This is a genomic window from Pseudomonas sp. St386 (assembly GCF_018325865.1).
Classification (GTDB): Bacteria; Pseudomonadota; Gammaproteobacteria; order Pseudomonadales; family Pseudomonadaceae; genus Aquipseudomonas; species Aquipseudomonas brassicacearum.
Map to the genome: position 1 here is coordinate 3,437,736 of NZ_AP021900.1, position 57,671 is coordinate 3,495,406.

Below are 57,671 nucleotides of genomic sequence, written 5' to 3' on the forward strand. Positions count from 1 at the left end.
ACAGGATCAGGCCGATGGCTTGATCGCCCAGGCTGAACGGGAAGCCGTGCAGGCCCGCCAGGCAGCCACGGCGGTTGCCGCAACGCCGGCCGGCGCGCCGGGGGACGTGCGGGTGCAATACGTGCCGAACATCGTGCGTGAGCAGATCCGCGACCAGGTCAAGGCTGAAGTCATGGCCACCGCCAAGCAGGAAAACTGGGCCCAGCCCAACACCTTCCCGGATTGGGTCTCGCGCATCAGTTTCGATGGCGACATTCGCCTGCGGGATGAGTCGCGCTATTACTCGGGCACCAACAGCAACGAAATCGTCGACTTCGCCCGGCTCAATGACAAGGGCCCCTACGACGTCAACCCCAACAGCAGCTCCAGCCTGCCGCCGTTGCTCAACACCCGTGAAGACCGCGAGAACCTGTTCCGCCTGCGCGCACGCCTGGGCATGAAGGCCGTGATTGCCCCGCAATGGACCGCGGGCATCCGCATCGGTACCGGCTCCGACAACAACCCGGTGTCCACCACCCAGACCCTCGGTGGTGGTTTTGGCAAGAAAGACATCTGGCTCGACCAGGGCTACCTGACCTGGAAGCCATCGGACGAATTGACCCTGACCGGCGGGCGTTTCGCCAACCCGTTTTTCTCCACCGACCTGTTGTATTCCGGTGACCTGAACTTCGACGGTGTGGCGGCGAACTTCAACCACAAGCTCAATCAGGACTGGGGCGTGTTCGGTACTGTTGGCGCGTTCCCGGTGGAGTACACCAACGACACCAGCACCAGCAACGGCAGCGACAAGGAGGAGAGCGACAACAAGTGGTTGTACGGTGCGCAACTGGGGGCCAACTGGGCCATCAACGACAGCAACCGGATCAAGGGGGCCATGGCCTATTACCGCTTCGACGACATCGAAGGCCAGCGCTCTTCGTCGTGCCAGCCTTGGGCCGGTGATCCAGGCTGCGACAGCGACGGTTCACGCGTGGCGTTCATGCAAAAGGGCAACACCGTGTTCCTGCTGCGCGACATCGCGCCCAATCCTCTCAACCCGTCCACCACGCCACAGCCGCAATACGTCGGCCTGGCCTCGGAATTCAACCTGCTGGACCTGAACCTGGCGTGGGACACCGATCTGCCCGAAGACCTGAAGCTGCGCAGCCAGGCCCACTACGTCCACAACCTGGGCTACGACGAAGGCGAGATGCGCAAGCGCTCCGCCGGGCAATTCGCCAACAACCTGGACAGCGATGGCGAGGTGGAAAGTGGCGCCAACGCCTGGATGCTCCAGTTCACCCTGGGTAACTCCCTGGAGCTCAAGCGCGAGGGCGACTGGAACCTGTTCGCCGGCTACAAGTACATCCAGCCCGATGCCTTGCCGGACGGCTTCAACGATTCGTCATTCCACTTGGGCGGTACCAATGCCAAGGGTTATTTCCTGGGCGGCAACTATGGCCTGGCGAGCAACGTCTTCGCCACCGGTCGCTGGTTGAGTTCCGAAGCGGTGTACGGCGCGCCGTACGACATCGATGTCTTGCAGCTTGAAATCAACACGCGCTTCTAAGCGCAGGGAGACCTCATGAAAAGGCGAGCCAAATACCCATGCCCGGCTGCGTTGCTGATGCTGGGTCTGCTGCTCAGTGGCTTGGCGCACGGCGAAGGCCTGGAAGAGCGGCTGCGGGCACAGCTGCGCAGTACCACCGCCCAGTTGCAGGCCCTGCAAAGCGAGCAGGCCCAGGCCAGCGCCGCTCGTCAGGCTGCCGAGAGCCAGGCCAAGGAGGCCCAGGCGCAGATCAAGCAATTGACCGCACAACTGAGCAAGGCCCAAGCCCTGGCCGAGCAGCTGGCCGGACATCAGCAAAACCTGCAAAACCAGGCCCAGGCCCAGGTGGCGGCGAGCAACGAGCAAATCGGCAAATTCAAGAAAGCCTATGAAGAACTGTTGACCTTGGCCCGTGGCAAAGAGACCGAGCGCGCCCGCCTGGAGGCGCAATTGACCGAGCGTGATACACAAGTGCAGCAATGTTCGGTCAAGAATCAGCAAATGTACGAAGTCGCCAAGACGCTGCTGCATGCCTACGAAACCATTGATGTGACCGACATCATGAAGATTCGCCAGCCGTTCGCGGCCAAGGCCCGGGTGCGTTTCGAAGAGCTGGCCCAGGGCTTTGGCGATGATCTCTACAAGAACCGTTTCGATGCGCCCCAGGCCTCGATCACTCACTGAACAGAACAAGGAAGACGCGAGCATGACCTCAATGATTGAATACGTCGGTGCAAAATCCCTGACCGAGTGGTTGCAGGCTGCGGGTTATCGGGTCAACGAAACCGAGCAGAACGGCATCGTGCAACTGCTCAGTGCCAGCCAGGGCATCGGCTTTGCGGTGCGTTTGGGTAATCCTGCGCCGACAGCGGGCCAATACCTGGACTTCACCTTCAGCTGCGCCTTGCGGGTACAGGGCGAGTTGCCAGCTGGGTTGGTGGCGTTGTGGAACGCCTCGCGCCGCTTTGCCCGGTTGTCGCTGCAGGGTGAGTTCCTGGTGATGGAAATGGACGTGGTGGTCGCGGCAGGCGTGAGCGCCGATCATTTGCGCAGCCACCTGGAACTGTGGGATCGCCTGTTGCAGGAGTTCATTGTCTACCTGCGTGAGTACAGCCAGAACGCGGCGCGCCTGCAAACCCCGGCCGAGCCCGTCGAGGCGCCATCGGAGGAGGCCGTCGCATCGTGAAAAAGCCGACCTTCGTCATCAGCGCCGCAGCGCTGGGCCTGCTCGCCGTGGCGCTGGTGCTGGGTCTGCGGCCGGGAAGCGATCCGGTCGCCGCGGTACAGACCGTAAGCGTTGCTACGGCCGACTCGCCGAGCCTGGCGCGCTTGGGCAACCAGCACGTCAGCCCCGATGAACTCAAGGCATTGCTGGCCGCGCTGGCTCCTGAAGTTCGCCAGCAAATGCGTGGCAATCGGGCTGCGCTGGAAGGCTGGATTCGTGCCCGCCTGGCGGAAAAGGCCGTGTTGGAGCAGGCCGACGCCCAGGGCTGGCGCGAGCGGCCCGAGGTGGAGCGCCAGACCCGGGCGGCGGCTGAGCAGATTGTGTTTCGCGACTACTTGCGGTCGGTCAGCCAGGTGCCCGCCGGGTATCCCAGTGAAGACGAGTTGAAGCAGGCTTATGACGCCGGGAAAGCCAACTGGACCGCACCGGCGTTGTACCGCGTCAGCCAGATTTTCCTGGCAGCCACCGAGCCGCAAACCGTAGAGGCGGTGCGCCGGCAAGCGCTGGAGTTGAGCAAGAAGGCCCAGGCCTCGCCCGCTGAATTCGGCGCCCTGGCCAGTCGTTTTTCCCAGGACCGCAGCAGTGCCGAGCGCGGCGGTGACAGTGGTTTCCAGCCCTTGCAGCAACTGGTCCCGCCGGTGCGTGAGGCGGTGGCGCGCCTGAAGGTCGGCGCGGTGTCGGACCCGGTGCAAAGTCCGGCGGGGTTTCATGTCATCAAGCTCACCGAACAACAGCCGGCCCGGGAAGCGACCCTGGACGACGTCCGCGAACGCCTGACCCAGGCCCTGCGCGCCCAGCGCCAGGAACAGATCGCCAAGGCCTACCTGGACGGCATGCTCGACACGGCCACGTTGAGCATCGATGGCGCGCAGTTGAGCAAGGTGCTGGAGGAGGGGCTTTAGGCCGGCCCAAATAATTCGTACAACCGACAGGGAGTCACCCATGACCTTCACCGAGCCCGCAGGACGCCAGGCTGTCACCGCATACCGCACGCCGTTGCGTGTCCCCGATCCCTGGCTGACATTGGCCGGCGGTATTGAACCGCAGGTGGCGCAGTGTTTCCTGGTCAGTGCCCGTTGCGGCTGCTTCATGCAAGCGGCTCGTAGCCTCAACGTCAAGGCAACCTGGCTGCGCAAGCAGTTGGCGCAGTTGGAGACGCGCCTGCAACGCTCGCTGTTCAGCTTCCAGGGCAGCGCCTTGACCCTCACTCGTGAAGGCCGGCAGTTGCAGGCGCGATTGATCACCCTGGCCCACGAAAGTGCGCCGCCGCTGAACGATCAACCCTTGATTCGCCTCGCCGTGGCCGAGTCGATTCTGCATGACATCCTGGGACGCGACCTGATCTCGTTGCTACGGCGCAACGCCAGCGTGCGACTGCAGATCATCACCCTGGACAGTGAACTGGCACTGCAAGCCGTCAGCGCCGACCTGGTGCTCTGGTTGAGTGATGCCCAGGTGTCGGTGCCAGGGCCGAGCTTCGCCACGTTGCCCGCGGATCGACTGGCGCGGATGGACTATGTGCCGCACATCGCCAAGCGCTATTCACGACCGGCCACGCGCCCGGATTGCCTGGAGGACCTGAACGACTACATGCTGGTGCAATGGCAGGCGGACCGACACGTGGATGGCTTCGCCCCGTGGAATGCCCTGATAGAACAGCGCCGGGCCGGCGTGGTGCAGGTGCAATCCTACGAATTGATGCTGGAAATGATTCGCTGCAGCGCCTGCATCGGTCTGTTGCCGCAGTACATGAGCCGTTTCGACCGAGGCCTGGTGGCATTGCCGCAAGTGTTCGGCCCGTCGATGCAACGGTACTTGTGGATGGCCGTCAATGCCCAGGCCGAAGGCTCGCCAGAGGTGCAGATGCTTCGTGAGCTGATCCATCACACGCTGGATGAGCGCCGGGATTGGTTCCAGACCTAGCTGGTAGCACGATAATCCTGTGGGAGCGAGCTTGCTCGCGATAGCGGTGTATCCGTCAACGCGGATGCCAAAACCACCGCTCCCGCAGGTTCCCCATAGCGCCTGGCGCGGCTTATAGTGATCGCCCTTGTCACGCCTCCAGGGAGGAGCTGCATGTCCGAATCATCGATCACCCTCGTACGCTTCACTGAAGCCCACATCGCCGGTGTCACCGCGCTCTACAACGATCCGGCGGTGACTCGCCAAGTTCTGCAAATGCCTTTCCAGTCCACCGAAGTCTGGCGTAAGCGTCTGGCAATGGACGACGAGCGTTTATTGAAACTGGTGGCCCTGCACGAGGGTGAAGTCATCGGCAACCTGGGACTGGAGCAGTTTTCGCGCGTGCGCCGTGCCCATTGCGGCAGTCTCGGCATGGGCGTGGCTGTCGCCTGGCAGGGCAAAGGCGTGGGGTCGATGCTGCTCGCGGCCGCGCTGGAGGTTGCGGACAACTGGATGAACCTGCGGCGGGTCGAGTTGACGGTGTACGCTGACAACGAAGCGGCCATTGGGCTGTACCGCAAGTTCGGCTTCGAAACCGAAGGCCTGATGCGCGACTACGCCGTGCGTGACGGTCGCTGGGTGGATACCCTGGCGATGGCGCGGTTGCGCTGAAGAGCCCAGCGCGCAGGCAAAGAGGGCTTTTACGTACGCCAACGTCTTGAACCTGTCATCATCGCGCTTCGCAGTACTCCCTTAATCGAGGACCGGCCCATGGACGATGTACAGCAATTGGGCGAGATGCTTCGTCACTACGCCGACAGCGAAGCGCACAAGAAACAACTGCACCAGGCCCAGGCAGCGGTCTGGGCCGAACAGATCAAGGCGTTGTACGGGCAAATCGAGCAATGGCTGGCGCCCGTCATGGCGCTCGGCCTGCTGGAACTTAGCCGTGAGACCTATGTGGCGCACGGGCCGAGCGCTCCCGTAGAGACGTCCGGTTTCAAGACTGAAAAACTGACCTTGACCATCACCGGTAGACCGGTGGAATTCGTTCCGGAGGTGATGGGCGTAGGTGGGCTGATTTCTTTGTCGATCATTGGCCTGGCGGCGACCCGTCACGGCAGTATTTCGCTGGTTTGCCAACCGCCATCGGTGCAATGGCAATGGCGCCGGACCAACGGCTTGAAGGACCCCGACACATTTGCTTTCGATGCCAACTTCCTCGCACAACAGTTGCAGAGCCTGATACCGCGTGAACGCGGCTGAATCACGCACGCGCTTCTCAGCGCAGGCAAAAACCTGTCCATTGGCTATACCTGTAGTTCCGGCCCCGCCTCGTGTGGCTTACAGGAGTGACAGCATGAAGTTTTCGTCGATGATCGGCACTGTTTGCATTGCCTCGCTCGCCTTGGCGGGTTGCTCCAGCAAAGTCACCCAGCCGGATGAGTACTCCGGGTTCCTGGGGGATTACAGCCGGCTCAAGGAAGAGAAGTCGCCGTCGGGGGCCGAGGTGATGCGTTGGGTCGATCCGAAGATCGACCCGGGCAAGTACACCAGTCTCTATATCGAGCCGACACAGCTTTACCCCAAGCCGCAGCCGACCGTGAAGATCCCCCAGGCCACGCTGTCCGGTATCACCGCTTATTACGATCAGGCCCTCAAGCGGGAAGCGGGAAAGTCCTTGCCCCTGGCGACAGCTCCTGGGCCGGGTGTATTGGTGATGCGGGCGGCCATCACGGCTGTCGGCAGCAAGACCGAAGGCTTGAAACCTTATGAGGTGATCCCGATTGCGCTGGTGGCGGCCGCTGTCAGCACGGCCAGCGGCATTCGCGACCAGGAAACCACCCTGGGCACCGAAGCGGTTTTTCTCGATGGTGGCAACAACGCGGTGGTCGCCCAGGTGGTGCGCAAAGGCACGGGCAAGCCGTTGTCCAACGAGTCCCAGGTGATGAAGCCCGATGACGTCAAAGGGGTCATCGATGGCTGGGCGTCGGATTTGCATCAGTCGTTTCTGAAATTCAAGGCTAAATAACCACCGCCGTTACCTCACGCGCCGGCGTCCAAACCACGACTTTTTATGTCCAACCATAGGTCGCGCAAGCATTTCGTGGTTAACTCCGGCCTCACCATTTTCAAACCTGTCAGAAGGAATCCGTTCATGGCTCAAGTCACCCTCAAAGGCAACCCGGTCCAAGTCAACGGCCAGTTGCCACAAGCCGGTTCCAAGGCGCCAGCCTTTTCCCTGGTTGCCGGCAATCTGTCGGACGTTTCCCTGAAGGACTTCGCCGGCAAGCGCAAAGTGCTGAACATTTTCCCAAGTGTCGACACGCCGACCTGCGCCACCTCCGTGCGCAAGTTCAATGCCCAGGCCAACGGCCTGACCAACACTGTGGTGCTGTGCATCTCCGCCGACCTGCCGTTTGCCCAGGCGCGTTTCTGCGGTGCCGAAGGCCTGGAAAACGTCCAGAACCTGTCGACCCTGCGCGGTGCCGAGTTCATCCAGGACTACGGCGTGGCAATCGCTGATGGCCCGCTCAAAGGCCTGACCGCCCGTGCCGTGGTGGTGCTGGACGAAAACGACACCGTGCTGCACAGCGAGCTGGTCAAGGAAATCGGTGAAGAGCCAAACTACGACGCTGCGTTGGCCGTTCTGAAATAAGGTATTTATTACAATTGTTAACGGCCTGGCCCTGTCCAGGCCGTTTTCTTTTGTGCTTCAAGGTGTTAGCCGACTATGTGCCAGGTAAGCCCAACGTAAATTGCCGGTAAAGGCGCTTTGCTAAACACCCGCCAGTGCTTATCGTTCAGCCTCCCGTAAAAGAAGTCCACGCGCCCAATGGTTGATCACTCCATGCAATCCTCTGTTTCCCGCAATTCCCGTCGCTGGCTGTTCGGCCTGTTTATCGTATTGGTGGTCGCGGCGCTGGCCTGGAAGTTCTGGCCCAGTGGCTCGGCGCAGAAGCCTGGGGCAGGGGATAAAGCCGCGGCGGGGCACATGGGGCGCTCGGGTGGCATGCGGCCAGGGTTCGGTGGGGCTACGGGGCCGATTCCGGTGCGGGTGGCGCCGGCGGTGACCGGGGATTTCCCGCTGTACTACAAGGCGCTGGGCACGGTCACGGCCCTCAATACCATCAACGTGCGCAGCCGCGTGGGTGGCGAACTGGTCAAGATCGCTTTCGAAGAAGGGCAGATGGTCAAGGCCGGGGACCTGCTGGCCGAGATCGACCCGCGTCCGTACCAGAACGCCTTGCTCCAGGCCGAAGGCACGCTGTTGCAGAACCAGGCCCAGTTGAAAAATGCCCAGGTAGACTTTGAGCGGTATCGCGGCCTGTACGCTGAAGACAGTATTGCCAAGCAGACCCTCGACACCGCCGCGGCGCTGGTGGGTCAGTACCAGGGCACGGTCAAGACCAACCAGGCGGCGGTCAACGACGCCAAGCTCAACCTCGAATTCACCAAGATCCGCGCGCCCATCTCCGGGCGGGTCGGCTTGCGGCAACTGGATATCGGCAACCTGGTGGCGGCCAACGACACCACGGCCCTGGCAGTCATCACCCAGACCCAACCCATCAGCGTCGTGTTCACCTTGCCGGAAAACAACCTCGACACGGTGCTCGCCCGTTATCGCAGCGGGGCGAAACTGCCAGTCGAAGCCTGGGACCGGGGCGATGTGAAGCTGCAGGCCAGCGGCGTGCTGCAAAGCCTGGACAACCAGATCGATGTCACCACCGGCACCTTGAAGTTCAAGGCCCGCTACGAGAACCGCGACCAGTCGCTGTTCCCCAACCAGTTCGTCAATGTCCGCCTGCTGGCCGACACCCTCAAAGGCGTGACCCTGGCGCCGACGGCGGCCATTCAGTTCGGCACCAATGGCACCTTCGTCTATGCCCTGGATGGCGACAAGAAGGTCACCATCAAAAAGCTGAAGATCGGCGCCAGCGACGGTGCGAACACCGTGATCACCGAAGGCCTGGTCGCCGGTGACCGGGTGGTGCTCGAAGGCACCGATCGCTTGAAGGAAGGCAGTGAAGTGGAAGTGGTCAGCGACAGCCAGGAAGTGCCCACCACGCCGACCGAGCACCTGCAGGGCAAGTCCGCAGCGGTGCCCGCTGAGCCGGTTGCGGCCGACAAGGCGAAAAAGGGCGGCGCATGAATCTCTCGCGGCTGTTCATCCTTCGCCCGGTCGCCACCACCCTGAGCATGCTGGCGATCATCCTGGCCGGCCTGATCGCCTATCGGCTGCTGCCGGTGTCGGCATTGCCCCAGGTCGATTACCCGACCATCCGTGTGATGACCTTGTACCCGGGCGCCAGTCCCGATGTGATGACCAGCGCGGTGACCGCGCCCCTGGAGCGCCAGTTCGGACAGATGCCGGGCCTGACGCAAATGGCCTCCACCAGTTCCGGTGGTGCGTCGGTGATTACCCTGCGCTTCAACCTCGACATCAACATGGACGTCGCCGAGCAGCAGGTGCAGGCCGCGATCAATGCGGCCACCAACCTGCTACCCAAGGACCTGCCGGCACCGCCGGTGTACAACAAGGTCAACCCGGCCGATACCCCGGTGCTGACCCTGGCTATCACGTCCAAGACCATGCTGCTGCCCAAGCTCAATGACTTGGTGGACACCCGCATGGCGCAGAAAATCGCCCAGATCAGCGGCGTCGGCATGGTCACCATCGCCGGTGGCCAGCGCCAGGCCGTGCGAATCAAGGTCAATCCCGAGGCCCTGGCGGCCAACGGCCTGAACCTGGCGGATGTGCGCACATTGATCGGCGCCTCCAACGTCAACCAGCCCAAGGGCAACTTCGACGGCCCGACCCGGGTCTCGATGCTCGACGCCAACGACCAGTTGACCTCGCCCAAGGATTACGCCGAACTGATCCTGGCCTACGCCAACGGTGCGCCGTTGCGGCTTAAGGACGTCGCGCAGATCGTCGATGGCGCCGAAAACGAACGCCTTGCCGCCTGGGCCAACGAAAACCAGGCCGTGCTGCTGAACATCCAGCGTCAGCCGGGGGCCAACGTCATCGAAGTGGTGGACCGGATCAAGGCCCTGCTGCCGAGCATCACCGACAACCTGCCGGCCGGCCTGGATGTCACCGTGCTGACCGACCGCACCCAGACCATCCGCGCATCGGTCACCGATGTGCAGCATGAGTTGCTGATCGCCATCGTGCTGGTGGTCATGGTGACCTTCCTGTTCCTGCGTCGCGTCAGTGCCACGATCATTCCGTCGGTGGCTGTGCCGTTGTCGCTGATCGGCACCTTTGGCGTGATGTACCTGGCCGGTTTTTCCATCAACAACCTGACCCTGATGGCCCTGACGATTGCCACCGGTTTCGTGGTGGACGATGCCATCGTCATGCTGGAGAACATCGCTCGCTTCATCGAGGAGGGCGACAGCCCGCTGCAGGCAGCACTCAAGGGCGCGAAGCAGATCGGCTTCACGCTGATATCCCTGACGCTGTCGCTGATCGCCGTGCTGATCCCGCTGCTGTTCATGGCCGATGTCGTGGGACGGCTGTTTCGCGAGTTCGCCATCACCCTGGCGGTGGCGATCCTGATTTCCCTGGTGGTGTCCCTGACCCTGACGCCGATGATGTGCGCCCGCTTGCTCAAGCGTGAGCCCAAGGAAGCAGAGCAGGGCCGTTTCTACCGAGCCAGCGGCGCCTGGATCGACTGGTTGATCGCCGCCTACGGACGCAAGTTGCAATGGGTGCTCAAGCACCAACCGCTGACCCTGCTGGTGGCGGTGGGCACCCTGGTGTTGACGGTGGTGCTGTACCTGGCCGTGCCCAAGGGGTTCTTTCCGGTGCAGGACACCGGGGTGATCCAGGGCATTTCCGAGGCGCCACAATCGATCTCCTTTGCCGCCATGAGCGAGCGCCAGCAGCAATTGGCGAAAGTGATCCTGGCGGACCCGGCGGTGGAGAGCCTGTCGTCCTACATCGGCGTGGACGGCGACAACGCCACGCTCAACAGCGGGCGCCTGCTGATCAACCTCAAGCCCCACAGCGAACGGGATGACAGCGCCACCGAGATCATTGCCCGCCTGCAGCCGCAACTGGATCGGCTGGTGGGCATTCGCCTGTTCATGCAGCCGGTGCAGGACCTGACCATCGAAGACCGGGTCAGCCGGACCCAATACCAGTTCAGCCTGTCGTCGCCGGACGCCGAATTGCTCAGCCTCTGGAGCGGGCGGCTGGTCGAAGCCCTGGCCCAACAGGCGGAGTTGACCGATGTGGCCAGCGACCTGCAGGACAAGGGTTTGCAGGTCTACCTGGTGATCGACCGCGACGCAGCCTCTCGCCTGGGCGTCTCGGTGTCGAACATCACCGATGCGCTCTATGACGCCTTCGGCCAGCGGCAGATTTCCACTATCTACACCCAGGCCAGCCAGTACCGCGTAGTGTTGCAGGCCCAGGCCGGGGAGCGGATCGGGCCGCAGGCGCTGGACCAGATTCACGTCAAGACCACCGACGGCGGGCAGGTGCGGCTGTCGAGCCTGGCCCGGGTCGAAGAACGCCAGGCGCAACTGGCGATTGCCCACATTGGCCAGTTCCCGGCGGTGATGATGTCGTTCAACCTGGCACCGGGCGTGGCCCTGGGGCATGCGGTGGACGTAATCGAAAAGGTCCAGCGGGACATCGGCATGCCGGTGGGCGTGCAGACCGAGTTCCAGGGCGCGGCCCAGGCATTCCAGGCCTCGCTGTCGAGTACCTTGCTGCTGATCCTGGCGGCGGTGGTGACCATGTACATCGTCCTGGGCGTGCTGTACGAAAGCTACATTCACCCGATCACCATTCTTTCCACCTTGCCCTCGGCGGCCATCGGCGCCTTGCTGGCCTTAATTCTCAGCGGCAATGACCTGGGCATGATCGCGATCATCGGCATCATCCTGCTGATCGGCATCGTCAAGAAAAACGCGATCATGATGATCGACTTCGCCCTCGACGCCGAACGCAACCGGGGCGTCGACCCGCAGACGGCGATCTATCAGGCTGCATTACTGCGCTTCCGTCCGATCCTGATGACCACCCTGGCGGCCTTGTTCGGTGCAATACCGCTGATGTTCGCCACCGGTTCCGGCGCCGAACTGCGCCAGCCTCTGGGGTTGGTGATGGTCGGTGGGTTGTTGGTGAGCCAGGTGCTGACGTTGTTCACTACCCCGGTGATCTACCTGTATTTCGATCGACTGGGGCGCCGGTTTGCCAGGCCCGATGGGAAAGAGGTGCAGGTATGACGGCGACGCCCGAAATCCTGGGGCATTTGTGGCGAGGGAGCTTGCTCCCACATAGCGGGAGCAAGCTCCCTCGCCACAACAGCCTGCTCATTGAAGCCTGGAGCGGCTGCTGATGAACCTGTCCGGTCCATTCATCAAGCGTCCGGTCGCGACCATGCTCCTGAGCTTCGCCATCATGCTGCTCGGTGGTGTGAGCTTCGGCCTGCTGCCGGTTTCGCCGCTGCCGCAAATGGATTTCCCGGTGATCGTGGTCCAGGCCAACCTGCCAGGGGCCAGCCCCGAGGTGATGGCTTCAACGGTGGCTACGCCCCTGGAGCGTTCCTTCGGCGCTATCGCCGGGGTCAACACCATGAGCAGCCGTTCCAGCCAGGGTTCTACCCGCGTCATCCTGCAATTCGACCTGGACCGTGACATCAACGGTGCCGCCCGGGAAGTGCAGGCGGCCATCAATGCGTCGCGCAACCTGTTGCCCAGCGGCATGCGCAGCATGCCGACCTATAAGAAGGTCAACCCGTCCCAGGCGCCGATCATGGTGCTGTCGCTGACCTCGGATGTGTTGAAAAAGGGCCAGCTCTACGACCTGGCCTCGACCATCCTGTCCCAGAGCCTGTCCCAGGTCTCGGGCGTCGGCGAGGTACAGATCGGCGGCAGCTCGTTGCCGGCGGTGCGCATCGAACTGGAGCCGCATCTGCTCAACCAGTACGGCGTGGCCCTCGATGACGTGCGCACCGCTGTTGCCGATAGCAACGTGCGCCGGCCCAAGGGGTCGGTGGAGGACGATCAGCGCATGTGGCAGGTCCAGGCCAACGATCAACTGGAGAAGGCCAAGGACTACGAAACGCTGATCATCCGTTACCAGGATGGCTCGGTACTGCGGCTCAAGGACGTGGCGAAAGTCACCGACAGCGTCGAGGATCGCTACAACAGCGGTTTCTTCAACAACGATGCCGCCGTGTTGCTGGTGATCAACCGCCAGGCCGGGGCCAACATCATCGAGACGGTCAACGAGATCAAGGCGCAACTGCCGGCGTTGCAGGCCGTGCTGCCGGCCAGCGTCAAGCTGAACCTGGCCATGGACCGCTCGCCGGTGATCAAGGCCACCCTGCATGAAGCGGAAATGACCTTGCTGATCGCCGTGGCCCTGGTGGTGCTGGTGGTGTTCCTGTTCCTCGGCAACTTCCGCGCCTCGCTGATCCCGACCCTGGCGGTGCCGGTGTCGCTGGTGGGCACGTTCGCGGTGATGTACCTGTACGGTTTCTCCCTGAACAACCTGTCGTTGATGGCGTTGATCCTGGCGACCGGGTTGGTGGTGGACGATGCCATCGTGGTGCTGGAGAACATCTCCCGGCATATCGACGAAGGCGTGCCGCCGATGAAGGCCGCGTACCGGGGAGCCGAGGAGGTGGGTTTCACCTTGCTGTCGATGAACGTCTCGCTGGTGGCGGTGTTCCTGTCGATCCTGTTCATGGGCGGCATCATCGAGAGCCTGTTTCGCGAATTTTCCATCACGCTGGCGGCGTCCATCGTCGTTTCGCTGGTGGTCTCGCTGACCCTCACGCCGATGCTCTGCGCCCGTTGGCTCAAGCCTCACGTGCCAGGGCAGGAAAACCGCTTGCAGCGCTGGAGCCAGCGGCTCAATGAGCGCATGGTCCGTGGTTACGCCATCAGCCTGGACTGGGTGCTGCACCATCGGCGCCTGACCTTGTTGAGCCTGCTGGTGACCATCGGCGTGAACGTCGCGTTGTACGTGGTGGTGCCGAAAACCTTCATGCCGCAGCAGGACACCGGCCAGTTGATCGGTTTCGTGCGTGGCGACGACGGGCTGTCGTTCAACGTGATGCAGCCGAAGATGGAGATCTTCCGCCGCGCCGTGCTCAAGGACGAGGCGGTGCAAAGCGTCGCCGGTTTCATCGGTGGTAACAACGGCACCAACAACGCCTTCATGCTGGTGCGCCTCAAGCCGATCAAGGAGCGTAATATTTCTGCACAAAAGGTCATCGAGCGCCTTCGTAAAGAAATGCCCAAGGTTCCCGGCGCTCAGTTGATGTTGATGGCCGACCAGGACCTGCAGTTCGGTGGCGGTCGCGAGCAGACCACCTCGCAGTATTCCTACATCCTGCAAAGCGCCGACCTGGCGTCGCTGCGCGCGTGGTATCCCAAGGTCGTGGCGGCCTTCCGGGCCTTGCCGGAACTCACCGCCATCGATGCCCGTGACGGTGGTGGGGCGCAGCAGGTGACGCTGGTGGTGGACCGCGACCAGGCCAAGCGCCTGGGCATCGACATGGACATGGTCACCGCGGTGCTCAACAACGCCTACAGCCAGCGGCAGATCTCGACCATCTACGACAGCCTCAACCAGTATCAGGTGGTGATGGAGGTCAATCCCAAGTACGCCCAGGACCCGAGCACCCTCGAGCAGGTTCAGGTGATCACCGCCGATGGCGCGCGCGTACCGCTGTCGGCCATTGCCCACTACGAGAATAGCCTGGAGGACGACCGGGTCAGCCATGAAGGCCAGTTCGCGTCCGAGGGCATTTCCTTCGACATGGCCGAAGGTGTCACGGTGGAGCAGGGCACCGCGGCCATCGAGCGGGCACTTGCCAAGCTTGGATTGCCCGAGGATGTCATTGCGAAAATGGCCGGCACCGCCGATGCGTTCGCCGCCACCCAGAAGAGCCAGCCGTTCATGATCCTCGGGGCGTTGCTGGCGGTGTACCTGGTGTTGGGTGTGCTCTATGAAAGCTACATCCATCCGCTGACCATCCTGTCTACGTTGCCATCGGCCGGGGTCGGCGCATTGCTGTCGATCTACGCGCTGGGTGGCGAGTTCAGCCTGATCTCACTGTTGGGGCTGTTCCTGCTGATCGGCGTGGTGAAGAAAAACGCCATCCTGATGATCGATCTGGCGCTGCAACTGGAACGTGCCGGGCAGACGCCGCTGGAGTCGATCCGCAGCGCTTGCCTGCTGCGGTTGCGGCCAATCCTGATGACCACGCTGGCGGCGATCCTTGGCGCCTTGCCGTTGCTGCTCGGTGCTGCCGAGGGCTCGGAAATGCGCCGGCCATTGGGCCTGACCATCATCGGTGGGTTGGTGTTCAGCCAGGTACTGACGCTCTACACCACCCCGGTGGTTTACCTATATCTCGACAAACTGCGCCATCGCTTCAATCGCTGGCGCGGCGTGCGCACTGATGCTGCCCTGGAAACTCCGCTATGACCGATCGTTCGCCTTTCAATCTTGTCGCAACACTGGCGACTGCCCGTGGCTCGCGGGTGCTGAGCCTGGTGCTGTGCGTGGCGATGCTCAGTGCCTGCGCCGTCGGCCCGGATTATCAACGTCCCCAGGCTGCCGCCCCGGTGCAATACAAGGAGGCCCAGGGCTGGCGCCAGGCCAATCCCAGCGATGCGATGGCCAGGGGCGCCTGGTGGGAGCTGTACGGCGATGCGCAACTCAATGGCCTGGTGAACCAGCTCAATGCGTCCAACCAGACCGTGGCCCAGGCCGACGCCCAGTATCGGCAGGCCCGGGCACTGGTGCGCAATGCCCGTGGCGCATTTTTCCCTACCGTGGACCTGACCGTTGGCAAGACCCGCTCCAGCCAGGGCACCGGTAGCAGCAGTTCGAGCCTGAGCAGTTCGTCCAGCGGCATTCGCGATACCTATAACGCCCAGGCCGGCGTCAGTTGGGAGGCGGACGTGTGGGGCAAGTTGCGCCGCACCCTGGAAGCCGACGAGGCGAGCGCGCAAGCCAGTTTTGCCGACCTGGCGGCGATGCGTCTGAGCCAGCAATCGGAACTGGTGCAGAATTACTTGCAGTTGCGGGTGATCGATGAACAGAAACGCTTGTTGCAGACCACCGTCGACAACTATCAGCGCTCCCTGAAAATGACCGAAAACCAGTACCGCGCCGGGGTGTCTGGCAAGGACGCGGTGGCCCAGGCGCAAACCCAGCTCAAGACCGCCCAGGGCGACCTGATCGACCTGATCTGGCAACGGGCCCAGTTTGAAAACGCCATCGCCGTGCTGATCGGCCTGCCGCCCGCCGAATTCAACCTGGCCGAGACCCAGGACATCCCGTCATTGCCGCAAATTCCGGTGGCGCTGCCTTCGCAGTTACTCGAGCGCCGGCCGGATATCGCCTCGGCAGAACGCTCGGTGATGGCCGCCAACGCCAACATCGGGGTCGCCAAGGCCGCGTATTACCCGGACCTGACCCTGAGCCTCAGTGGCGGCTACAGCAGCAGCACCTACGACAACTGGGTGAGCGTGCCGAACCGCTTCTGGTCGGTAGGGCCACAACTGGCGATGACGCTGTTCGATGGCGGCCAGCGTTCGGCAGAGGTCGACCGTACCGTCGCGACGTATGACCAGACCGTCGCCACCTATCGCCAGACCGTGCTCGACGGCTTGCGCGAGGTGGAAAACTACATGATCCAGCTCAAGGTGCTGGAAGACGAAGCCCGCGTGCGCCAGGAGGCTCTGGACGCCGCCCGGGAATCCCTGCGCCTGACGCAGAACCAGTACAAGGCCGGGTTGATTGCCTACCTCGATGTGGTGACCGTCCAGGCCACGGCCTTGAGCAATGAACGCAGTGTGCTGAGCTTGCAGCAGAGCCGCCTGATCGCCAGCGTGCAATTGATTGCCGCATTGGGCGGGGGGTGGGACGGGCAGCTGCAGGCTAGCGAACAGGCTGCCGAGAACTGATACCCAACACTGTCCCTGTGGGAGCGAGCTTGCTCGCGAAAGCGGTGTTTCGGCTTGCAGAAATGTTGACTGAACTACCGCCATCGCGAGCAAGCTCGCTCCCACAACGACTTGCGGTGAGGTCAGTCCCGCTTTTGGCCGATGCACTGTCTACGTCCTGTCGCGATGGCTTGTTATAGTTCAAGCCTCTTTTCAGCCGGTAAAGGATCACTGCCATGTCGCAATACCAAGCGTTCAACGTCGAACTTGCAGACAACATTGCCCATGTGCAGATCAATCGCCCGGAAAAGATCAACTCGATGAACGCTGCGTTCTGGAGCGAGATCATCGAGATCTTCCAGTGGATCGACGACACCGATGCCGCACGGGTGGTGGTGCTGAGCGGTGCCGGCAAGCATTTCTCCTCGGGGATAGACCTGATGATGCTGGCGGGCGTGGCCAACGAGTTGGGCAAGGACGTAGGGCGCAATGCACGCCTGCTGCGGCGCAAGATCCTGCAACTGCAAGCCTCGTTCAACGCCGTGGACAACTGCCGCAAACCCGTGCTCGCGGCTATCCAGGGCTATTGCCTGGGCGGGGCCATCGACCTGATTGCCGCCTGCGACATGCGTTACGCGGCCGAGGACGCCCAGTTCTCCATCAAGGAGATCGATATCGGCATGGCCGCCGATGTTGGCACATTGCAACGCTTGCCCCGGATCATCGGGGACGGCATGCTGCGTGAACTCGCTTATACGGGGCGCACTTTTGGTGCCGACGAAGCGCGCAGCATCGGCCTGGTCAATCGTGTCTACAGTGACACCGCCAGCCTGCTCGACGGCGTGATGGGCATCGCCCGGGAAATCGCCGCCAAGTCGCCGATTGCCGTGACCGGCACCAAGGAAATGATCAGCTACATGCGCGACCACCGCATCGACGACGGTTTGGAATACGTCGCCACCTGGAACGCCGCCATGTTGCAATCGACCGACCTGCGCGTGGCCATGGCCGCCCATATGAGCAAACAGAAACCTGAATTTCAGGATTGATTGACCATGATTTCACGCTGGACCACCGCAGTACTCGATACCGCTCTTGCTGGCGGCTGGGCCGTCGCCCGCAGCCCTGAGGGCTTTCTGTTCGATGACAACGGCGCGCTGTTTCCCCGCGAATGGCTCAAGCGCCAAGACCTGTCGATCCTCGCCGAGCATGGCATCGGTCACCTGGATGGCGAGCCCGTCTACCTGCTGGAATTGCACAGCCTGCTGGACATCCCTGGCTGCAACTGGAAAGGCCTGCGGGCGTTCATGCTCGAGGATGACCACACGCTGTACAAAGTGTTGGGCTATGCCGCGCAGATCGGCACCTGGGCCCGCGAGCATCGTTTCTGTGGCAGTTGCGGCAAGCGCATGGGCCAGATTCCGTTGGAACGGGCCATGTATTGCGATGCCTGTGAGCTGCGGCACTATCCGCGGATTTCTCCGAGCATGATCGTGTTGATCACTCGCGGCGATGAAGTCCTGCTGGCCCGTTCGCCGCGTTTCGTCCCGGGCGTCTACAGCACCCTGGCGGGGTTTGCCGAGCCTGGCGAGTCGGCCGAGGATTGCCTGGTGCGCGAGGTTCGCGAGGAAGTCAGCATCGAGGTGAAGAACATCCAGTACATGGGCAGCCAGTGCTGGCCGTTCCCCCATTCGATGATGCTCGGTTTCCACGCTGAATATGCCGGTGGCGACATCGTGCCCCAGGAAGATGAAATCGAGGACGCGCAGTGGTTCAACGTCCATGACCTGCCACCGTTGCCGGCTTCGCGCTCCATCGCCCGCTACCTGATCGACCTGTATGTGGCGCGGCGCCTAGGCCACGCTGAACCAGTGCTGCCAGGCTAGGCGCACGGTCAAGCCCAGCACCACGGTGATGAACACCGGTCGGATGAACTTCGCGCCGCCGCTGATGGCGGTGCGAGCGCCGAAGAACGCGCCGATCATCACCGACACGCCCATGCTCAGGCCGATGACCCAGTCCACTTGCCCGGAAAAGATGAACACCGACAGCGCGGCGATGTTGCTGACGAAGTTCATGCTACGGGCCACGCCGCTGGCCTTGACCAGGTCGATGGGGTAGAGCAGCAGGCTGCTCACAGTCCAGAACGCCCCCGTACCCGGCCCGGCCACGCCATCATAGAAGCCCAGGCTGAAGCCTTGGGGCGACTGCCATGTCTTCTTGATCGGTGCGTTGCTGTCCAGCGGTGCCTTGGGCGTGCCGCCGAACAACAGGTACAGGCCACAGGCGAAGACGATCACCGGCAGCATCTTGTTCAGCCACTCGGCGGGCAAGTAATGGGCGACGATGGCGCCGGTCAGGGCCCCGACCAGGGTGCCGACGAGGGCATGAGTCCACTGCCTTGGGTGGAACAGCTTGCGCTTGTAGAAGGTGAAGCTGGCCGTCGCCGAGCCGAAGGTCGAGCTGAGTTTGTTGGTCCCCAGGACCAGATGAGGCGGCAAGCCTGCCGTCAGCAGGGCTGGCGTGGTCAGCAACCCACCGCCACCGGCAATGGCATCGATGAAACCGGCAATGAACGCGACAACAGCAAGGATAGCGAGGGTAGTGAGGTCAACGCTGAGTTCAAAAGGCATGGAATAGGCTTATTTAGCAGGTCGCAGAAGGGCTGCGGGGAGGGCCGGTATGTTACCCATAATGGTGCAGGGCTGCGACAGCCGGTTGGGGCGTTGCACTGTAAGATCCCACAACCCCGCAAATCGCCCGTGGCGTGGGAGCATGCTCTCGCTGGGCTGCGCAGCAGTCCCAAAAGGCTTCCTGATATCTGCCTGGCACACCGAGACCGCTGGACAATTTTTTTTTGAAATCAAGGGGTTGTCAGCCTGGGCAAATGAGTACATAATTGCGCCCATCGAACGCACTGGGACGTAAAAAATCTCAATGTTTTCAAGGAGATAGCGGCGCCTAGATGCCCTGTATCCTGATCAGGTTTGTACCGCGGTTGATGTGGCAGCATTGCATCAAACGTTCTGAGGCCGAATAGCAAAATGGTTATGCAGTGGATTGCAAATCCACCTACGCCGGTTCGATTCCGACTTCGGCCTCCACTTTTAAAAAGCTCTGTAGATCTATGATTTACGGAGCTTTTTTATTTTCGAAGCATTGAAAGCTTTTGTATTGAAAAGGACATGAGCTACCTTGCTTCGCAGGGGAGGGATGTATATATTCCCCCTCTTGCTGCACCAGCCAGAACATCGGCCACTGGATTTTGCCGACGTTCCCATGGCTAACCGCGCTACCGCCCGAATGGCGAAACTGGTAGACGCATGGGACTTAAAATCCCCCGCTCGTAAGGGCGTGCCGGTTCGATTCCGGCTTCGGGCACCATCTAAAATCAAGGGTTTGCGAGCGAAAGCTAATGCAAACCCTTGTTCGTTTCCGCTTCTGAAAACTGCTGCGGAAACGGAGCCCAAGCCTGCGGGTATTTTCAAGCGCAAGCCTCTACACTCGGCGTTGAGATTAGCAAGGTGAGTGGCTGGTGGTTACGTCCTCCAGCCCTTGCCCAGTACGCTAATCCTTTGACCATGGAGAGGTAACGAGTGAAAACGATCGCAACGATGAGTCTGTTGGCCTTGATGAGCAGCAGCGCTGTATGCGCTGGGGAGACAACCTCCGTTGATGGGAAAACGCTAGCCGTGAACTTTGGCGAGCCGACCGTCAAGCAGGTTCTGCACTATCGGAAAATGTACGATAAGAAGCCCTTTCCCGACGCGGAAATTTATTACTACAGCAACGGTTTGTACAAAATCATCTCTCAGGGAGAAAATCATTACGGTGTCTACGTCTTGCAGGGCCAGCACACCGACGAGACATACACTGTGAAGTTCATCTCCCTGCCTTCCCCTGACTGGGGCAATAAAACGGCGTATCACCAGCTCACCTTTATTCGAGGTGATGCACAAAACGTATTTATCCAGAACGCAATTGTCGACACCGGCGAGGCGATAGCCCAGCAGAACGGGACCTATACGCAGGAAGAAAATACCGTGGTCAACCCGATCAGTACCGCCTGGCAGAAAAAGTGAGCCCGTTGCCCTCAGCGGCTTGATGGCAGATTTCTGGCAATTTTGTGATCATCTAGTATTTATAAAACAATAGGTTGCATGATATTTCTCATGCAACCTATCCGGTATTGGTCTTCAGTACCGGTGCCTCACAACCGTCGCCGAAACGCCTCGAGAATGTCCCGCGTCCCCTTTTTCATTTGCAACTGGGCAATAGCGTCCAGCGGATGCCAGAGGCAATCGCTGATTTCATTCTGTGGCTTGGCCGCCGTCGAGTCGCTGACTGATGCTTCGAACACATGATGTTCGGTCTGCCCGTCACTGATTCGCATCAAGTAGAGCAGATTCTCGACGTCCAGGCCGGTTTCCTCTGCCAATTCCCGAATGGCTGCGCCGGCATGGGTTTCGCCGCGCTCGACGGTACCGCCCGGCAACGCCCAGCGGCTATTGGCTTTGCGAACCAGGAGGATGTGGCGATTTTCCTCGCAGATGATGGTCGCTCGAATTTTCATGGCCGTGCTCGATCTGTGACTGTCATTAAAGTGAAATATAACTGCAATATTTGCGCCTGGCATTAGCTGCTTCGTTCAAATGTCGAGTTTTTCAAGGTCTTATCCACTACGACCGCGACGGAGCGGGAAAGACTGAGCTTATTTGTGCCTGTCATCGCTTCGCTCCATCTCTGCGACCGCTAGCACTAGGTTTTCGACCGGTTATCGCCTCAAATGAATCAGCTTCAAAAAAATGAATCCATGTTGGGTGCATTGGCCGGCCCCGATAGGGGAAGGAAGCGAGAAATGACCACCGTTGAAGACTTCAAGATCAAATCCCATGAGCTCCTGGTAGAGCTCGATACGGCAACGTCGGAAATGATGAAGCTCATATGTGTTCATCAAATGAGTGGATCGACCTGGGATGAGGCAGTCCAGCGTCAACATGAAGCTTATGAGCAGTGGGTCGCTTATCTGAACGAGCGGGGATAGCTGCCAATGCGCGTCCCGAGGGTGCAAATTCTTTGAACGGCGCCTCAACGGCTCTGCCTAATCCTTGAACCGACAAGAGGATTAGGTCATGTCTGAATTAGCCAGTTATTTCTGGATCGCTGTTGCGGTGCTTTTGCTGCTCGTCGATTTGTGGGCGATCGTCAGTGTCTTTCGAAGCGACAAGTCGGTCGGGACCAAGGCGGGCTGGGCCCTGCTGCTGATCGTTTTGCCGGTGCTGGGCCTGGTCATCTGGGGCGTAGCCGGGCCTCGCGGAGTCAAGGAAGGTCCGTCATCGCCGGAGCACAGCAAGGGCTAGCCAGGAAGCGGCTGTGACAGCCACCTCACTGGTTTATCCAATTGCCGCCGGTGGTTTCGCAGTCTTCCCGGGCCTGCTGCAACTGCTCGACGCCGTAGTAGTACCACGTCACTTTTGCATCATCGGGAAGGGTGGCCGACCCACCGCGCTTTTCCTTGCTGGTTGAGTGCGGGTTGGCCAACGCTTCCTGGGTCGGCTTCGCCTGGCATGTCGCCACGTATCCCTCGGCACAACGTTCGACTCTACGCTTTTGAGTCGTGAGCGTTCCCTTGCTTTCATTGCTGCAAGACCAATCGAGGGCTTCGGCGGGCATGCCTTTGTATTCGTAGCAGCTATGGCTTTCGATCACTGGAACGGCCTGGCTCTGGGATCGTGTGATGACGTCGCAGCCTTGGGCCAAGACGGCGGCGGGGCTTGCACAAACGATCAATAGCAGGATTCTGGCATTCATGAGTTTCTCCCTTTGCGGTTTCTGCACCGGTGCCTATCAATTTCGAGGTGCAAAAAAAGCCCACGTTCCATCAGTTTTCCAACCGGTAGAACTCAGGGAGAAACGGGGCTGGCGCAGCGCGTCAGCGGAACTTGGGTAGAGGGGGTTCAGCAGGCTTGAGCGACGTTAGCGCGCTTTGGATCGACGGAGCGTCTTTGTCGATGTCGTTGAGCCGGTCCCGGATGCGCACTGCGGTGGGGTGCCCGCCTTGGTGGTCGACCCAGTCGGCGATTTCCTTGCAGGCTGCCGTGAGCCTGGCTTGACGCGATTCGAGCAAGGTGAGCAGGGTGGTGATGGACTCTTTTTCGGACATGTCACACCTCCATTCAGGGGTTGATGAGGCAGCACAAAACCCGCCAGGGGGCGGGCTGCGCCGTGGTTTAAGCGTAGTTGAGTTATTTCAGGTCTGTCGAAGAATCCGGCGTCCGGCTAGACAGCCGGTGCGCCGGAAACAATGCGAGTAGTGTCAGCTGGACTCCTTGACCCAGGACGGCGTGACGCTTGCCCGCCAGCGTACGTCGGTAATACCGTATTTTTCAGCAAGGGGCTTGGAGACCCGCTTGACCTTTTCTCTCCCGAATTTCGGTATGCGCCCGACCCCCGCGTCGCAACTGGCCCAATGCCAAGCCTCGGAGTTATTCATCACTTCCGCGCGAATAATGAATGACTTGGGTTCGCCATGGAGTATGTAGTCAATGATGTAAAGCGATGGCCCGCCCATAAATCCTCCCTAATTAGTCCTATACGGATGGATACAAAGGCATTCGGAAAATTCCATCGAATTTCCAGACGGTCAAATTAATACCGCTCAGGCTCGTGCACCGAGCAGCGGCAAAACAGCCGGAACTCACGGCAAGGAACCAAACCCGGTTACCCTTCTCCAAGGTGAGCTTCAACACCATAGGCCAGGGATCAAAGGCGACGCAGTGCGGCATCAACAAAAGGCAAAACATGAAAAACATCGCCAGGGTGCTGTTCATCGCAGCCCTCGCCATCGGTTTGTCGGGCTGCATTGGCGCCCCCATCGAACTGACGCCGCAAACCGAGCAACGCTTGCGCGAACAACCCCCGATCCGTTTCCTGCTGACATTCGATGATGGGCCCAGCGCCTCGTCTATCTGGAACCCTAGCCTGGAGGTGCTCGACGCACTCGCAGACAATCCGCTACAGCCCGGCATCAAGGCGGTGTTTTTCCTGCAGACCCGCTCACCACGTGCCGGTGGCAGTGATATTGGCCGCTCGGTAATGCGCCGTGAACAGCAGGAAGGCCATGTGCTGGCCTTTCATACGGCGACCCACTGGCACACCAATCACCGGTCGCTGAGCCCTGATGAGCTGGAGCAATCGCTCAGCAATGGTGGGCGCGATATCGCCGCCATTAGCGGCGCGGCGCCGATCTTGGTGAGGCCGCCATTCTGGAGCTTCGACAAGCGCACTGCGGCCGCCTACCGACAGCATGGCCTGCACATTTTGTTGACCGATCTGAGCGCAAATGACGGCAAAGTCTGGGGCATCACGATGAGCCCGCGGCGGCGGATCAACCTGATCCGACAACTTTCCGAAGTGCGCGAGCGCATCGCCGCCGGGCAACTGCCAGCGGTGGACGGAGTTATTCCGGTGGTGGTGACGTTTCACGACATCAATCGTTATACCGCCCGGCATGCTCGTGAATACCTGCAAATCCTGCTCGACAGTGCCAAGGCTACCGGGGTGAGGACCGACGCCAAGCCGTTCTATGATGACCACCAGGCGCTGGAGCGAGCGGCCTTGGCTCGGACGGTCGATCACAGCACTGAACCCGTGCATTTACCGGGGTTGTGGGACTGGTTGTGGGATTCGGATTCCCACTGAGGGCGCCACGAATGCGGCGGGTGTCGCGACGTTCGGTTGGCCGCCCGGCGCAATCAGCGTGTATGGTAGGCCGTGCACCCTTGGTTGAAGTCGGAGGTGACCAATGAGCACTGCGATGCTGACGAAAATGCACATCAACGGTTATGACGTGCTTAGCGTAAACAGCGGCCCGTGGAGGGTCTGTACCCAGGCTGACCGGTTGGGTTCCTTTGCTTCCCGCGAGGAAGCGCTGGCCTATGCCGCCGCGTTGCCGACCCGAAGAGCCCGTAGCGGCCGGCCTGTAAACACGAAATAGGTGGGGCCGGTACAGCCAACCTCTCGGTGACAGGTAGACCGCTATCGCGAGCAAGCTCGCTCCCACAGTTTTTCCGGGTATTCACCAATAATCCCCTGTGGGAGCTTGCTCGCGATGGCGGCGGGTCAGCGTGCGCCCGTCACGGTGATCAGGCACGGGCCAATTCCAGCGGGACTTCCAGGGTAAACAGAGCGCCTTGCCCCGGTCCGTCGCTATGGACATAGAGGCGGCCATTCATTTCAACCGCCGCCAGGGCGCAGCTGTGCAAGCCAAACCCATGGCCGTCCTTGCGGGTCGTGAAGCCGTGATTGAAGATGCGGGCCAGGTTCTCCGGGGAAATGCCTTCGCCTCGGTCCTTGACGCTCAGGCTCAGCGTCGTTTCGTCTAGGATGCGGATCCCCAGGGTTATCTCCCGTGGGTGCTCACTGATGTGCGACATCGCGAATTTGGCGTTGCTGATCAGGTTGATCAGGATCAGCAACAACCTGTGCTTGTCCCCCATGATCGCAGGAACTTCCTGATATTCCTTGATGACGGTGACGTGATGCCGACTGAGCGCACCCGAATTCATGCGTAGCGCATCTTCGAACAGATCGCTGACATTGAGCGGTTCGATCAACCTGGCGGCCCCTGCATAGGTTTGTTGAGTGGTGACGATTTCCTTGATGTGATCGATGCTCTTGGTCAACTGCGCCAGCTCATCTATAAGCACTGCCTGTTCCGCGGCGATGGAGTCGACCAGTTCGTTGAAATAACGCGGCAGCAACCGGCCTTTTTCATCATGGGTGATGAACTGGCCAAGATCCTCGGCATGTTCATTCATCATTTTGACCGCCTTGGTGAGCCCGAGCGTCTTGCTGTTCCTCAACTTGCGGGTCACGAGCTCGGCCGAAATGTTCACGCTGTTGAGCACATTCCCGACGTTGTGCAATACATTCGTGGCTATTTCGGCCATGCCCGCCATCCGGGCTGCATCCACCAGTTCGCGTTCGGCCTCCATCAGCTCGCGAGTGCGCTCCTGCACGCGCTCCTCGAGCCGTTCATTGGACGTTTGCAGTTGCTGGTTGATCTGGTTGATAACGGCGTAACTGCGAACCAGGCGTACCGCCAGGTAGATCATCAATAGCGCCATGAGGCTGGCACACGCGCCCAGGTAGATATGGTATTGACGGTCCGCAGCGGCTGTCCTGCGCTGTGTCTCGTTCAATAGCTCGTTGATGCTGTCCAATTCCTGGGCCACCGGAATCACGCTGATGCGGTCCAGCAGATCATTGACGATTGGTTGCTCCTGGATAATGGATTTGACGTGCTGGGTCAGGGCAATGAAGAGGGGCTGGTTGGTCGCGGGCAGTTGGTCGACATATTTTTCCAGATCACTCAATTGGCGCTGCACTTCCTCGGCTTTGTCTGAGGTGACATAAAGTGCGTACTCCAGCGTTGTCAGTGTCAGCTCACGAACATTGGAGGCTGTTGCCAGGCGTCCCGTAGAGCTTTCGGTGCTCATCTCTGCTAGCAACGTTTGAATACCGTCCTCGACCATCGGCAACGCATCCAGGGCGATGCGTAGATTGGCGTTGTGTTGCTGGAATTGATCGACCAGTACTGTTTTGTTCTTGACCGCATCCACATAACCGTTGCGTCTGGATGCCCAAAGGGCCGCCAGGGGACCAGCGTTATTGAGCTGCTCCAACTGCTCCCATCGACTGTTGGCCTCAAGCGGCGGCGCCAGCGACAGGTTATTGTTCACGCCGATCTTTTTCCTGAGGATCTTGACGTTCCAGTTAGCGTCGGCCTGCTTGAGCTGGCGAATGAAGTCGCGGGATTCGAAGTAGGTCGATGAGTCGTACGTGTATGACTTGATCAAAAAGAATATCAGTGCAGCAAACACAATCAGCGCGACGGCCAATAGGGCGGGCCATTTATATTTTTTGATAATAGTGGTCACGCTATTCTCCTGCTCAAGGCGCTTATCGAAGGAGTTGGTGAATTCCCGAGGGGGGAGAGATGCTCGAGGGAGGAGCCGGAAGGGGGGAAAGGTAAACGTCGTGCGGGTTGGTGTGCCGGTTTGCTGTGGCCTGGGTACACGTTGAGCTCCCTGCTAACGATGAACGTCGGGTTCATGGTTGAGTGTAGCGCTAACGAGAGGGGCGATGCTTGCTGCGCGAAAGGCGCGGCCGGGCAGGCCGCGCCCCTGGCGTTACTTGATGTCGATGAAGGGCAGGGCGCCGTTTGGTAGCACGGTAGTCGGCAAGACGCCATTCCAGCGCTCGGCCTTGGTCAGTTCCACCAGGTTCTGGTTGCTGGCCAGGGCCTGGGCCCGCGCCTTGATGGCTTCGGCTTCGGCTTTGCCGCGCAACTCGGTCGCCAGTGCGTCTGCCTTGGCCTGCGCCACTTGCGAATCGGCTTCGGCCTGGGCCTGAGTCACGCGAATCTGTGCTTGCACTTGCTCGGTGGCGAGCTGTTGCTCGCGGGTCTTGACTTGGACTTCCGCAGCCATGCGCGCTTCGATGGCTTTTTCGTAGGCATCACTGAAGTCAATGTTCTCGACCTGGACGCTGTCGATGATCACGGGGCCGGTAATGGTGGCCTTGATGGCGGTGGAAATATCGTTGACCAGTTGGACGCGGTTCTGCACGGCAGCCACGGCGTTGAACTTGCCGAATACGTTTTCCACCTGGGTTGGCACCTGGCGGCTGATCATCCGGTCGCGGATACCTTCCAGGTCCTTGAACTGGGTGTAGACCTTCGCAACATCCGAAGGCGCGATGTGCCAGGATACGGACACCTTGAGCTGGGCGGACTGTTGGTCCTTGCTGTAGGCCTGGAGGTCTTCATAAGCCGTCACTTGGCTCTGGACGCTGATCAGGCGTACCGACTCGATAAATGGTGTCTTGAAGGACAGTCCCGGTTCAATGACGCCGACCAGCGCCCCGTTGCGCAGCAGCACGCCACGCTCGGTTTCGTCGATCGTGTACCAACTGCCAAAGAACACGCACAACAGGACGATGCCCGCGATTGCAGCAACGATGGAACCGATGGTTTTACTGGTCACTTTTCTTTCCTTGATTGGCTGGGGAGGGTTTGCCATAGCTGTGTCCAATGTTGAAGCTGCAATCGGCATTCTGAATGCCAGACACGAAAAAGCCCTGAATAATCAGGGCTTTAACGTTAGAAGATGGCGGAGGCGATGGGATTCGAACTCATGGACCTGTTACAGTCGACGGTTTTCAAGACCGTTGCCTTAAACCACTCGGCCACACCTCCGTATTGCGTTGCGGGCGCCATAATACCCGAATGAAACACACTGTCAAACTCTCTACGTAGCTTGTTACAGAGCGTCTGTTATGATCCTTGCCACTGAATGTTTCAAAACCGGAGGAGTGTCGCCATGCGCGAACAGGATTACGCAGTGAACAACAGCGTGCAGGCTGAGCAGCTAGAGGTTAGCCGCGTCCTGCGCAACACTTATGGCTTGCTGGCCCTCACACTCGCTTTCAGCGGTGTGATGGCCTACGTCGCGCAACAGATGCGGGTGGGTTACCCGAACATCTTCGTCGTGCTGATCGGTTTCTACGGCCTTTTCTTCCTCACCAACAAACTCCGTGATTCGGCCTGGGGCCTGGTGTCGGCTTTCGCCCTGACCGGCTTCATGGGCTTTTTGCTCGGCCCGATCCTCAATCGCTACCTGCAAATGCAGGGCGGCGCCGAAGTGGTCAGCTCGGCCTTCGCAATGACCGCACTGGTATTTGGTGGCCTGTCGGCCTACGTGCTGATTTCCCGCAAGGACATGAGCTTCCTGGGTGGTTTTATCACCGCAGGTTTCTTCGTGTTGCTGGGGGCGACGCTGGCCAGCTTCTTCTTCCAGATCAGCGGCCTGCAACTGGCGATCAGCGCCGGCTTCGTGCTGTTCTCGTCGGTCTGCATCCTGTACCAGACCAGCGCCATCATTCACGGCGGCGAGCGTAACTACATCATGGCCACCATCAGCCTGTATGTATCGATCTACAACCTGTTCGTCAGCCTGCTGCAGCTGTTCGGCCTGATGGGTCGCGACGACTGATTGCATTCGTGATGGGTGAGAAGCCCGCTTCGGCGTGATGCTGTTCACATACAAACAACGGCGTTTTTTCAGAAATGAAAGGCGCCGTTTTTTTTCGTTTTTAGGTGCATTTTTTTGGAGGGCATATCCGTTTCTGCGGTAACGGCTGCTTAGGGTTCCGCCCTGACGGCGGCTCACTTTTGAAAAGCCCGGGAGCCGGCCCAGTCAAAAGTAAGCAAAACGCTTTTGCCCCACCACTCGATGTCTCGCCTAGGCTCGGCATCCATGTCGAGGTGCCCACTGCGCAATGCCTGCGTTCGGCCAGCGTGGTTTAACGGGGCTCTCAGATCAAGATCCAATGCAAAGCAAGAGCGGGACATGGGGCATGTCCGGCATCCATGTGGCTGAGTCACCGCTATCGCGAGCAGGCTCGCTCCCACATTGGATCTTCGGTAGACACAATATTCGTGTGCTCCCGGAGCTCCTTTGTGGGAGCGAGCTTGCTCGCGATGAGGCCCGCAGCCCAACATCCCTGTAACTGACCCACCGCCTTCGCGAGCAAGCTCGCTCCCACAGGAGAAACGCGATCACCAAGAACCAGGTCGGCTGTTAGGCCGCCTCGGCGTGGACGTTGATTTCGGCGCCCCGTTAACCACGATGGCCGAACGCAGGTATTGTGGAGTGGGCATCCCGGCATGGATGCCGGGATAGCCGCGCTGGGCCATGGATGGCCCTTCGCGGCGGCCCACGGAGCAATGCCTTCGTTCAGGCATGCCGAGCCTAGGCGAGGCACCAAGTGGTGGGGCAAAGCGTTTTTGGTTACTTTTGGCTGGTCCGGCTCCCGGCTCTTCCAAAAGTGACCCGCTGTAAGAGCGGAACCGCCAGCAGCCGTTACCGCAAAAACGGATATACACACCAAAGCAAGTAAATCCCGAGCCCCCTCAAAAAAAAACGGCACATCCCCTTGGAAAAAGAGAGGTGCCGCTTTTGGAACCTAGGTGAACGGTATCGCCACATGAAGTGGACTTAAGAGGCAAACCGCCGCAACCCCACCGGTGGCACAAAGGCTTCCAGCTCGGCCTCCACCGCCTCGATTATTCGTTCAACATCCGGGGCATTCATCACAGTTGCGCAGGGGATACCCGCAATGGCGATCATGGTTTCGCCGCTGGCACGGTCAAACAGCCGGGCAACCATGCTGCCAGGCGCATCCATGCTCGCTTCGAATCCCATGGGATGGAAGTGCCAGCGCATCAACTGGCAAGCGTTGGGGAACGTAACCTTGCTGAAAGATCCTTTATTCATGTGTTGCCCGCCTTCTTCAATCGAGCGCTTCCTTTTGCTCATGTCAGGAAGGAAGAGCCATCATGGCTCTACCAGTGAGAACTAAAAATAGCACCTGAAAATGAAGCTCATGTGGATTTTTTCAGTCCGTTTTGCGATTGGTTCACTTTTTTTGATCTGGATCACGACTTAAGCGGCAATGTCCAGAATGCCATCACGCTTGGCTGGGGTTGTCCCGAGGCTTGGGCAATGGCTCTGGCACGCGGCTTTTCCAGGCGATGAGCAGGGCCAGGGTCATCATCGCCAGGGCGACGGCGAAGGTCATGTGCAGACCGTTCGTCACGGTCGCAGGGCTGGCGTGGGTGATGTCATTCGTCGCTGCCGCTGCCGCAAACACCGCGCCGAGCACGGAGGCTCCGGTGAAGAAACCCAGGTTGCGCGACAGGTTGAGCAGCCCGGCGATGACGCCTCGCCGCTGGGCAGCGACATCGGCCATGACTGCTGTGTTGTTGGCCGTCTGGAAGAATGCGTAGCCGAGGGTCGTCACCACGATAGCCGTGAGGTAGCCGACGATGCCAAGCGCAGGGGAAACCAGTGACAGCATCAGGCAGCCGAGGACCATGGTTGCCAGGCCGGCGAGCCGCATGGGCTGCACGCCGAAGCGATCCGCCAGGCGTCCGGCAGGCACTCCGGCCAGCGCCGCGACGGACGGCCCCGCGGCCAGCGCCAGCCCCACGAAGGCCGCCGGCAATCCGAGGGTGATGGACAAGTAAAAAGGCCCGACCAGAAGCGTCGCCATCAAGACCGTCGCGACCAGGGCGCTCGTTGCCAGGCCTGATACCAATTGCTTGTCGCGAAAGACTGCCAAGGGAATCAACGGCGATACGGCCCGGGACTGGGCCCGAATGAACAGTCCGCCGCCCACGAGCGCGATCAGCAGCAGCGCAAGATTCAATCCGCCAAAGTTTCCGTGTTCGGAGGTCATGGCCAAGGCATAGGCGGCGAGTGTCATTGCCAACAGCAATGTACCGGTCACATCGAGGCGGACTCCTTCGGGCTTCAGCGGCACTTCACGCACCGGTAGCGAATACCACGCCAGCCCTAGCGTCAGCAGGCCGAGGGGAATGTTGACCAGGAACAAGGCCGGCCAACCGAACCCGCTGATCAACATACCGCCAAAGGACGGTCCAAGGGCTGTGCCCACTGCCGACAGCGTTGCCAGCAGGCCCATGGCGCTGCCGGTTTTTTCCTGATCGACCGTTTCGCCAACCAGCGCCAGGGTCAGCGCCATCATGATGGCGGCCCCCAGGCCTTGCAGCGCCCGACCTGCGACCAGCAGCCAGAGCGAGGGCGCCAGGCCGCATACCGCCGATGCCAAGGTGAACAGGGCGATACCGACCAATAGCAGCTTGCGCCGGCCCATCAGGTCTCCCAAGCGGCCGACACTGACAATCAGCGTGGTGATTGCCAGCAGATAGGCCAGCACCACCCATTGGACCTGCTGGAAAGAGGCACCGAGCGCCTCGGCCAGCGTCGGCAGTGCCACCGAAGCCACACTGGCGCCAAGGGAGGCCAGCAGTGTCGAGAGCGCAAGGCTGGCCAGGGCCCGGCGAGGTGAAAAGGGCTTGAGCGTGGGCGCGGTTGCCGGCCGGTTCTGTTGTGTGTTGACGGGTTTCATCGTGTCACCTGTATCGTGGCGCTCGAAACGGAGCTGTCAGAACGTTACGCCTGGGCATAACATGGCGGAAGACGCAGCATTTGCACGTTATAGCTGCAGCAAACGCCATCTCTTCAATTCGAGCTACCGCCATGTCCTCACCTGACCTCAATCTGCTCGTCACCCTTGATGTGCTGCTCTCGGAAGGCAGCGTGGCCAGGGCCGCCCGGCGCTTGCAGCTCAGCCCGTCGGCCATGAGCCGGGCACTGGCGCGGTTGCGTGAAACCACCGGTGACCCGCTGTTGGTTCGGGCCGGGCGAGGGCTGGTGCCGACACCCCGCGCGCTGGAGTTGCGCGAACAGGTCAGCCACCTGGTGCAGCAGGCCCAGGCGGTGCTGCGGCCAGTGACGACCCCGGATCTCGGGCGCTTGAGCCGAACTTTCACGTTGCGCACCCGCGAAGGGTTCGTGGAAAACTTTGCCATCGACCTGATCACTCGCATCCATGAGCAAGCGCCCGGCGTGCGCCTGCGTTTCGTGGAAAAGACCGACCGCGACAGCACGGCGCTTCGCGAAGGCACCGTGGACCTGGAGACCGCCGTCGTGGACAAGGACACCAGCCCCGAACTGCGAACCCAGGCCTTGTTCAGCGACCGCTTGATCGGCGTGGTGCGCGCGGGACACCCGCTGAGCCAGGCAACGGTGAGCGCCGCCGGTTATGCCGCAGGCGGGCATGTCGGTGTGTCGATGCGCGGCCTGGATCATGGCCTCATCGACCAGGCCCTGGCGGCGTTGAATCTGTCCCGGGAAATCGTCACCACCGTGCCAGGCTTTTCCTCGGCGCTGGGGCTGGCCCGCTCGAGTGACCTGATTGCCAGCGTGCCTGAACGCTACACCGCGAGCCTGCGGGTCGGCCTGCACAGTTTTACGCTGCCGTTTCCCGTACCTGGGTTCACGATCGCCATGCTCTGGCATCCGCGGATGGACGCCGATCCTGTGCATCGTTGGCTTCGAGGTTGTCTGCGGGAAGTGTGTGCACGTAAAACCGTTGAGGTTTAGTAGATATTCATTAATAGCATTTCGCTGGCACTTAGTTGGCGAAAGTGCGACGCCGTGCGCAAATTGCTAGTTATCGATATTTAATATTTAAATAGAATTTTGTCCGACAATCCGCAACTCGGGCAATTGAGCGTGGGCACTAACGAGGCAGAACCCTATTATTTATGGGCGTTAAGGGTGGGGCGTGAAATTGAACGAAAAAAATTGCTAGACGTTTGATTTCCAATTGTGTCAGGTTTCTTACGTCCTCATTGGGCGAGTGATAGGACGATCTCGCCAGAGATTGTCTGTCTGACTAAAACTGTTCCATTTGCAAACAAGGAAGTATGTTTATGTCGAAAGTTAAAAGCAGCGCTATTGATTCTGCCGAACAACTCCTCTGGGCGCCGCAATCATTGGCAGCTGCCAGTAGTGCGTTCAACCAGATCAATAGTTTCAGCCACCAATACGACCGGGGCGGTAACCTGACTGTCAACGGCAAACCGTCGTACTCTGTCGACGAGGCGGCCACTCAGTTGCTGCGCGACGGCGCGGCTTACCAGGACCGGGACGGCAGCGGCAAGATCGAGCTGACCTACACCTTCCTCACTTCCGCCTCTTCCAGCACCATGAACAAGCATGGAATCAGCGGCTTCAGCCAGTTCAGTGCGCAGCAGAAAGGCCAGGCGGCCCTGGCCATGCAATCCTGGGCGGACGTGGCCAACGTCACCTTTGCCGAAAAAGCCAGCGGCGGCGATGGTCACATGACCTTCGGCAACTACAGCGGCGGCCAGGATGGCGCGGCGGCGTTCGCTTATCTGCCAGGGACGGGTGCCGGCTATGACGGGACCTCCTGGTACCTGATCAACAGCAGCTACACCCAGAACAAGAACCCGGACCTGAACAACTACGGCCGCCAGACCCTGACCCACGAAATCGGTCACACCCTCGGCCTGGCCCACCCGGGTGACTACAACGCTGGTGAAGGCAGCCCGACCTACGATGACGCCACTTATGGCCAGGACACCCGTGGCTACAGCGTCATGAGCTACTGGAGTGAAAGCAATACCGACCAGAACTTCAGCAAGGGTGGCGTCGAAGCCTACGCATCCGGTCCGCTGATGGATGACATCGCGGCCATCCAGAAGCTCTATGGTGCCAACACCACGACCCGTACCGGCGATTCGACCTACGGTTTCAACTCCAACACCGGACGCGATTTTCTCAGTGCGTCTTCGTCGTCGGACAAAGTGGTGTTTTCGGTATGGGACGCGGGCGGTCGCGACACCCTGGATTTCTCCGGTTTCACCCAGAACCAGAAAATCAACCTCAATGACGCCTCGTTCTCCGATGTTGGCGGCATGGTAGGCAACGTCTCCATCGCCAAGGGTGCCGTCATCGAAAACGCCATCGGCGGCGCGGGCAGCGACTTGCTGATCGGCAACTCGGTGGCCAACGAACTCAAGGGCGGCGCGGGCAACGATATCCTTTGGGGGGCCGGCGGTGCAGACAAGCTCTGGGGTGGCTCGGGGTCGGACACATTTGTGTTCGCCGCCAGTTCCGATTCGCGGCCGGGAGCGACGGACCAGATCCTCGATTTCGTCAGCGGCCTGGACAAGATCGACCTGACCGGTATCACCAAGGGCGCGGGCCTGCACTTCGTGAGCGCGTTCACCGGGGCGGCGGGCGATGCGGTGTTGTCGACATCGGCTGGCAACAGCCTGCTGTCGGTGGACTTCTCCGGGCACGGCGTGGCTGACTTCCTGGTCAGCACCGTCGGCCAGGCAGCGGTCTCGGATATCGTGGCCTGATGTCCATGTCCCGCGGGGGCGGCTGCCCCTGCGGGACCCCGGCCAGGATGAAAAAAATGCGTAGAAAATTCATGCCCAGTAGCGTTCAGGCAACCGCCGGGTTGCTCGCTACGCTGATGATGTTTTGTGGAGAAGTCGCCATGGCGCGCAGTCTGTTGTTAGCAGAACCCTCGCAGTTGGCCGGTCAGTGGCAGGCTGTTCTGTCGAGCCCGCAGGACAATGCGCAAACCCAGGCGATGCAGGACAAACCGTCCAACAGTTGCCTCGTCGAACTCAAGGTGGACCAGACCCTGGGCGGGCAAACCGATTGCCTGGGCCAATGGTTGGGGGATGAACCGGTTCGTTGGTTCACCGAACCCGACGGACTTTCCCTGATCGGCAAACAAGACTCCAGGACTCACTTGGGGCTGCGTCAGGGAGATCATTATCAAATGACCTTGAAGTCCGGTTTGATACTCAGGCTTGAGCGGAATAAATCCCAGAGTGCTCATTAACGAGTGAGTACAGTTGAGCCTTGATCGAAGTGCGCTTGTTCAAACAGGCGTGCGTTTCGGTGTGGACCGAATTGAAAAACAAAGATTGGTAAGTTGAATAACGGGCCCGTTCGCGGGCAAGCCAACTGCAAGGAAGATCATGAATAGGGTAAGGAGCGTTGCCGCGGCGCCGCTGTTTAAAGCGCTGGGCGATTATAAAAATATTCTGATCAGTGTTGGATGTTTTACCGCGCTGATTAATGTCCTGATGCTCGCACCTTCGATTTATATGCTCCAAGTGTATGACCGCGGGTTGTCATCACAGAACGAGACCACGCTGGCGATGTTGTCATTGATGGTCGTCGGCTTCTTCGTATTCATCGGGCTGCTGGAGATGGTCCGCAGCTTCGTGGTCATCCGCATCGGCAGCCAGTTGGAGAGACGCTTCAATCTCCAGGTGTACAAGGCCGCGTTCGAGCGCAATCTGCGCCAGGGTGAAGGCAACGCCGGGCAATCCCTGGGCGACCTCACGCATATTCGCCAATTCCTCACCGGGCCGGCGCTGTTCGCTTTCTTCGACGCGCCGTGGTTTCCCATCTATCTGCTGGTGATCTACCTGTTCAACGTGTGGCTCGGCGTGTTTGCCTCCATCGGCACGCTGCTGCTGATCGGCCTGGCCTGTCTGAACGAGGCCATGACCAAAAGAGCCTTGGGGCAGGCCAGCGTCTACTCGCAACAATCCACTCAACTGGCTACCAGCCATTTGCACAACGCCGAGACGATCCAGGCCATGGGCATGCTCGGAGCGCTGCGCAGCCGCTGGTTCACCGTGCACTCACGGTTTCTCGGCTTGCAGAACCAGGCCAGCGACACCGGCGCGGTCATCAGCTCCCTGAGCAAGACCCTGCGCCTGTGCCTGCAATCGCTGGTGTTGGGCTTGGGCGCACTGCTGGTGATCAAGGGCGAGATGACCGCCGGGATGATGATTGCCGGCTCGATTCTGATGGGACGGGTATTGAGCCCCATCGACCAGTTGATCGCCGTGTGGAAGCAGTGGAGCGGCGCCAAGCTGGCTTACCGGCGTCTCGACGCGCTGTTGCAGGCATTTGCGCCCCAGGATGACGGCATGACGCTGCCAGCGCCCAAGGGCCAGGTGAGCTTCGAGCAAGTGAGCGCAGGGCCACCAGGGCAACGCAACGCGACGCTGCAGCAGGTCAGCTTCAGCTTGGCTGCCGGGGAAGTGCTCGGCGTGCTGGGGGCGTCCGGCTCCGGCAAGTCCACCCTGGCCCGAGTCCTGGTGGGTGTGTGGCCGACCTTCGCGGGTACGGTGCGCCTCGACGGGGCCGACATTCATCGCTGGAATCGCGAGCAACTCGGCCCGCACATCGGCTATCTGCCCCAGGACATCGAGCTGTTCAGCGGCAGTATTGCCGAGAACATCTCCCGGTTTCGCCAAGCCGATCCGCAAAAAGTCGTTGCCGCCGCGCAGCAGGCCGGGGTCCATGAGTTGATCCTGCGCCTGCCCCAGGGCTATGACACGGTGCTGGGGGAGGACGGCGGTGGTTTGTCCGGCGGGCAGAAACAACGGGTTGCGCTGGCCCGGGCGATGTACGACCGGCCGAGCCTGGTGGTGCTCGACGAACCCAACTCCAACCTCGACACGGTTGGCGAAGCGGCACTCGCCAGTGCCATCGCGCAGATGAAGACCCAGGGCACCAGTGTCGTGCTGGTCACTCATCGTTCCTCGGCACTCGCCCAGGCCGACAAGTTGCTGGTGCTCGACGAAGGCCGGCTACAAGCCTTCGGCCCAAGCCAGCAAGTGTTGCGGGCGCTTTCCGGCCAGTCGGGCCAACAGGACAACGCGCCGCGCAGCTCACCGCCGAACAGTCCCCAGACGGCCCCCAACGGACTGAGCATGAGTCGCCAGTACCAGGCTGCCAGCAAACCGGGTGGCACATGAGCAAGGAACTCGACATGAATCTCGAACATTCTCAGGACGTTGAGCACCCGGAGCGCGACGCCCGCTTCTTCACCCGCATGGGCTGGGCGCTGGCGCTTGTTGGCGCGGGCAGTTTTTTTACCTGGGCCAGCCTGGCGCCGCTGGACCAGGGCATCCCCGTGCAAGGCACCGTGGTGGTTTCAGGTAAGCGCAAGGCGGTGCAATCGATGAGCAGCGGTGTGGTCAGCCGGATCCTGGTGCGCGAAGGCGAAGTGGTGAAGCAGGGTCAGCCGTTGTTCCGCCTGGACCAGACCCAGGCCGCCGCCGACGTGCAATCGCTGCAGGCGCAGTACCGGATGACCTGGGCGAGCCTGGCGCGCTGGCAAAGCGAGCGAGACAACCTGTTGCAGGTGAGTTTCCCGGCTGAGCTGAGTCGCGATCCCGACCCACGCCTGGCCCTTGTGCTTGAAGGCCAGCGGCAACTGTTCAGCAGCCGCCGCGAAGCCTTCGCCCGTGAGCAGGCGGCGTTGCGCGCCAACATCGAGGGTGCGGCGGCGCAATTGGCGGGCATGCGTCGGGCCCGCAGCGACCTGACCGCCCAAGCCGAATCCCTGCGCCTGCAACTGGGCAACCTGCAACCCTTGGCCGACAACGGCTACATCCCGCGCAACCGATTGCTGGACTATCAACGCCAACTGTCGCAAGTGCAGCAGGAACTCGCGCAGAACAGCGGCGAAAGCGGGCGAGTGGAGCAGGGGATCGTCGAGTCGCGCCTGAAGCTGCAGCAGCATCACGAGGAATACCAGAAAGAGGTGCGCAGCCAATTGGCCGACGCCCAGCTCAAGAGCGAAACCCTGCAACAGCAATTGAAATCCGCCGGATTCGAGCTGCAACACAGCGAAATCCTCGCCACCGCCGATGGCATCGCCGTCAACCTGGGGGTGCATACCGAGGGCGCGGTGGTACGCCAGGGCGACACCTTGTTGGAAATCGTCCCCCAAGGCACGCGGTTGGAGGTGGAAGGGCATTTGCCGGTGCACCTGATCGACAAGGTCGGCCCGCATTTGCCGGTGGACATCCTGTTTACCGCCTTCAACCAGAACCGCACGCCAAGGGTGCCGGGGGAAGTCAGTTTGATTTCCGCCGACCAGATGCTCGATGAGAAGACCGGCGCGCCGTATTACGTCCTGCGCAGCAGCGTCAGCGACGTGGCGATGGACAAGCTCAACGGCCTGGTGATCAAGCCCGGCATGCCGGCCGAGATGTTCGTGCGCACGGGCGAGCGCTCGTTGCTCAACTACCTGTTCAAACCGCTGCTCGACCGAGCCGGCTCTGCGTTGACCGAAGAATAAGGATGTCCGGCGGTATGAAGCGTTTCTATTGGCTGGCCGTGCTGGCCGTTTCCGTGTGCAACAACGCCTGGGCCATGGGGCCCTTCGAGTTCTACGAGCAGGCCCTGCGCAATGACCCGGTCTACCTGGGCGCGATCAAGGAGCGCGATGCGGGCCTGGAAAATCGCGCCATTGGCCGCGCCGGGCTGTTGCCGCACCTGGGCTACAGCTACAACAAAGGTCGCAACCAATCCAAGGTCACGTACCTCAACGATCGCGGCGCCAGTCAGCATGACGATCGCAACTACAGCAGCTACGGCTCCAGCCTGACACTGCAACAACCGCTGCTGGACTATGAGGCGTACGCGGCCTACCGCAAGGGCGTGGCCCAGGCGCTGTTCGCCGACGAAAGTTTTCGTGGCAAGAGCCAGGAGTTGTTGGTGCGGGTGCTGAGTTATTACACCCAGGCGCTATTCGCCCAGGACCAGATTGACATTGCCCTGGCCAAGAAAAAGGCGTTCGAGCAGCAATTCCACCAGAACGAGCATCTGTTTCGCCAGGGCGAAGGTACGCGCACCGACATCCTCGAGGCGCAGGCGCGCTATGAACTGGCTATCGCCGAAGAGATCGAGGCGCGCGATGAGCAGGACGCCGCCTTGCGTGAACTGGGCTCGCTGATTGGCGTCCCGGCCCTGGATATCGGCGACCTGGCCCCGTTGCACGACACCTTCCAGACCTTTGCCTTGCAACCGGCCAGTTTCGACACCTGGCATGAGCTGGCGGTGAGCAATAACCCCAACCTGGCATCCCAGCGCCAAGCGGTGGACGTGGCGCGTTTCGAGGTGGAGCGCAACCGCGCCGGGCACCTGCCCAAGGTCAGCGCCTACGCGACGATGCGCCAGAACGAATCGGAAAGTGGCAACACCTACAACCAGCGCTACGACACCAACACCATCGGCCTGGAAGTCAGTGTGCCGCTGTACGCCGGTGGCGGGGTCTCGGCGTCGACCCGCCAGGCCAGCCGCAATATGGAACAAGCCGAATACGAGCTGGATGCCAAGACCCGCGAGACGCTGATCGAATTGCGCCGCCAGTTCAGCGCCTGCGTGTCCGGGGCGAACAAACTGCGCGCTTATCAGAAGGCCCTGAGCTCCGCTGAAGCACTGGTGGTCTCGACCCGGCAAAGCATCCTTGGCGGCGAGCGGGTCAACCTCGACGCACTCAATGCCGAGCAACAGCTCTACACCACCCGCCGCGACCTGGCCCAGGCCCGTTACGACTACCTCATGGCCTGGACCAAGCTGCATTACTACGCCGGCACCCTCGGCCCGCAGGACCTGGCGAAGGTGGATGAGGCGTTTGTGTCCCGGGCGCCAATTCAATGATCGGCGCTTTGTCTTTGTGGCGAGGGGATTTATCTGTGGGAGCAAAGCTTGCTCGCGGTGCAGGCGCCTCGGTTCCAGAGATACCGCGTTGTTTTTATCGCGGGCAAGCCTTGCTCCCACAGATAAATCCCCTCGCCACAGAAGGTATTTTCAGCAATTCATAAAACGCTACTAAGGATGGTTCGTGATGAAAGTCGATAACAAAAAACAGCCCGGACAGACGGGCCGCGTGTTTCTGCTCAAGGCCCTCAACCGCGCCGTGCTCTGCGCCCTGGCGACCTTGGGCACGGCCCAGGCGGCGCCTTATGTCGAGAGCGGCAGGGCGGGCAACCCGGACAGCTGGCGCAGCAGCGAATTCAACGCCGAATGGGGGCTGGGAGCCATCAACGCGCAACAGGCCTACGCCGCCGGGTATACCGGCAAGGGCGTCAAGCTGGGGATCTTCGACCAGCCGGTCTACGCGGCGCACCCAGAGTTCTCCGGCACCGGCAAAGTCGTGACGCTGGTCACCAGCGGCATCCGTGAGTACACCGACCCCTACATCCCGGTGAAGGCCGGTGATGCGTTCCGCTACGACGGTTCACCCACTGTGGGCTCCGATGGCAAGCTGGGTTCCCACGGCACCCATGTCGGCGGGATCGCTGCCGGCAGTCGCGATGGCAGCCCGATGCACGGTGTGGCGTACAATGCGCAGATCATCAGCGCCGACAACGGCGACCCGGGCCCCGAGGATGGCATCATCCTGGGCAACGATGGCGCGGTGTACAAGGCGGGTTGGGACGCGTTGATCGCCAGCGGCGCACGCATCATCAACAACAGCTGGGGCATCGGCATCACCGATCGTTTCGACCTGGGCGGCCGCGATCCGGCGTTCCCGCACTTCACCGTGCAGGACGCGCAACTGCAATTCGATCAGATCAAGCCGCTGCTGGGCACCAAGCCCGGCGGCGCCTACGAGGGCGCCATCGCCGCGGCCCGCAGCGGGATCGTGACGATCTTCGCCGCCGGCAACGACTACAACCTCAATAACCCCGACGCCATCGCGGGCCTGGCGTATTTCGTGCCGGACATCGCGCCGAACTGGCTCACCGTGGCGGCGCTGCAAATCAACCCCGACACCGCCAGCGCCGATCCGTACACCATCAGCACCTTCTCGTCGCGCTGCGGCTACACCGCCAGTTTCTGCGTGTCGGCACCGGGCACACGGGTCTACAGCGCCGTGATTGGCGGCACCAGTGCCGACGACCTGACCGTCGGCTACGCCAACAAGAGCGGCACCTCCATGGCCGCGCCCCATGTTGCCGGCAGCGTGGCGGTGTTGATGGAGCGTTTCCCGTACATGACCGGCGCCCAGGTCGCCAGCGTGCTGCGCACCACCGCTACCGACATGGGCGCGCCGGGCGTCGATGCGTTGTACGGCTGGGGCATGATCAACCTGGGCAAGGCCATCGACGGTCCATCGATGCTGGTGACCGAGCAGGACATTCCCGAGGAATTTCGCATCGAGGGCGCCTACGGCTCCGGTCAGTTCGTGGTGGACCTGCCGGGCATTGGCGCGATCATCGATGCCGGCAAATCCACGGAGCGGGTGTGCAGTGGCATCCAATGTGGCCTGGACGTTTGGCGCAACGACATCGCGGGTCACGGCGGGCTGACCAAGGAGGGCATCGGCACCCTGGTGCTCACCGGCGCAAACACCTACAGCGGGCCAACCCTGGTCAATCAAGGACGGCTGGCAGTCAATGGCTCGCTGGCCTCGGCCGTTACCGTCAATGACGGCGGCATCCTTGGTGGCAACGGGCGCATCGCCAGCCTGACCGCCAACCGCGGCGGCAGCGTGGCGCCCGGTAACTCCATCGGCACGTTGCAAGTGGCCGGCGACGTGACGTTCCAGCCCGGTTCGAACTACGCGGTGGAGGTCTCGCCCACCTCCAGCGACCTGATCGTGGCCGGCGGCAAGGCCTCCATTGACGGGGCGACGGTGTCGCTGTCCCTGGAAAACAGCCCGACGCTGCTGACGGCCGGCGACGTGAAAAGCCTGCTGGGCAGGCAGTTCAATATCTTGCAGGCCGTCGATGGTATTGACGGGCGCTTCGCTGAAGTCTTGCCCAACTATGCGTTTCTGGGGGGCGACCTGGCGTACAGCGCCAGTGGCATTCAACTGGCGGTCGAGCGTAACGATGCGTCGTTTGCCAGCCTCGGCTTGACGCCTAACCAGCGTTCCGTCGCCTCGGCCGCCGAACAATTGGGCGCGGGCAACGGACTCTACGAAGCCTTGCTGCTTTCGCCCAGCGCCGCCGTGGCGCAACAGGCATTCCAGCAACTGTCTGGTGAAATCCATCCGGCCATTGGCACGCTGCTGATCAACGACAGCCGTCAATTGCGCGACGCCGTGGGGGATCGCCTGCGCCAGGACGCACTGTACGACGCCGGTACGCCGACCGATGCCAGCAGCAATGCCTGGTTCAAGGTGCTGGGTGCTTGGGGCAAGAACGATGGCGGACATGATCACGCCAGTACGACCAGCTCCATCGGCGGGCTGCTGGCCGGTGTCGACGGCCTGATCAGCGACCAGACGCGACTGGGCTTCGTCACCGGCTACAGCGACAGTTCGTTGAGCATGGGCGACGGCACCCACTCTTCGGCCAAGGCCGACAGCTATCACCTGGGCGTCTATCTGGGGCATGAGATCGACGCGCTGCGCCTGACCGTCGGCGGCGCCCACAGCTGGCATCGCATCGACGTCAAGCGGGACCTGCAATGGGGTGACGTCAGCGGCCGGGAGAAAACCAAGCGCGATGCCCGGACCACCCAGCTCTTCACCGAAGCGGCGTATCGCCTCGACTTGCAACCGGTCGCCCTGGAGCCGTTTGCCAACCTGGCCTATGTGCACCTGGACAGCGACAGCTTCCATGAGAAAGGCGACAACGCAGCCCTGCACGCTGGCGACGACCGTCGCGATGCCGTGCTCTCGACCCTGGGCGTGCGGGCCAGCCACACCCTGGCCCTGTCGGATAAACAACAACTGCAGCTGTCCGGCTCCCTCGGCTGGCAGCACAACCTGAGCAGCACCACGTCCGAACAGGATCTGGCATTTGCCGACAGCAGCAGCACTTTCGCGGTGCAGAGCGTGTCCATGGACCGCAACGCTGCTGTGATCGGCGCCCGTGCCGGACTCGCGGTCGCCAAGGATGTGCGGGTCAACCTCGATTACAACGGCCTGCTCGGCTCCCGGGATAAATCCCATGGCGTGGGCTTGACGCTGGATTGGCAGTTCTGACCAGGAGCAAGGAAGTCTTGCCACCCGGTTCCCGCATTCCAACAACAAAAGAGAGCAATAACCATGGGTATCTACGACTACAAGAACCTCGGCACTACCGAGTCCAAGGCACTGGTCAGCGACGCAATGGCGATCATGCTGTATTCCTACCACAACCTCGACAACGGCTTTGCCGCCGGTTACCAGCACAACGGCTTCGGTGCCGGCCTGCCGGCGACCCTGGTGACTGCGCTGCTGGGCGGCACCGATTCCCAAGGGGTGATTCCCGGCGTGCCGTGGAATCCCGACTCGGAAAAACTGGCCCTGGAGGCGGTACAGAAGGCCGGCTGGACGCCCATCAGCGCCGATCAACTGGGTTACGCCGGCAAGGTGGATGGCCGCGGGACGTTTTTTGGTGAAAAGGCCGGCTACACCACCGCGCAGGTAGAGATCCTCGGCAAGTACGACGCCGAGGGTCACTTGCAGGAAATCGGCGTGTCGTTTCGCGGCACCAGTGGCCCTAGGGAAAACCTGATTGGCGATTCCATCGGCGACGTGATCAACGACCTGATGGCCGCGCTGGGGCCCAAGGACTATGCGAAAAACTACGTCGGCGAAGCCTTTGGCAACCTGCTGGGGGACGTCGCGAAGTTTGCCCAGGCCCATGGCCTGACGGGCAACGACGTGCTGGTCAGCGGCCACAGCCTGGGTGGGCTGGCGGTCAACAGCCTGGCGGACTTGAGCGCGAGCAAATGGTCAGGGTTCTACTCCAGTGCCAACTACATCGCCTACGCCTCGCCAACTCAGAGCAGTACCGACAAGGTCTTGAACATCGGCTACGAGAACGATCCGGTGTTCCGCGCCCTGGACGGCTCGACGTTCAACCTCGCGTCGGTGGGTGTGCACGATGGGCAACAGGAATCGGCCACCAACAACATCGTCAGCTTCAACGACCACTACGCTTCGACTGCATGGAACGTGTTGCCGTTTTCCATTCTCAACATCCCCACCTGGATTTCCCACCTGCCTACCGGCTATGGCGATGGCATGGGCCGGATCATGGGCTCGGTGTTCTACGACCTCACCGAAAAAGACTCCACCATCATCGTCGCCAACCTGTCGGACCCTGCGCGCGCCAATACCTGGGTGCAAGACCTCAACCGCAATGCTGAAACCCACACCGGCAGCACGTTCATCATCGGCAGCGACAGCAATGACCTGATCCAGGGCGGCCAGGGCAACGACTACCTGGAAGGCCGCGCCGGCAACGACACCTTTCGCGATGGCGGTGGCTACAACGTGATCCTGGGCGGGCAGGGGAGCAACAGCCTGCAACTGCAGCAGTCGGTGAAGGATTTCAGTTTCGCCCACGACGGGGCCGGGACGCTGTATATGCGCGACGCCCATGGCGCGATCAGCATCACCCGCGACATCGGCACGTTGGTCAGTAAGGAGTCCGGGTTGTTCTGGGGGCTGCTCAAGGATGAAGTGAGCCACAGTGTCACCGCCAATGGCCTGGTGGCCGGTGCCAACCTGACGGCGTATGCCTCTTCGATCAAGGGCAGCGCGGCCAACGACACCTTGGTGGCGGGAGCGAAGGGTGACTGGCTGTTCGGCCAGGACGGCAACGATGTGCTGGTGGGCGGCGCGGGTAACGACACCTTCGTCGGTGGTGCAGGCAATGACCAGATGCAAGCGGGAGGCGGCAGTGACACTTTCCTCTTCAACGGCGCCTTCGGCCACGACCGGATCAGCGGCTACGACGCGGGGGACAAGCTGGTGTTCCTCGGCGTACCAGGTGCCGGGGCAGGTCATGACTACAGCCAGTACCTGTCACAAGTGGGCAATGACACGCTGCTCAAGGTGGGCGACAGTTCCGTGACCCTGGTGGGCGTAGGTCTCGGTCAGGTGGGGGGCGAAGGGATCGTGTTCGCCTGATATAGCCATCGCGAGCAGGCTCGCTCCCACAGTGGGTCACAGGTGTGTACTGGATTTGTGTTCACCACCGAGCCTTTGTGGGAGCGAGCCTGCTCGCGATGGCGATGCAGCAGGCCAGTCACGGGTTAATCAGTCTTCCTTGCGAATGGTTGCCACATCATCGGCGCGGACCCGGACTTTCCTGCCGGAAATATCCTCGAACTCGTAGAAACCGTCAGCGGTGCGGGTATTGGGGGTGTCCTTGGTCAAATACTGGGTACCGTTCTGCAAGGTCACCACGGTTGGCGACGCGCAGCCAGCCAGAGCCAGAAATGCCACGGCGACCATGGGCAGGCCCAGAAACCTGATGTTCATAACCATAACCTCTCAATCAAAAGGACACGGCGCAACTGATTCGACCGCGCCATCATGTTAGTCAACCGCCATTGGTCTCGCTTGCTGTAGGAAAGTTCATCGCTAGCTGAAGGATTTCATCTTAAATATAGGAGACCGTTCATCTTTTGCTGTTGCCTGGCTGGTTTACAGCTGTTATCTGTATGCATAACCAGTATCCGATATCCTTGGTGTTCTTTCCGTGGCAGTCCGTTCCCTCGACGATCCGTTTTACTACCTGAACAACTTCCAGCAGGTGCTCGCTTGGTTGACGCAGCGTTATGCCGATGTGCTCAGCACTGACGAGCAGCGTTTCATCGAGCACTTCGCCGCGCTGCCGCGTGGTGCCCAGGGCTTGCTGGTGCGGATGGTGATGCGCAAGGGGCTTCGGTTTCGCCATAGCAAGCTGCACTACCCGGAAATTGGCGACATCGGCGCCGCGGTCGCGCCACTGCTGGCGCTGGGTTGGGTCGAGAAAGAGGCCCCCATCGGGCTCGCCGAACTGTTCGAGGTGCTGCTCAAGCCGGAAATCCTCCTGTGCCTGGGTCACCTGATCGAACAGCCCAAGGCGAAAAAGACCGAATGGCTCCAGGCCTTGGACGAGCGCCTCAACCAGTCCCAGCCGTTCCGTGCCTGGTGCCCGCAGCTGGACGACAGGCTGTACAGCCTGACGATCATGAATCTGTGTGACCGGCTGCGGTTGATGTTTTTCGGCAACCTTTACCAGGATTGGTCGGAATTCGTCCTGTCGGACCTGGGCATCTTCACCTACGAAACCGTCGAGTTCAGTGCCGAGTCACGGGGGTTGCGCAGCCGCGAGGACGTCGATGCCTGCCTGTTCCTGCACGACTGCCAGCAGCGCTTCGAAGCTGGCGAGTCCCTGGAAGAGATCGTCGCCCAGGTCAACGAGCTGTCCCTGGACAATCCGTGGCTGGAGCGGCGCCGGGGCAAGTTGTTGTTCCAGATTGGCCAGCACGGCGAACGCATCGGTGACTTCGCCTTGGCCTTGGGCATCTATCGCGATTGCGCTTACCCGGGGGCGCGGTTGCGGATGGTCCGGGTGCTGGAACGCATCGGCGAATACGCCCTGGCCCTTGAACTGGGCGAGGCGGCGATGCAGGCACCGCAAAGTGCCGCCGAAACCCAGGCCTTGCTGCGGATTGTGCCCCGTCTTCGGCGCAAGTTGGGCGGTCCGCCGGTGCCACGGGGCCTGGCTCGGGAAATGGAGCGCCTGGAACTGCAACTGCCGCGCGTCGATCCGACCTTGTCGGTGGAGTACCACGTCCAGGCCCACCTGCACGACGAAACCGCGCCAGTGCATTACGTCGAGAACAGCCTGATCAATTCGCTGTTTGGCCTGCTGTGCTGGCCGGCGATCTTCGCGCCATTGCCTGGCGCGTTTTTCCACCCGTTCCAACGCGGGCCGGTGGACCTGCTCAACGAAGATTTCCATGCCCGTCGCGCCGAGCTGTTCGCAGCTTGCCTGGCAGAGTTGGACGATGGCCGCTATCGGCAGACCATCGGCCGTCGCTATGCCGAAAAGTGGGGCGTGCAGTCGCCTTTCGTATTCTGGGGCGCGCTGTCCGAGCCCTTGCTGGAGCAAGCCCTCGATTGCCTGCCGGCCGCGCATCTCAAGCACTGGTTTGACCGTCTGCTGCTGGACATCAAGGCCAATCGCGCCGGCATGCCGGACCTGATCCAGTTCTGGCCGCAGCACAAGACCTACCGCATGATCGAAGTCAAAGGCCCTGGCGATCGGCTGCAAGACAACCAGCTACGCTGGCTGGAGTTCTGCCATGAACACCAGATGCCCGTTGCCGTTTGTTATGTGCAATGGGCAGAGTCAGCCATCGCGAGCGAGCTCGCTCCCACATGGGATGAGTCACCACAGATCACCTGTGGGAGCGAGCTTGCTCGCGATGGGGCCGCATGAACCCGGCACCCAGCTACAGCATCGCCGTGCGGGCATTGTGTGAGTTCACCGCCAAGGTGGGTGACCTTGACCTGCGCTTCACTCCTTCGCCCACGGCCCTGGAAGGCATCGCCGGCCATCGCACCGTGGCCTCGCGGCGCAGCGAGGGTTATCAGGCTGAAGTGGCCCTCGAAGGTCATTACCAGACACTGACAGTCAAAGGCCGGGCCGATGGCTACGACCCCGTTCGCCAATGCCTTGAAGAAGTGAAGACCTACCGGGGTGAGCTGGCCAAGCAGCCAGCCAATCATCGCCAGCTGCATTGGGCCCAGGCGAAAATCTATGGCGGGTTGATGTGCCAGAAACTGCAATTGCCGCACATCGACGTGGCTCTGGTGTACTTCGACATCGTCAGCGAAAAGGAAACCTGCATCACCCAACGTTTCGAGGCGACACAGCTGCAAGCCTTCTTCGAAGCGCAATGCGCGTTGTTCCTGGCCTGGGCCGAACAGGAAATGGCCCATCGACAGGCGCGCAACCTCGGCGCGCAATCGCTGGTATTTCCCCATGCGGGTTTCAGGTCGGGGCAACGGCACCTGGCCGAATCGGTGTTCAAGGCCGTCAGCACCGGCCGCTGCCTGATGGCCCAGGCGCCAACGGGCATCGGCAAGACCGTCGGTACCTTGTTCCCAATGCTCAAGGCTTTGGCGCCGCAGCAACTGGACAAAGTGTACTTCCTCACAGCGAAAACCCCAGGGCGCAAGCTGGCCCTGGATGCGGCGCGGGTGATCACCCACGGCGCGTCGTCAATGCCATTGCGGGTGCTGGAAATGATCGCCCGGGACAAGGCTTGCGAACACCCGGACAAGGCATGCCATGGCGAATCCTGCCCACTGGCCCGCGGTTTCTACGACCGCTTGCCGGGCGCCCGGGCAGCAGCGAGCCAGGTCACGTTGCTCGACCAGGCGGCGTTGCGCGAGATCGCGCTGGCCCATGAGGTCTGCCCGTATTACCTCAGCCAGGAAATGGCCCGCTGGGCCGACGTGGTGGTGGCCGACTACAACTATTACTTCGACTTCAGCGCGTTGCTCTTCGGCCTGGCCCAGGCCAACGGCTGGACTGTCGCGACCTTGGTGGATGAAGCCCATAACCTGGTGGAGCGCGGGCGGCAGATGTACAGCGCGACCCTCGACCAGGCCACGCTGACCAGCGTGCGCAAAACCGCCCCCGAACCGCTGAAGAAATCCCTCGATAGGGTCAATCGCCAGTGGAACGCCTTGCATGCGCCCCAGGTGGCGGCCTATCAGGCTTATGAAAAACTGCCGGAAAAACTGCTCCAGGCCCTGGCCAACTGCACGACGGCTATCGGCGATTACCTCAACGATCATCCCCAGGGCCTGGACAGCGGATTGCAGGCGTTTTACTTCGACGCGTTGCAGTTTGGCCGGGTGGCGGAAACCTTCGACGAGCACTTTCTGTTCGACATCCACAAGCGCGAACTTGGCCGCCAGCGCAGCCTGTCTACGCTGTGCCTGCGCAACGTGGTGCCGGCCGCATTCCTGCGGCCCAGGCTGACGGCGGCCCGCAGCACGGTGCTGTTTTCCGCGACCTTGAGCCCCCGGCACTACTACGCAGATTTGTTGGGGACGCCGGGCGACACGGTATGGATCGACGTGGAATCGCCGTTCAAGGCCGAACAACTGGACGTGCAGGTTGTCAGCCGCATTTCCACCCGTTTTGCCCACCGCCAGGCGTCCCTGGAACCCATTGCCGCGTTGATGGCCCGCCAGTTCAGCGAGCGCCCAGGCAACTACCTGGCTTTTTTCAGCAGCTTCGATTACTTGCAGCAAGTGGCGGGGTTGTTTGCCGAGCGGTACCCGCAAATTGCGCTTTGGACGCAATCGCGCGGCATGGGCGAAGCCCCCGGCAGGCGTTTATCGAGCGGTTCATGGAGCACAGCCAAGGCATTGGCTTTGCGGTGCTGGGCGGTGCGTTCGGCGAGGGCATCGATTTGCCGGGTTCACGCCTGATCGGCGCGTTCATCGCCACCTTGGGGCTGGCGCAGTTCAACCCGGTCAATGAGCAGATGAAACAACGCATGGCGGCGATCTTTGGCGATGGTTACGACTACACCTACTTGTATCCCGGCCTGCAAAAAGTCGTGCAGGCGGCCGGCCGCGTAATCCGCACCCAGCAGGATCGCGGGGTGGTATTGCTGATCGATGACCGGTTTGGCGAGGCCAGGGTGCAGCACTTATTGCCGCGTTGGTGGTCTGTCACTCAGGAAACACACCCCGCCACCTGTAGGAGCGAGCTTGCTCGCGATGGCGGTCTGTCAGTGACATGAAGGCTGGCTGAAACACCGCCATCGCGAGCAAGCTCGCTCCCACAGGGGAATCCATCAGGGCTTGGGTTTGTGAATAGCCTGGGAGACCTGAGTATTGCGCTCCCAAAGCTCAATAATTTTTCCTGGCGCCAGACTTGTTCCATACTCCGCAAAAGTCCACACGGATGCCCCGGCCAGATGCTTGAGAACGCCCCCAAGACCCCACTCATGAACGAGGAACAGCGTTTTCGCCTGCTCATCGACGCTGTGGTCGACTACGCCATCTACATGACCGACCCATCGGGCATCATCACCAGCTGGAACTCTGGCGCCAGGCGTTTCAAGGGCTACGCGGAGTCCGAGATCCTGGGCCAGCATTTCTCCCGTTTCTATACCGATCAGGACCGCGCCGCCGGCCTGCCGCAACGGGCGCTGGACACGGCTGTGCAGGAGGGGCGCTTTGAAGGTGAGGGTTGGCGGGTGCGCAAGGACGGTACGCTGTTCTGGTCCCATGTGGTGATCGATCCGATCATCGACAGCCAGAGCGGCACCTTGCTTGGTTTCGCCAAGATCACCCGCGACCTGACCGATCGCAAGATGGCCGAGGAAACCCTCAAGCAAAGCGAGCAGCAGTTCCGCCTGCTGGTGCAAAGCGTCACCGATTACGCCATCTACATGCTCGACCCGCAAGGCCAGGTCACCAACTGGAACCTGGGGGCGCAGCGGATCAAGGGTTACCTACCGGCCGAAGCCATCGGCCAGCATTTCTCGATGTTCTACACCCCCGAAGATCGCGATACCGGCGAACCGCAGCGCGCGTTGAGCATCGCCGCCAGCGAAGGGCGTTTCGAGAAGAAGGGCTGGCGCATGCGCAAGGATGGCACGCGCTTCATGGCCCACGTCGTCATCGATGCGATTCGCAGCGACACCGGCATGCTGTTGGGCTTTGCCAAGATCACCCGCGACATTACCGATGCCACCCAGGCCCAGCAGGCCCTCGAACAGGCCCGCGAGGCGCTGTTCCAATCCCAGAAACTGCAAGCCATCGGCCAGCTCACCGGCGGCATCGCCCATGATTTCAACAACCTGTTGACGGTCATCCTTGGCAACCTGGAGATCGTGCGCAAGCGCATGCCCAACGAGCCGAAACTCACTCAATTGCTGGACAACGCGACCCAGGGCGCGCTGCGCGGGGTTTCGCTGACCCAGCGCATGCTGGCGTTTGCCCGCCGGCAAAAACTGACCTACGAATCGGTCGAGCTGTCGGCCCTGGTGCAGGGTATCAGCGGCCTGCTGCAAAGCTCCCTGGGCCCGTCGATACACATCCAGACCCGTTTCGCCGAGGCGCTGTCGCCGGTGCTGGCCGATGTCAACCAACTGGAACTGGCGATTCTCAACCTGGCGACCAACGCCCGGGACGCCATGCCCCATGGCGGCCAGCTCATGATTACTGCCGATGAGCGGCAAGGGTGTGATGCGGCCCCGGACAAGCCGATGGCTCCCGGGCGCTACATTTGCCTGGCGATTACCGATGAAGGCGAGGGCATGGATGAAGCCACGCTGGCCTCGGCCGTGGACCCGTTTTTCACCACCAAGGGCGTTGGCAAGGGCACGGGCCTGGGGTTGTCCATGGTGCATGGCCTGGCGGAGCAGTTGGGGGGACGTCTGACGCTCAGGAGCCAGAAAGGTGTCGGTACCACCGCGCAGTTGTGGCTACCGGTGGCGAACAACCCGGCACCGGGTAAAGCGTCGATCCAGGAAGCAACACAGCCGGTCGACGAGTTGAAAGTGCTGGTGGTCGATGATGACAGCCTGGTGCTGACCAGCACGCGCCTGCTGATCGAAGACCTCGGGCACCGGGTCCTTTGCGCAGCCTCGGGCGCCCAGGCGCTGGAGTTGCATGAGCGCAACCCGGACATCGACCTGGTGATCACCGACATGGCCATGCCGCAGATGGACGGTGCGCAGCTGGCGAAACTGTTGCGCGACCGCCAACCGACCTTGCCCATCATCCTGGCCACCGGTTATGCCGAACGCCTGGAAGGTTTCGCCACGCAATTGCCTCGGTTGATCAAGCCGTTCAAGCAGATTGACCTGGTGCAGATCATTGGGCAGACGATGAAATAGCCAGGAGCGCAACGTCCGCCTCCTTTGGTGAGGGAGCAGCCGCCTATTCGGTATTCTTCTTGAACCCACGCAAATTCATCGCACACAGGCAAAACTGCAACACGATCAATGCATACGCGTGGGTATGAAGCCCCCAGATCACCCACAGAATATTGCTGGCAATAAAACAACTGAATCCCGCCACCCGGCGTCGCGGTTGACGTGAGCCGATCAACCAGGCGGCCAGCACCGTGACGAGCATCGCTGGCCATTGCACCCATCCAAGATAATCCACACAAGCGTCCTCTTGCCCATATGAACTAGAGACCTTGGCGGTCAGGGAGTGTTTCCTCGGGCGCTTGATGCCCCTGCGGTCCATTGGCTTGAACTTGCCGTGTGCCGGGTTCTTCTAATGAGTCCGAATCATCATCGAGGCTCAGCCTGCGCAATGCCCAGAATACTCACCGGGCCAACCCCGGAAGAAGAACTGACGGAACACAACGCCAAACTGTTCGGCTCGCCCAAGGAACGACTGGATTTCTATCGCCGGGAGATCCAGTACGAGACCAGCATTCTGGCCAACCGAACCGATGCTTACCTCGCCGCGCAATCTTTCCTGGTGATCGCCTTTGCCTCATGCATGGCCAACTTGAACCCGGAATGGGGCAAGTTGTTCACGCTGATCGTGCCGCCATTCCTGGCCTTGCTGGGCTTCTTGAGCTCACTCAATGCCTGGCCGGGCATCAAGGCGGCCTACGAGATCATCGATCATTGGCATTTCAAACAGAGCGAGTTATTGCGCGCCGAACCCTTGATGGGCCTGGCCTACGACGAGTCGCCGCTGTTCAGCGAGCGGGAATCGACGCACAAAGGCTACCGCAAGTCGCTGCTGTTCTCGGTGCGTACGCCATGGATCTTCGCCACCTTCTGGGTGTTGCTGGGGGTGTATTCGGTCTATATCCAGATGGGCGATCCTGGCGGTTGAGACGCGCTCGTCTCAGCCTGAATGCTTGCGGCGCTCATACCATGCCAGGGTCGGTTGGGTCGTGACACCATGGACCAGAATGCTCAACGCCACCACCGACAGGGTGAGGTTGATGCACAGTTGCGCCACCTCCGGCTGCAGGTCATGGTTCAAGGCAAAAAACAGATAAAACAGGCTGCCAATCCCGCGGATACCAAACCAGCCGATCAGCAGCCGCTGCGGTCCGTCGAGCAATCGCCCCCAGGGCATCGCCAGGACGCTTAGCGGGCGGATGACGGCAAACAGCAGGGCACCGATCGCCAAGGCCCGCCAGTCCCAATGGTTGGCCAGCACGACGCCGAGCAGGGTGACCAGGAACACTTCCATCGATCGCTCCACCAGGCTGCCGAATGCGAGCATGTCGCTCATCATGACCCCAGCGGCCAATTGACCATCGTCCAGCGACTCGGTATCGCCCAGGACAGCCTGCTGGGGATCGACGGTTTCATGGCCCACCACCGGTTGCACCAAGTGCTCTGCCGGCGGCGCCGCTTCATCGGTGGACTTGACCTCGGCCTGGCGCAGCCCCAGGCCGGCGGCGAACACTGAGAGAAAGCCGTAGCCCTGGATCCATTCGGCCACGACGTAGGCCAAGGCAATCAGCGCCAGGGCCAGGTAGTCATTGGGCGACAGCGTGCTGTCGGCATTCTTGATGCGCATCGACAAGGTCAGCTTGCCAATCCCGCGGCCCATCCAGTAGCCGACCAGCAAACCGGCCGGCACCGCCCACAGGACGTTACGCAGCAGCCACTCACCGAGAAAACCGCTGCCGTCGTCGCGCAGCATCAACAGGCCGAAGATCACAAAGGGAAACGCCGTCCCGTCGTTCAGTCCCGCTTCGCCCGACAGGCCGAAACGCACCCGGTCGTCATCCCGCGCGTCGTTGACCTGCACCAGCGCCGCCAGCACCGGATCGGTAGGTGCCAGCATCGCGCCGATCAGCATCGACACGCCCCAACTGAGCCCGAACAGATAATGCAATGCCAGGCACAGGCCGGCGATGCACAGGATCATCACCGGCCCGGCCAGCCCAAAGGCCACGCGCCAGGCACGGTTGTTGAGGGGCAAACGCAACTTGAGGCCGCTGACGAACAACGAAAACACCACCGCGACTTCCGTGAGGTGCTCCATCCAGACCGAGGAGTCGCTGATGTCCAGCTTCAGCACGTCCAATCCCATCGGCCCGATGGCGACGCCCAGCACCAGGCACATCGCCGAGGTGGTGACCGGCATCCAGCGCAGATAGGAGGAGGTCAGGGCCAGGGTCAGCAACACCGCACCGAGCACCGCTACCCATACCGTGAAAGTCATCGTTGCTCCTTGGATAGCAAGGGAGTCAGTCGCAACACCCTGTACGACCGCCAAGCACAATACTGTGGCGAGGGGATTTAGCGAAACGTCGCACCGCCCCGCTGTGGGAGCAAAGCTTGCTCGCGATGCAGGCGCCTCGGTTCCAGAGAGACCGCGTTGTTTTTATCGCGGGCAAGCCTTGCTCCCACAGATAAATCCCCTCGCCACAAGGGTGTTCACTTGCTGGTATTGGCGCACTTGTCCTCATTCGAGGGGTGGAGCGAAACGAGGGTTCCCCTCGTGAACGGACAACCCGTTTATCCGCCGGCCTTTCAACCCAACGGAATTTTTCGTCGTTGCCGGCGCTCTGCAACAGAAGAGACGTGTTGATTCAGCGTCCGCCGAGAACCCAAGAGGCCCTTATGACTGCGCTGACACCCCTTCAATCCCGGCCGGCTACCGTGCACCCCGTTACGCCTGACGGGCACGTGCGCCAATGTTATGAACAACTGTTCCAGGGCCCCGACGACGCTGACAAGCAAGCCGTCGCCCAAGCGTTCCTCCAGGAATGCATCGCAAAGGCTGCGGCGCTTCCCCAGGATATGCCCGATGACCCCTCGGCGCTGCAGGCCTGGGTCGAGCAGCACAGTGCCGGCGTGGCCCGGCAATACGCTGACTACCTGGAGCGGCGCAAAAATGGCGGCGCGCGCGAGTTCTTCAGCGGCAAGGCCCACGCCCTGTACTTCCTGCAGGCGGTGGCACCGACCAAACGGGTGGACGGTGCCTGGCTGTATGGCGTGGTCAAGCACTGGCACGACCACCGTTTCGAAGGGTTGCTGTGCACCTACCTGGAAGAACTGGGGGACGGTCATCCCGCGCAGAACCATGTGGTGCTCTATCGCAAGTTGCTCGCCGAACACGACCTGTCGGATGCCCCGGACATCGATGACGACCTTTATCTGCAAGGCGCCGTGCAGCTCGCCTTGGGTTACGCCAGCGACGAATACCTGCCAGAGGTCATCGGCTACAACCTGGGCTATGAGCAATTGCCCCTGCATCTGCTGATCAGCGCCTATGAGCTGAGCGAACTGGACATCGATCCGTACTATTTCACCCTTCATGTCACCATCGACAACGCCAGCACCGGCCACGCCCATAAGGCCGTGCAAGCGCTGCTGCAGCTGATGCCGATGGAAGCCGACCGTGACGCTTTCTGGCACCGGGTCACGTTGGGCTATCGCCTCAATGACCTGGGGCAGGGCAGCCGGGACATCATCGGCTCGTTCGACCTGGATCGCGAAGTGCTGGACATGCTTGAACGCAAACGCCCGTTCGGCCAGCACATGCATTCCGATTACTGCAAGTTCGAAGGCAAGACCGTCAACCAGTGGCTCTCGGCGCCAGGCCAGTTGGAAGGGTTCTTGGCGGCAATGCAGAACAAAGGCTGGATCAAACGCCATGAAGACCCGCAGAACAGCCGCTTCTGGAAGCTGATCAACGGGGCTGGCGCAGCCATGTTCGGGGTGTTCAGCCCTTACGAAAAACAGCTGCTGCACGATTGGATAGCCGGTGACTGGCTGGACGAGGGCACAAGGTCCGGCGTCCGGCGCGGTCCGGTTGCGGCTTGCGAGCCAACGACACCGATGGATGATCCCGATGTACAAAGCTTGCAACAGGCACTGCAAGGCCGGGCGCCCAACGAGCAGATGCAGGTCCTGATGCCCTGGCTCTGTGCTCGGCGTCATAGCCATCCGGCGGGGCTGTTGGCGACTCGCCGCTTCATCGAACTCAAATCCGCACTTCGCTAGGGAGCCCTGCATGAATGAGGAAGAACGCCTGTCCGAGACGGACCTTGCGCTGCTGCAACTGGGCCGGCGCCTGCAAGCCGACGGCTACCGTTTCATTACCCCGACGCCGTTGACCCACGAGCGGGTCAACCAGCGTCCCGGCAATGAGCGCGCCAAGACCATGCGGGACGTGTTCGGCTGGTCACGGCCGTTTGCGCCGGGGCTGATCAGCACCGATGAACAGCGGCAACTGCAAGACGCCCAGGTGCTGGAAGCACACGACGGCCTGTTGCGTAGCCGGGTGCGCTGGTCGAGCCTGGATGGCTTGCTGTTCGCTCATTCGCAGTTCCCCACCCAGGCCACCGATGCGGTGTTTTTCGGCCCTGACAGCTACCGCTTTGCCCAACTGATCCATACTCATCTGCAACAGAACTTCACGGCGGTGCATCGCGCCGTGGACATCGGTTGTGGTGCGGGCGTCGGTGCGATCGTGATTGCCCGCGCCCGGCGTGAAGCACAAGTACTGGCGGTGGACATCAACCCGCAAGCCTTGCGCCTGAGCGCTGTGAACGCCGCGCTGGCCGAGGTGGGCAATGTCGAGGTCGCTCGCAGCGACGTGCTGCAGGACGTGCCAGGCAACTTCGACCTGATCGTCGCCAACCCGCCGTACATGGCTGATCCATCCGAGCGCGCCTATCGCCATGGCGGCGGCGCACTAGGCGCCGGGTTGTCGTTGCGTATCGTCGAACAGGCCTTGCCCCGGCTGGCCCCGGGCGGCTCGTTGGTGCTTTACACCGGCGTGGCGATGGTGGATGGGCGCGACCCGTTCCTGGAAGCGCTGGGTCAATGGCGTGACTCGACGGATTTCGGCTGGACCTACAAGGAATTGGACCCCGACGTGTTTGGTGAGGAATTGCTGACGCCGGGTTATCAGGACGTGGAAAGGATCGCCGTGGTGGCGTTGGTTGTAACCCGCATTGGCGCAGGTATTGGCGGGGTTATCGGAGGGATTATCGATGAACAGGCGCATGAAATTCGGCATTGAAGAGGAGTACTTCATCACCGATCTGCAAACCCGTCACATGCCCGGCGAGCCACCCGCGGAGGCTGTCGCCGCGTGCCAGGCCGAGCTGGGCAAGCATTTCGCCCATGAAATGTTCTTGTGCCAGGTCGAGATGGCATCGCCCATCTTTCGCAGCCTGTCAGAGGCTGCCGACTACCTGAGCCAGGTGCGTACGGGCTTGAACCAGCGGTTGGCGCCGTATGGCCTGGGCCTGCTCAGCGCCGGTTCACACCCGATGGCCACCCCAGTGCTGCAACCGACCGACGAGCTGCATTTCCAGCAACTGTTCGATGATTACCAGCGGGTGGCGCGGCGCAGCGTGCTGTCGGGCCTGCATGTCCATGTGGAAGTCCCGGCCACCCAGGATCGGGTGCGAGTCATGAATGAGATCCTGCCCTGGCTGCCGATGTTCCTGGCCCTGAGCGCGTCATCGCCGTTCTGGAACGGTGCCTACAGCGGCTTCAGCAGCTACCGGCAAGTGGCCTGCGATGAATGGCCACGCATGGGCGTGCCGGAGTATTTCGAAGACGAGTCGACGTTCGCCAGCTACGTCGACATGCTCATGCGTACCGGGTCCATTCGCCAACCCAGCGATTGCTGGTGGGTGATACGGCCTTCCTCACGTTATCCCACGCTGGAACTGCGCATTTGTGATGCCTGTCCTCGGGTCGACGACGTCCTCTGTCTGGTCTCGCTGTTTCGCCTGATGGTGGCCCATGCCGTGGCGCAGCGCCGGCCTGGCGCCAACTACAGCCAGATGTCCCAGTGGGTCCTCAAGGAGAATCGCTGGCGGGCCAAGCGTCACGGGATTCTCGCGGAGTTTATCGTCGAGGGGCAGGAGCAGCCGATGTTGATCGGTGAATGGCTGACCCTGGCCGAGCAAACCTTCGGTGAGACCGCAGCAGAGTTGGGTGTCCAGGACGTATTCAAGCAGGTGCGCCGCATGGTGCAGGAAGGCACCAGCGCCGACCGGCAAATCGTCCTCTTCGAACAGGGGCTGCTGCTGGGCGATTCCGTCGAACAGGCCTTGAGCCGCGTGGTCGATCAATTGCTCGCGGA

General features: G+C 61.2%; 47 protein-coding genes, 3 tRNA genes and 1 pseudogene (2 of these 51 cut by a window edge). 38 read left to right on the plus strand and 13 right to left on the minus strand.

Annotated features, from left to right (window positions below; genetic code table 11):
• The 15 genes from KI235_RS15075 to nudC all read left to right on the plus strand — a co-directional run.
• On the plus strand, positions 1 to 1,549 hold the 3' portion of the coding sequence (locus KI235_RS15075; protein ID WP_060613857.1) for a putative porin. 137 nt of this gene lie to the left of the window's left edge; only the last 1,549 of its 1,686 coding nucleotides appear in the window; its start codon lies beyond the left edge, outside the window; it ends in the stop codon at positions 1,547 to 1,549.
• A 15-nt stretch (positions 1,550 to 1,564) separates the two neighbouring features.
• On the plus strand, positions 1,565 to 2,212 hold the full coding sequence (locus tag KI235_RS15080; protein ID WP_013693324.1) for a hypothetical protein: 648 nt from the start codon (positions 1,565 to 1,567) through the stop codon (positions 2,210 to 2,212).
• Between the two features lie 22 nt (positions 2,213 to 2,234).
• On the plus strand, positions 2,235 to 2,714 hold the full coding sequence (locus tag KI235_RS15085; RefSeq protein WP_027913039.1) for a YbjN domain-containing protein: 480 nt from the start codon (positions 2,235 to 2,237) through the stop codon (positions 2,712 to 2,714).
• Positions 2,711 to 3,655, plus strand: coding sequence for a peptidylprolyl isomerase (locus KI235_RS15090; RefSeq protein WP_003201720.1), 945 nt, complete (start codon positions 2,711 to 2,713; stop codon positions 3,653 to 3,655). The genes KI235_RS15085 and KI235_RS15090 overlap by 4 nt, the downstream gene beginning before the upstream one ends.
• A 40-nt stretch (positions 3,656 to 3,695) precedes the next feature.
• Entirely contained in the window at positions 3,696 to 4,676 is a 981-nt protein-coding gene (locus tag KI235_RS15095; RefSeq protein ID WP_003201721.1) for a LysR family transcriptional regulator, read from the plus strand.
• A 153-nt stretch (positions 4,677 to 4,829) separates the two neighbouring features.
• Complete coding sequence (locus KI235_RS15100) at positions 4,830 to 5,327, plus strand: GNAT family N-acetyltransferase (RefSeq protein ID WP_003201722.1); 498 nt, start codon at positions 4,830 to 4,832, stop codon at positions 5,325 to 5,327.
• A 99-nt stretch (positions 5,328 to 5,426) separates the two neighbouring features.
• On the plus strand, positions 5,427 to 5,921 hold the full coding sequence (locus tag KI235_RS15105) for a hypothetical protein (protein ID WP_003201724.1): 495 nt from the start codon (positions 5,427 to 5,429) through the stop codon (positions 5,919 to 5,921).
• A gap of 94 nt (positions 5,922 to 6,015) precedes the next feature.
• A complete protein-coding gene (locus KI235_RS15110; protein WP_003201727.1) occupies positions 6,016 to 6,687 on the plus strand; it encodes a DUF3313 domain-containing protein in 672 nt (223 codons plus the stop codon).
• A gap of 126 nt (positions 6,688 to 6,813) precedes the next feature.
• Positions 6,814 to 7,314 carry a thiol peroxidase gene (gene tpx, locus KI235_RS15115; RefSeq protein ID WP_013693326.1) on the plus strand — a complete coding sequence of 167 codons (501 nt, stop codon included), beginning with the start codon at positions 6,814 to 6,816 and terminating at the stop codon, positions 7,312 to 7,314.
• Positions 7,315 to 7,491: 177 nt separating this feature from the next.
• Complete coding sequence (locus tag KI235_RS15120; RefSeq protein ID WP_069970839.1) at positions 7,492 to 8,808, plus strand: MdtA/MuxA family multidrug efflux RND transporter periplasmic adaptor subunit; 1,317 nt, start codon at positions 7,492 to 7,494, stop codon at positions 8,806 to 8,808.
• Positions 8,805 to 11,900 (plus strand): MdtB/MuxB family multidrug efflux RND transporter permease subunit, encoded by a 3,096-nt coding sequence (locus KI235_RS15125; protein ID WP_003201732.1) that lies wholly within the window; start codon positions 8,805 to 8,807, stop codon positions 11,898 to 11,900. Before KI235_RS15120 ends, KI235_RS15125 begins: the two co-directional genes overlap by 4 nt.
• 112 nt (positions 11,901 to 12,012) lie before the next feature.
• Positions 12,013 to 15,117, plus strand: a complete 3,105-nt coding sequence (locus KI235_RS15130; protein ID WP_013693328.1) for an efflux RND transporter permease subunit — start codon at positions 12,013 to 12,015, stop codon at positions 15,115 to 15,117.
• On the plus strand, positions 15,114 to 16,604 hold the full coding sequence (locus KI235_RS15135) for an efflux transporter outer membrane subunit (RefSeq protein WP_212795120.1): 1,491 nt from the start codon (positions 15,114 to 15,116) through the stop codon (positions 16,602 to 16,604). Before KI235_RS15130 ends, KI235_RS15135 begins: the two co-directional genes overlap by 4 nt.
• A gap of 215 nt (positions 16,605 to 16,819) precedes the next feature.
• Positions 16,820 to 17,632 carry a crotonase/enoyl-CoA hydratase family protein gene (locus KI235_RS15140; RefSeq protein WP_003201737.1) on the plus strand — a complete coding sequence of 271 codons (813 nt, stop codon included), beginning with the start codon at positions 16,820 to 16,822 and terminating at the stop codon, positions 17,630 to 17,632.
• Positions 17,633 to 17,638: 6 nt separating this feature from the next.
• Complete coding sequence (gene nudC / locus KI235_RS15145; RefSeq protein WP_013693330.1) at positions 17,639 to 18,469, plus strand: NAD(+) diphosphatase; 831 nt, start codon at positions 17,639 to 17,641, stop codon at positions 18,467 to 18,469.
• On the opposite strand, the gene KI235_RS15150 is transcribed toward nudC, so the two are convergent.
• Positions 18,437 to 19,216, minus strand: coding sequence for a TSUP family transporter (locus tag KI235_RS15150; RefSeq protein WP_013693331.1), 780 nt, complete (start codon positions 19,214 to 19,216; stop codon positions 18,437 to 18,439). The two genes, nudC and KI235_RS15150, sit on opposite strands and share 33 nt — an antisense overlap.
• 397 nt (positions 19,217 to 19,613) lie before the next feature.
• Here KI235_RS15150 and KI235_RS15155 point away from each other — a divergent pair.
• The 3 genes from KI235_RS15155 to KI235_RS15165 all read left to right on the plus strand — a co-directional run bounded on the left by KI235_RS15155 (position 19,614) and on the right by KI235_RS15165 (position 20,665).
• Positions 19,614 to 19,687: transfer RNA gene (locus KI235_RS15155), tRNA-Cys, on the plus strand.
• Positions 19,688 to 19,880: 193 nt separating this feature from the next.
• Positions 19,881 to 19,967 (plus strand) — tRNA-Leu (locus KI235_RS15160).
• 230 nt (positions 19,968 to 20,197) lie between these two features.
• Positions 20,198 to 20,665, plus strand: coding sequence for a hypothetical protein (locus tag KI235_RS15165; protein WP_032833317.1), 468 nt, complete (start codon positions 20,198 to 20,200; stop codon positions 20,663 to 20,665).
• Between the two features lie 128 nt (positions 20,666 to 20,793).
• On the opposite strand, the gene KI235_RS15170 is transcribed toward KI235_RS15165, so the two are convergent.
• Entirely contained in the window at positions 20,794 to 21,156 is a 363-nt protein-coding gene (locus tag KI235_RS15170; protein WP_212795121.1) for an NUDIX domain-containing protein, read from the minus strand.
• A gap of 285 nt (positions 21,157 to 21,441) precedes the next feature.
• Here KI235_RS15170 and KI235_RS15175 point away from each other — a divergent pair, with 285 nt between their 5' ends.
• Both KI235_RS15175 and KI235_RS15180 read left to right on the plus strand, forming a co-directional pair.
• A complete protein-coding gene (locus tag KI235_RS15175) occupies positions 21,442 to 21,627 on the plus strand; it encodes a hypothetical protein (protein ID WP_003201747.1) in 186 nt (61 codons plus the stop codon).
• A gap of 88 nt (positions 21,628 to 21,715) precedes the next feature.
• Positions 21,716 to 21,943: a PLD nuclease N-terminal domain-containing protein gene (locus KI235_RS15180; protein ID WP_003201749.1), complete on the plus strand. Its 228-nt coding sequence runs from the start codon at positions 21,716 to 21,718 to the stop codon at positions 21,941 to 21,943.
• Between the two features lie 25 nt (positions 21,944 to 21,968).
• Here the strand turns inward: KI235_RS15180 and KI235_RS15185 are convergent, their stop codons facing one another.
• The 3 genes from KI235_RS15185 to KI235_RS15195 form a co-directional block, all read right to left on the minus strand.
• Complete coding sequence (locus tag KI235_RS15185) at positions 21,969 to 22,394, minus strand: hypothetical protein (RefSeq protein WP_003201751.1); 426 nt, start codon at positions 22,392 to 22,394, stop codon at positions 21,969 to 21,971.
• Positions 22,395 to 22,515: 121 nt separating this feature from the next.
• Entirely contained in the window at positions 22,516 to 22,746 is a 231-nt protein-coding gene (locus tag KI235_RS15190; RefSeq protein ID WP_003201752.1) for a hypothetical protein, read from the minus strand.
• 153 nt (positions 22,747 to 22,899) lie between these two features.
• A complete protein-coding gene (locus KI235_RS15195) occupies positions 22,900 to 23,154 on the minus strand; it encodes a DUF6555 family protein (protein WP_003201754.1) in 255 nt (84 codons plus the stop codon).
• Positions 23,155 to 23,384: 230 nt separating this feature from the next.
• Here KI235_RS15195 and KI235_RS15200 point away from each other — a divergent pair, with 230 nt between their 5' ends.
• Both KI235_RS15200 and KI235_RS30460 read left to right on the plus strand, forming a co-directional pair.
• Positions 23,385 to 24,284: a polysaccharide deacetylase family protein gene (locus KI235_RS15200; protein WP_038857726.1), complete on the plus strand. Its 900-nt coding sequence runs from the start codon at positions 23,385 to 23,387 to the stop codon at positions 24,282 to 24,284.
• A gap of 103 nt (positions 24,285 to 24,387) precedes the next feature.
• On the plus strand, positions 24,388 to 24,579 hold the full coding sequence (locus tag KI235_RS30460) for a hypothetical protein (RefSeq protein ID WP_013693334.1): 192 nt from the start codon (positions 24,388 to 24,390) through the stop codon (positions 24,577 to 24,579).
• 148 nt (positions 24,580 to 24,727) lie between these two features.
• On the opposite strand, the gene KI235_RS15205 is transcribed toward KI235_RS30460, so the two are convergent.
• From KI235_RS15205 to KI235_RS15215, 3 genes are all read right to left on the minus strand, one after another.
• Positions 24,728 to 26,524, minus strand: a complete 1,797-nt coding sequence (locus KI235_RS15205; protein ID WP_003201758.1) for a DAHL domain-containing protein — start codon at positions 26,522 to 26,524, stop codon at positions 24,728 to 24,730.
• Between the two features lie 252 nt (positions 26,525 to 26,776).
• The gene (locus KI235_RS15210) at positions 26,777 to 27,631 is read right to left on the minus strand and encodes a prohibitin family protein (protein ID WP_003201760.1); all 855 of its coding nucleotides are present in this window, start codon (positions 27,629 to 27,631) and stop codon (positions 26,777 to 26,779) included.
• A gap of 124 nt (positions 27,632 to 27,755) precedes the next feature.
• Positions 27,756 to 27,843: transfer RNA gene (locus KI235_RS15215), tRNA-Ser, on the minus strand.
• 124 nt (positions 27,844 to 27,967) lie between these two features.
• On the opposite strand from KI235_RS15215, the gene KI235_RS15220 reads away from it, so the two are divergent.
• Complete coding sequence (locus tag KI235_RS15220; protein ID WP_003201763.1) at positions 27,968 to 28,639, plus strand: Bax inhibitor-1/YccA family protein; 672 nt, start codon at positions 27,968 to 27,970, stop codon at positions 28,637 to 28,639.
• A 1,005-nt stretch (positions 28,640 to 29,644) separates the two neighbouring features.
• Here the strand turns inward: KI235_RS15220 and KI235_RS15225 are convergent.
• Both KI235_RS15225 and KI235_RS15230 read right to left on the minus strand, forming a co-directional pair.
• Complete coding sequence (locus KI235_RS15225) at positions 29,645 to 29,923, minus strand: DUF1652 domain-containing protein (RefSeq protein WP_003201764.1); 279 nt, start codon at positions 29,921 to 29,923, stop codon at positions 29,645 to 29,647.
• A 193-nt stretch (positions 29,924 to 30,116) separates the two neighbouring features.
• The gene (locus KI235_RS15230; protein ID WP_114731179.1) at positions 30,117 to 31,580 is read right to left on the minus strand and encodes an MFS transporter; all 1,464 of its coding nucleotides are present in this window, start codon (positions 31,578 to 31,580) and stop codon (positions 30,117 to 30,119) included.
• Positions 31,581 to 31,711: 131 nt separating this feature from the next.
• Between KI235_RS15230 and KI235_RS15235 the strand changes: the two genes are divergently transcribed.
• The 8 genes from KI235_RS15235 to KI235_RS15270 all read left to right on the plus strand — a co-directional run bounded on the left by KI235_RS15235 (position 31,712) and on the right by KI235_RS15270 (position 44,732).
• Positions 31,712 to 32,617 carry a LysR family transcriptional regulator gene (locus KI235_RS15235; protein ID WP_027913048.1) on the plus strand — a complete coding sequence of 302 codons (906 nt, stop codon included), beginning with the start codon at positions 31,712 to 31,714 and terminating at the stop codon, positions 32,615 to 32,617.
• 332 nt (positions 32,618 to 32,949) lie between these two features.
• Positions 32,950 to 34,407, plus strand: a complete 1,458-nt coding sequence (locus tag KI235_RS15240; RefSeq protein WP_003201770.1) for a serralysin family metalloprotease — start codon at positions 32,950 to 32,952, stop codon at positions 34,405 to 34,407.
• A gap of 71 nt (positions 34,408 to 34,478) precedes the next feature.
• Positions 34,479 to 34,901 (plus strand): AprI/Inh family metalloprotease inhibitor, encoded by a 423-nt coding sequence (locus KI235_RS15245; protein ID WP_003201773.1) that lies wholly within the window; start codon positions 34,479 to 34,481, stop codon positions 34,899 to 34,901.
• A gap of 139 nt (positions 34,902 to 35,040) precedes the next feature.
• Positions 35,041 to 36,840, plus strand: coding sequence for a type I secretion system permease/ATPase (locus tag KI235_RS15250; RefSeq protein ID WP_003201775.1), 1,800 nt, complete (start codon positions 35,041 to 35,043; stop codon positions 36,838 to 36,840).
• Positions 36,837 to 38,171, plus strand: coding sequence for an HlyD family type I secretion periplasmic adaptor subunit (locus KI235_RS15255; protein WP_013693340.1), 1,335 nt, complete (start codon positions 36,837 to 36,839; stop codon positions 38,169 to 38,171). The genes KI235_RS15250 and KI235_RS15255 overlap by 4 nt, the downstream gene beginning before the upstream one ends.
• Before the next feature lie 14 nt (positions 38,172 to 38,185).
• Positions 38,186 to 39,535: a TolC family outer membrane protein gene (locus KI235_RS15260; protein WP_003201779.1), complete on the plus strand. Its 1,350-nt coding sequence runs from the start codon at positions 38,186 to 38,188 to the stop codon at positions 39,533 to 39,535.
• 187 nt (positions 39,536 to 39,722) lie between these two features.
• Positions 39,723 to 42,815 carry an autotransporter serine protease gene (locus tag KI235_RS15265; protein WP_013693341.1) on the plus strand — a complete coding sequence of 1,031 codons (3,093 nt, stop codon included), beginning with the start codon at positions 39,723 to 39,725 and terminating at the stop codon, positions 42,813 to 42,815.
• Between the two features lie 63 nt (positions 42,816 to 42,878).
• A complete protein-coding gene (locus tag KI235_RS15270; RefSeq protein WP_013693342.1) occupies positions 42,879 to 44,732 on the plus strand; it encodes a triacylglycerol lipase in 1,854 nt (617 codons plus the stop codon).
• 129 nt (positions 44,733 to 44,861) lie between these two features.
• On the opposite strand, the gene KI235_RS15275 is transcribed toward KI235_RS15270, so the two are convergent.
• A complete protein-coding gene (locus KI235_RS15275) occupies positions 44,862 to 45,086 on the minus strand; it encodes a YgdI/YgdR family lipoprotein (RefSeq protein ID WP_003201785.1) in 225 nt (74 codons plus the stop codon).
• A gap of 220 nt (positions 45,087 to 45,306) precedes the next feature.
• Between KI235_RS15275 and KI235_RS15280 the strand changes: the two genes are divergently transcribed.
• The 3 genes and pseudogenes from KI235_RS15280 (at position 45,307) to KI235_RS15290 (ending at position 51,469) form a co-directional block, all read left to right on the plus strand.
• Entirely contained in the window at positions 45,307 to 47,037 is a 1,731-nt protein-coding gene (locus KI235_RS15280; RefSeq protein WP_027913051.1) for a VRR-NUC domain-containing protein, read from the plus strand.
• Positions 47,034 to 49,363 (plus strand): annotated as a pseudogene (locus tag KI235_RS15285) (ATP-dependent DNA helicase). The gene KI235_RS15280 and the pseudogene KI235_RS15285 overlap by 4 nt, the downstream one beginning before the upstream one ends.
• 177 nt (positions 49,364 to 49,540) lie before the next feature.
• Positions 49,541 to 51,469: a PAS domain-containing sensor histidine kinase gene (locus tag KI235_RS15290; protein ID WP_027913052.1), complete on the plus strand. Its 1,929-nt coding sequence runs from the start codon at positions 49,541 to 49,543 to the stop codon at positions 51,467 to 51,469.
• Between the two features lie 43 nt (positions 51,470 to 51,512).
• Here the strand turns inward: KI235_RS15290 and KI235_RS15295 are convergent, their stop codons facing one another.
• Entirely contained in the window at positions 51,513 to 51,743 is a 231-nt protein-coding gene (locus KI235_RS15295) for a hypothetical protein (RefSeq protein ID WP_003201793.1), read from the minus strand.
• A 153-nt stretch (positions 51,744 to 51,896) separates the two neighbouring features.
• Here KI235_RS15295 and KI235_RS15300 point away from each other — a divergent pair, with 153 nt between their 5' ends.
• Positions 51,897 to 52,433 (plus strand): hypothetical protein, encoded by a 537-nt coding sequence (locus KI235_RS15300; protein ID WP_003201795.1) that lies wholly within the window; start codon positions 51,897 to 51,899, stop codon positions 52,431 to 52,433.
• Positions 52,434 to 52,445: 12 nt separating this feature from the next.
• On the opposite strand, the gene KI235_RS15305 is transcribed toward KI235_RS15300, so the two are convergent.
• Positions 52,446 to 53,783, minus strand: a complete 1,338-nt coding sequence (locus KI235_RS15305; protein ID WP_003201797.1) for a cation:proton antiporter — start codon at positions 53,781 to 53,783, stop codon at positions 52,446 to 52,448.
• Between the two features lie 401 nt (positions 53,784 to 54,184).
• Between KI235_RS15305 and KI235_RS15310 the strand changes: the two genes are divergently transcribed.
• The 3 genes in view from KI235_RS15310 to KI235_RS15320 are tightly spaced (at most 10 nt apart) and all read left to right on the plus strand, a layout consistent with a single transcriptional unit that may run on beyond the window.
• Entirely contained in the window at positions 54,185 to 55,570 is a 1,386-nt protein-coding gene (locus KI235_RS15310) for an iron-containing redox enzyme family protein (RefSeq protein ID WP_212795122.1), read from the plus strand.
• 10 nt (positions 55,571 to 55,580) lie between these two features.
• A complete protein-coding gene (locus KI235_RS15315; RefSeq protein WP_003201800.1) occupies positions 55,581 to 56,594 on the plus strand; it encodes a class I SAM-dependent methyltransferase in 1,014 nt (337 codons plus the stop codon).
• A protein-coding gene (locus KI235_RS15320) for a carboxylate-amine ligase (protein WP_013693345.1) crosses the window boundary here: on the plus strand, positions 56,566 to 57,671 show its 5' portion. The gene runs 58 nt beyond the window's last position; 1,106 of the gene's 1,164 nt are visible here — the first part of the coding sequence; it begins with the start codon at positions 56,566 to 56,568; its stop codon lies off the right edge, out of view. The genes KI235_RS15315 and KI235_RS15320 overlap by 29 nt, the downstream gene beginning before the upstream one ends.

Coding starts and splice junctions, on each gene's coding strand:
- KI235_RS15290 (WP_027913052.1), top strand. CDS start 49,541: ATGCTTGAGAACGCCCCCAAGACCCCACTCATGAACGAGGAACAGCGT.
- KI235_RS15310 (WP_212795122.1), top strand. CDS start 54,185: ATGACTGCGCTGACACCCCTTCAATCCCGGCCGGCTACCGTGCACCCC.
- KI235_RS15125 (WP_003201732.1), top strand. CDS start 8,805: ATGAATCTCTCGCGGCTGTTCATCCTTCGCCCGGTCGCCACCACCCTG.
- KI235_RS15250 (WP_003201775.1), top strand. CDS start 35,041: ATGAATAGGGTAAGGAGCGTTGCCGCGGCGCCGCTGTTTAAAGCGCTG.
- KI235_RS15260 (WP_003201779.1), top strand. CDS start 38,186: ATGAAGCGTTTCTATTGGCTGGCCGTGCTGGCCGTTTCCGTGTGCAAC.
- KI235_RS15235 (WP_027913048.1), top strand. CDS start 31,712: ATGTCCTCACCTGACCTCAATCTGCTCGTCACCCTTGATGTGCTGCTC.
- KI235_RS15220 (WP_003201763.1), top strand. CDS start 27,968: ATGCGCGAACAGGATTACGCAGTGAACAACAGCGTGCAGGCTGAGCAG.
- KI235_RS15230 (WP_114731179.1), bottom strand. CDS start 31,580: ATGAAACCCGTCAACACACAACAGAACCGGCCGGCAACCGCGCCCACG.
- KI235_RS15165 (WP_032833317.1), top strand. CDS start 20,198: ATGAGTCTGTTGGCCTTGATGAGCAGCAGCGCTGTATGCGCTGGGGAG.
- KI235_RS15255 (WP_013693340.1), top strand. CDS start 36,837: ATGAGCAAGGAACTCGACATGAATCTCGAACATTCTCAGGACGTTGAG.
- KI235_RS15195 (WP_003201754.1), bottom strand. CDS start 23,154: ATGGGCGGGCCATCGCTTTACATCATTGACTACATACTCCATGGCGAA.
- KI235_RS15225 (WP_003201764.1), bottom strand. CDS start 29,923: ATGAATAAAGGATCTTTCAGCAAGGTTACGTTCCCCAACGCTTGCCAG.
- KI235_RS15085 (WP_027913039.1), top strand. CDS start 2,235: ATGACCTCAATGATTGAATACGTCGGTGCAAAATCCCTGACCGAGTGG.
- KI235_RS15150 (WP_013693331.1), bottom strand. CDS start 19,216: ATGCCTTTTGAACTCAGCGTTGACCTCACTACCCTCGCTATCCTTGCT.
- KI235_RS15110 (WP_003201727.1), top strand. CDS start 6,016: ATGAAGTTTTCGTCGATGATCGGCACTGTTTGCATTGCCTCGCTCGCC.
- KI235_RS15095 (WP_003201721.1), top strand. CDS start 3,696: ATGACCTTCACCGAGCCCGCAGGACGCCAGGCTGTCACCGCATACCGC.
- KI235_RS15175 (WP_003201747.1), top strand. CDS start 21,442: ATGACCACCGTTGAAGACTTCAAGATCAAATCCCATGAGCTCCTGGTA.
- KI235_RS15130 (WP_013693328.1), top strand. CDS start 12,013: ATGAACCTGTCCGGTCCATTCATCAAGCGTCCGGTCGCGACCATGCTC.
- KI235_RS15300 (WP_003201795.1), top strand. CDS start 51,897: ATGCCCAGAATACTCACCGGGCCAACCCCGGAAGAAGAACTGACGGAA.
- KI235_RS15140 (WP_003201737.1), top strand. CDS start 16,820: ATGTCGCAATACCAAGCGTTCAACGTCGAACTTGCAGACAACATTGCC.
- KI235_RS15305 (WP_003201797.1), bottom strand. CDS start 53,783: ATGACTTTCACGGTATGGGTAGCGGTGCTCGGTGCGGTGTTGCTGACC.
- KI235_RS15120 (WP_069970839.1), top strand. CDS start 7,492: ATGGTTGATCACTCCATGCAATCCTCTGTTTCCCGCAATTCCCGTCGC.
- KI235_RS15170 (WP_212795121.1), bottom strand. CDS start 21,156: ATGAAAATTCGAGCGACCATCATCTGCGAGGAAAATCGCCACATCCTC.
- KI235_RS15245 (WP_003201773.1), top strand. CDS start 34,479: ATGCCCAGTAGCGTTCAGGCAACCGCCGGGTTGCTCGCTACGCTGATG.
- tpx (WP_013693326.1), top strand. CDS start 6,814: ATGGCTCAAGTCACCCTCAAAGGCAACCCGGTCCAAGTCAACGGCCAG.
- nudC (WP_013693330.1), top strand. CDS start 17,639: ATGATTTCACGCTGGACCACCGCAGTACTCGATACCGCTCTTGCTGGC.
- KI235_RS15185 (WP_003201751.1), bottom strand. CDS start 22,394: ATGAATGCCAGAATCCTGCTATTGATCGTTTGTGCAAGCCCCGCCGCC.
- KI235_RS30460 (WP_013693334.1), top strand. CDS start 24,388: ATGAGCACTGCGATGCTGACGAAAATGCACATCAACGGTTATGACGTG.
- KI235_RS15135 (WP_212795120.1), top strand. CDS start 15,114: ATGACCGATCGTTCGCCTTTCAATCTTGTCGCAACACTGGCGACTGCC.
- KI235_RS15270 (WP_013693342.1), top strand. CDS start 42,879: ATGGGTATCTACGACTACAAGAACCTCGGCACTACCGAGTCCAAGGCA.
- KI235_RS15240 (WP_003201770.1), top strand. CDS start 32,950: ATGTCGAAAGTTAAAAGCAGCGCTATTGATTCTGCCGAACAACTCCTC.
- KI235_RS15200 (WP_038857726.1), top strand. CDS start 23,385: ATGAAAAACATCGCCAGGGTGCTGTTCATCGCAGCCCTCGCCATCGGT.
- KI235_RS15100 (WP_003201722.1), top strand. CDS start 4,830: ATGTCCGAATCATCGATCACCCTCGTACGCTTCACTGAAGCCCACATC.
- KI235_RS15080 (WP_013693324.1), top strand. CDS start 1,565: ATGAAAAGGCGAGCCAAATACCCATGCCCGGCTGCGTTGCTGATGCTG.
- KI235_RS15265 (WP_013693341.1), top strand. CDS start 39,723: ATGAAAGTCGATAACAAAAAACAGCCCGGACAGACGGGCCGCGTGTTT.
- KI235_RS15275 (WP_003201785.1), bottom strand. CDS start 45,086: ATGAACATCAGGTTTCTGGGCCTGCCCATGGTCGCCGTGGCATTTCTG.
- KI235_RS15190 (WP_003201752.1), bottom strand. CDS start 22,746: ATGTCCGAAAAAGAGTCCATCACCACCCTGCTCACCTTGCTCGAATCG.
- KI235_RS15105 (WP_003201724.1), top strand. CDS start 5,427: ATGGACGATGTACAGCAATTGGGCGAGATGCTTCGTCACTACGCCGAC.
- KI235_RS15315 (WP_003201800.1), top strand. CDS start 55,581: ATGAATGAGGAAGAACGCCTGTCCGAGACGGACCTTGCGCTGCTGCAA.
- KI235_RS15180 (WP_003201749.1), top strand. CDS start 21,716: ATGTCTGAATTAGCCAGTTATTTCTGGATCGCTGTTGCGGTGCTTTTG.